We start from the raw sequence: 57,671 nt of genomic DNA on the forward strand, positions 1-57,671 counted from the left end.
GTTGTTCCAAAAAGTAAAGTTTTAAGTGATGTCATGAAAAATCTCCTTTATTCGTTAAAAAGTTTTATTTGTTGTGTTCAACGAGGAATACTTTAACACGTGAAAATATTTCATAGGTAAAAGAAGCATGACAATTTATGACAAATCCACGTTTTTTGTAACAGAATGATGTTCATCTCATGTGAAAAATGATGAGAAATTCCACATAATGCAGAAATGATAGGTTTAGAACAAGTGTTCTGATGAGAACAGAAATGTATAAATAACTTGAAAAAAATTGCTATTAATCATCATTTTATTTACACATTGCGTATATTTTTTGTATTTTTGCTTGAGATGTTACAATAAAAGAAAAAGGAGGCGGTTCCAATGAGTAAGAGATACCAGAACATCATGGTAGCAGTTGACGGATCAAGACAATCGATCAAAGCGTTCGCTGAAGCCCTTGACTTAGCAAAGGACAATGAAGCCCACTTATTTATCGTGTCAATCATCAACAAAGTTGAGCTGACCCATAGTGCCTATGCCTTTTCAAAAATCTATGCAGATGAAAAACAAAGAACAGAAGTAGCCATGCTGAAAAAAATCAATGATGCCAAAGAGTTCGGCATTGCTGAGATCCATGCAATAGTTGAAACTGGAGATCCAAGAAATTTGATTGCCAATGTCATCCCTGGACAAGAAAATATTGATTTGATCGTTATGGGAGCGACAGGAAAAGGAGCGATACAACAAGCACTAGTCGGATCGACCGCTTCTTATGTCGTTTCACATGCCCCTTGCAGTGTATTGGTCGTGAAGTAATTAGATAAGGGAGGAATAGAAAATGGTTCGCCCTCAAGAAGTTCGTGCACCAAAAGAAAAAATAGAAATTTTAGCAATTATTGAAGACGGCACACAAACAAAAAAAGGATACTCGATTGCTTTAATAAAGTGGAAAGGAAAAAAAGGTGTTGCTGTAAGGTGGGATGGAGATAATCAACAAGACAAAGGATTCCCGATCACTGCGAACGGCTACCATCCAGCGTGGTTTGTTCTGCCTGATAAATTTACAGAATTATACAGCTATGATTATGCGAAAACTGTCACATCCATTAAAGCATTAGACAAATTAGCAGAAGAGCAGCATAAAATGGATGAAAAATAAAAAAGATGAACCAATCAGTCTTTAGAAAACTGATTGGTTCGAGGAGTAAAAAATGAAAAAAGGTTATTTGGGATGAATATAGAATAATGCGTATAGCTTAAATCAAACTTAAAGCCATAAAAAAGGCAAGAGGGTGAGGTAAATGGAAGCAGGAAAAGTTTTACAGGAAGTAAAAGTATTATGTGCAGATAAAAAATATGAAGAAGCAAAAAGTCTGATTGAAAAGAACAAAGAAAATTTGGAAGAAAAATATCCGATTGCACAAGAATTTATAGAATTAAAACAAGGAACGCTTCTTCATCGATTCAAACATTTTTTTGGTATCACAGAATAGAAAAAAGCGATTAAAGATACAGCAAATCTCTGCTGATCTTTAATCGTTTTCTTTTGAAACTGCTAGGATTCAATTCTGATTTTTATATAAAAAATAGATCCAAATGATTAGAAAAACTACTGCAAGCGTCAATTCGATGATGTGTATCACTAATACAGATGTTGTTTCCCAATGTCTAAAAGAAAAAATCTGATAAGTAAAATATACGGCAGGTAAAGAGGCCAGTAAAACTGAAAACTTCTTTTTCGTCCATTTTATGTAATAGAAAAGAATGCTTAGCATAATAAAAAAAGGAATATAAAAAACGAACTGACCGATCGCGATCATACTATTGCCTCCAATAAATAAAGTCCAAGATACAAAATAACACTTTGTGCGTGAAGGCGCAAGCAGTTCTATGGATTTATCCAGTAAAATATGTATTGATTTTGAATTTATAGGGGAAAATTGCTATAATCAAAGTGAAAGAAGGAGTGGAATTTTCATGGATCATGTAGTGTTAGAAATCGATTTGCATTTAATCAATAATATTCGGGTGATTTACTATGTTGTAAGCAATAGTGTCGAACAACGTGTACTGACGAATAAAATCAATGGTATTTTAGCAAAGAAAGACGTTCACCGATTCAATAACGGTGAAGGTAGTTATTATAGTATCCCAGTAGAAAAAATTATTTATACGACAGTCAAAGTCAGAGAAGATCTGGATACTAAAAAGGCATATGAACCTATTTTTACAACTTATTGATTCACAGTAAATGGAGGAAAAAAATGAATCCATATGAACAACTTATCCAAGATTTGATTGATGGAAAAATCGAAAAAATCGATGTAAAAAGAGAAGAACTGATGGCTTTTCGAGAAGCATGGCTGAAATTGGAGAATCGTAAATATGTGGTAGGAAAAGCATCGCTGAACGGCAATGTGACTTATCACTATGATCCGACACGCTTATTTTAGTAAGGATGATTCAGAAAAAACAAGGGACTGTGACAAAAGTCGTGTCACAGTCCCTTCTTCTGGACAAACGGTGTTCCAGAAATGAAAATTCCTACTTATTAAATAGATTTTTGAACTTGTCTTTCACACTGTCGATATTTACGTCTTTTAGAAGATTTTGTGCTTTCTCTTTGTAAGGACCTAGTTGTTCTTTATGTTCTTCGATAAATCGTTTTGCGCCGTCGAAGTTGCCGCCTTTTATCATTTCCTTGACTTTTTGAAATAATTCTTCTTGATTCATTTTGAACACATCCTTTGCCATCAACTTGATTTTTTTCCATGGATAAAGCGAGAAAATCTAAATTATCCACATCACCATAATATCAAATAACAATCATTTTTGCTAAAAAAACACTTGTTTCTCGCTTCTAAAGTAGGAGAAAAATCTCCAACTTAGGACGGATGGAATTTCTCTAATTGCCCCATATACTGGATATATAACAAGGAGGTAGAAAGATGAAAGTGATTAAATATTTGATAGGATTGGCGGCGATTAGTGGTATTTTGCTATTTGGACTGAAATACTATACTGAAGGAAGTTACGGGGAAATCCCTGGTATACTTGACCAGCTAAATCCATTAGTTGAAAAAGGTGAGGTCTATGTAAAAACACAAAAACCAGAGGAAGTAAATGAACATGGAACGGCAAGGTATGTTCAAAAAGCTGCTAATGCCGATGGGGAAGAACGAACAATTGAATTTAATGGACTTTCTGTGTTAAAAGAAAATCATTATTTGAAAATCAGCAATAAAGGAGCACACATAGAAACGTATGAAGAAGTTCCTAGAGAAAAAGTTCCGGAAAAAGCATTAGCAATTATTGGCTAAATCTACTGTATGAGTGCTACAGATTTAATTTTTGATTATAATAAAATTATGTAAACTAAATAATAAATAATAAAAATATTCCAAAATCCCCTGAAAAAAGATCATTCTTTTTTCAGGGGTTCATTTCTTATCAACAAGCTCATCAAATTGGGATGGCAGGGTTCGAACCTACAATTGCTTGATTCAGAGTCAAGTGCCTTACCAGTTTGGCTACATCCCATTTATTCAACAAAATAATCATAGCACTTTTCTAAAAAAACGCAAGTTATTTTTCTTGATCAGATAGTTGTTGTTTTACTCGTAAAAGGCGGCGCACCAGTTTCTTTTCCAATCCAGCAGGAAGGGCAATCCGCTCTGCTACGGACAAGACGGAGTCAAGCAACTGATATTCTTTGACAGGTTCATTCAGGATATGGTAAATGTTTGCTAAACGCTCGATATATTCAAAGTGGGTGTACTCTGTTCGAGCGATTAGAAATTTTAATAAATCGATTGCTTTTCCATACTCTTGGTCTCCATAATAGACAAGAGCTTGACGATACAGTTTGATTTCTAGTTCATTGAGGGTAGCAGGTCTGCGCCGTTCGTTCCACTCATTAATAGAAACTTTACCTTGAACATTTCCTTTGCGATCACGGACAAAAATAATCGGAATTTCATTTGGATCCATTTTTTTATGAGTGAATTTTTCCATTATCTGTGCTCCCTTCAAAGGTTCGGTATCTAGAGTATAAGGGATTTTTACTTTAATTACTAGCTTTTCTCCAAAGTTAGCATTTGTCCGCCCATTGCAGTGAAAATGGCCGAAAAATCATTAATCGGTACTGCTCGATTTTTTACGCCATAGGGGTCGTTGACGTAAATATTCTCTTTGTCGTATCCAGTGACTACACAAGCATGAACAAGTGGAGTGACTCTTACTTCTCCATTGTTTGTTGTCCAAGTCATAAAATCAGTTTCATCAGGGACTTCAAAATTGATAGTCACGGAAGTCCATACAGGATTTCCTTTAGATAGAGCTTTTTTGATATCATCTAGTTGAGCATCTGTTTTTGGTAAAGTATGATAATCCGTTTGGACGATCTGTTGAGCAAGAGAGGCAATAGGAGGGACATAGACGCCCATAGCCCAGTCTCCGCCACTGATATCTCCAACAAATCCTTCATTAGGATCGCCATGAGTCCCATCTGCATTGAAAACAGGGACGTAATCCAATTGTTCAGCTAACTGGTTTTTAGTCGTTTCATAACCATAAAAAGATAAAAGCATGGAAAGCGAAGTGACCTCGCAGCCATTTTCTAGAGAAGGAGAGTCAAACTGGCTCTCTAATGGAACATCTAGCAAAACTTCTGCTTTCTCTTTTGTTTTTTTCGTTTTTTGTGTTGAACTTTTTTGTGTAGTATTCATTGTATGTTCTGGAGAATGGATATGTAGGTAATAACTTGTACCGCTTAATAAAAGAGTAGCTGTACCTCCTAGAAACAATAGTTTTTTTAATGTTTTTTTCTTCATTGGAAATCTCCCTTTTCAGCTGTTTATCTTTCCTATTATAAGTGTATTTTTATTGGGAAGGGAAGTATTTTATTTAAATATGTAAGAAATAATCAGTTTTTGAGGAATATTATTTATTATTTTAGAAAAAATTCTTCTAGATACAACAGCTGTTTTAATTGTGAAAACGAAAACAGTACGCTATAATGCCTGTAAGGTTGATTTTTGACTGTAAACAAAAAATCAAATAGTTAAATCTCCAAAAAATAGCAATTGTAATATGGAGAAAAGTTCCAGCAGTTTAGGAGGATTTTGATGACGGAAGAAATGATTAATTTAGGAGAACAATATGCATGCAAACCAATTGGCTTTACAAAAACGGTCGTTGGTGAAGTTGTATCAAAAATGACAAACTGTGCCGTGGTCAAAGTTGCCCAATGTGCTGCAGAGGATCAAGAGTTATTAGATGAAAAAGCAAGCATGGTTGTTGCAAAATATGATACATTTGAATAAAGAAAATAATTGGACGTGCGGCGTGCTGCAAGTCCAATTTCTTTGAGAAGGTAAATCAGTATTCTTTTCCTGTTTTCAGGAGAAGAAAAAGCGAGGCGAGTTGTCATGGTAACATTTTTTACGGTCCTATTGTTTTTATTCGTTGTTGTTATGTTCTTATTTCTTTGGCTGGTGCGAAAAGAAATTATTTATCGGACTGTTCGGAATCGATGGGTCTACTTGGTCATACCATTCTTAGTAGTACTAGTCATTTGGTACACACTCATCAGTCAGCCTACAGCAGATGAATTGGCAAAAGGGATTTTGTCAGCGATGATTTTTATTAGTTTTTTGTTGGACAGTCGAGGAATTACAGAAGAAGGGCTTGTCTTGAATAGCTTTGATAAAAAAGGTGTTCCTTTTTCTGAAATCAATAAAATCGTGTTGTACCAACCAAAAGGTTCCAAAATTGTAAAAATGAATTTTTTCCGAAACGGGTGGCGGGGACCGATGCTGAAATTTTCTGCATCATTAGAAGAATTAGTTCCATTTTTGTCCCAACGCTTGAACGATGAGGCGGAGATCGATATTATGATCGATCCAGAATAAAAAACAGAGGTTGCGACAAGATGTTTGTCACAACCTCTGTTTTTTTCAAGTAAAATTATCCGAATACACGGAAGCGATCTGCATCGTTCATGTATTCTTTTTCCCCAGCTGGTGTTTCTGGTGAACCGAATACTAATTGTGAACGTAGTTTCCAGTTTGAAGGGATATTCCATTCTTTTGCAACTGCTTCGTCAATAACTGGGTTGTAATGTTGCAGGTTTGCGCCCAATCCTTTATCAACTAATGCTACCCAAGTGTTCGCTGTTGCGATTCCGTTTGATTGTTCTGACCAATCTGGGAAGTTGTCTGCATACAATTCAAATTGTTCTTGTAGACCTTTTACCACGTCAGTATCTTTGAAGAATAATACTGTACCATAACCATTTTTGAAACCAGCTAATTTGTTTTGTGTATTTGGAAAAGCTTCTGCTGGAGTCAATGGGCGAAGTGCTTCTTCAGTGATTTCCCAAAGTTTTTCATGTGCGTCTCCGAAAAGAATAACTGCGCGTGTTGATTGAGCATTGAAAGCAGTTGGGCTTTCTTTAATTGCTTCTTTGATCAAAGCTGTCAATTCTTCATTAGAAAGTGAAACGTTACGTCCTAGATGATAGATTGAACGGCGGTTTTTTAAAGTGTCAGTAAAAGTTGTCATAATAAAATTTCTCCTTTGATTTGCGTTTTGCATTTTTTTAATTGATTACGAAATGAAGTATAGCATCTTACAAAAAGTAAGTAAACAGATATGCTCACAAAAAATAAGCGAAGTAAAAAAAACAATTTTAATAAGGGAAATCGTTAGAAAAGGATTTTCTCGGTTATCGCTTTCATTGCTGTGTTTTAGGAATTTTTGCTTATTTGAAAAAAACAGCTGATATATAATTATTAAATCTCTATCTTCTTTTTTTTATGATATTGCCATTAAAAATTACTTGTTTTTATAGAAAATTAGTTTATATTTCTTAAATAAGTTTTTTAGTTAAATTTTTCGGTAAAGATGTATAATATTTTCTGAAAATTTAAAGAATTGGGGTATAGATTATGGAAAAACAGCAAGACAAGGGCTTCTTCGGGCAGCCGAAGGGATTGTCAACTTTGTTCTTCACTGAGATGTGGGAACGATTTAGTTATTATGGTATGCGTGCATTACTTATCTATTATATGTACGATACAGTTGCTAACGGGGGACTTGGATTACCACGAGCAACAGCATTAGCTATCATGTCGATATACGGATCGCTGATCTACATGTCTAGTATCGTCGGCGGTTGGGTATCTGACCGAATGTTAGGAGCAAAACGCACTGTATTCTTTGGTGGAGTCTTCATTATGCTTGGACACATCGTCTTGGCTTTACCATTTGGTGTAAGTACATTGTTTGTTTCAATGGCATTGATTATTATCGGAACCGCCTTTTTGAAACCAAACGTTTCTGGCATGGTCGGACATCTTTATTCAAAGACTGATTTGCGAAGAGATGCAGGATTTTCGATTTTTTACATGGGTGTCAACTTAGGGGCATTATTAGCACCACTAATCGTTGGGACAATCGGTCAAGAATATAACTACCATTTAGGGTTCTCTTTAGCTGCTATTGGGATGTTCTTTGGATTATTACAATACATCATCCAAGGACGCAAGACATTAGACGGAGTGGGTACTACACCGCCGAATCCTTTGACAACTGAAGAACGTAAAGGATTCATCCGTAACTTGATCATCGCACTTGTTGTTATCGCTGCAGTATTCGGTGGGGCACAATTAACTGGTCATCTGACAATCGACTTTTTTGTCAATACAATCAGTGTATTGGGGATTATCTTACCGTTGTATTACTTTATCAAAATGTTGACTTCAAAAGATGTAACTGCTGAAGAAAAACCAAGAGTATGGGCGTATATCCCATTATTCCTTGCAGCAATCATTTTCTGGTCATTACAAGAACAAGGTTCATCTATCTTAGCTTTATTTGCTAGTGAACGTACGCAATCTACACTATTTGGTGTGACGATCCAAGCAAGCTGGTATCAATCATTGAATCCGATTTTCATCTTTATTTTGACGCCGGTATTCGTAACAATGTGGACAAAACTTGGCAAACGCCAACCATCTACAGTAGTGAAATTCTCTCTTGGTCTTTTGTTTGCAGGATTATCATACTTACTATTGATGTTGCCAGGTATGCTTTATGGGACAAGTGGAAAAGTAAGTCCATTGTGGTTGTTAGGAAGTTTCTTCATCGTGGTTATTGCTGAATTGTGTCTTTCACCAGTTGGTTTGTCTGTAACAACGAAATTAGCACCACGAGCATTTGAATCACAAACAATCGCTATTTGGTTCTTAGCTGATGCTTCTTCACAAGCAATCAATGCACAAATTGCACGCTTCTACACACCGGGAACAGAATCTGCCTACTTCGGTATTATCGGTGCAGTAGCAATCGTCGGTGGTATCTTGCTATTTACTGTGAAAGAACCAATCAAAAAACTAATGGGATCTATCCATTAATCAACTCACGAAAAGACAGGAATTGCTTATTTGTAGCGATTCCTGTCTTTTTGCGTATACTCAAAAAAGATAGAAATATCAGAACCATAAAAGTATATAATTTGAAGAATATAGAACAAATGTTCAGTATTTTTTGATATAATAAAGAAGCACCGTATCATGTGTTGAAGGAGGAAAAGCATGTCTTTACAATTTATTCTTGGAAACGGGAAAAAAGATCACCGTCAAGTCTTGATCGACGAAGCGTCAGCTTGGCTCGACCAGGATGCAAGCAACCAAGTATTTTTCCTTGTTCCCAATTACAGCAAATTCGAACAGGAACAAGAAATTTTAGCGGAGATGCGAAGAAGAAGCGGGAAAAAAGCTTTCAGCACAACAAATGTTCAAGTATTCAGTTTTTACCGTCTGGCTTGGTATTTGCTGCAACAGACAACCCTTCTTACAGGAAATGAGTTATCAGAATCCGGATCTGCGATGATCTTGCGACAGATTTTAGAAAAACATGAGGAAGAATTAACGATCTTTCGCGGAGAAATCAATAAAAGAGGATTTATTCGCCAATTGCAAGAACTCTATAGTGAATTGCGCATAGGGAATATTCAACCGGAAGACTTGATGCTTTTATTTGGTGATTCACCGAATGCAGAAGACCAGCAACTTAAAATGAAAGACTTGAAGCTGATTTTTTCAGCTTATGACAGCGAATTGACCGAACGTGCCCTATCAAATGAAGATGCACTGGCTATACTAGCAAATTATATGCAGACACAAGATTTCACCAACGTCAAATTTATCGTCAGCGGTTTTTCCCGAATCAATGGGCAAGAGTATCAATTACTGCAGGCAATGATGGAAAAGGGGCAATTAGTTGTCGATTTATTGTTGGATCGTCCTTATACAGCGGATCTTCCAGAAGTACTTACGCTCTTTCATGAGACTGGAAAGCTTTATTTCCGTCTTTTTCAAAGTGCGAGAGAACGGAAAGTCCCTATATTAGTAGATCGTTTTGCGCCAGAGCAGAATCGTCCGACAGCGTTGCAGTTGCTGCAAACGATGTGGGAAGAGACTTCCAGCCAAAAGAAAGCAACCGTCCACAAATTAGGGGAACAAGAGGCTCTCCATTTGTGGGAAGCTGAAAATCCAACTGAGGAAGTCCGACAGTTAGCCGTTGAAATCAGACGGCTAGTCAGTGAAGAAAACTACCGTTATCGTGATATCCAAGTACTGACAAAAAATATGTCCTTATATGGAAATATTCTTCGACCAATCTTTCAAGAAATGGCGATTCCTTTTTATATCGATGAAGAACAAATGATGGAAAATCATCCGCTGATTGAATGGATCAACAGTCTGTTCGCTCTTGACCGTTATTCTTATCGATTAAGTGATATTATGCGTTTTTTCAAGACGGAATTGTTCCTATCGATGGAAACAGAAACCGAACTGGATGAATGGAAACAAGAACGAGATGAATTCAGGAAAAAATTGGACATCACAGAAAATGTTGCACTTGCTTATAATTATCAAGGCACTTACTGGACGCGTGAAAAAGACTGGCAGTTTGTAGCGTATGATTTTGAAGCAGAACAGATTGAAGACGTACAATATCTGGAAGAACAGTCAAATACGATTAGACGATTATTTCAGAAATCTGTACCTGCATTTTTTAAAAAAATAAAGAAAAGCAAAACAGGACAAGCGGCCGCAAATGTTTTTTATCAATTTTTGATTCAAAGTGGTGTACAGCAACAATTATTGTTTTGGCGTAATCAGGAAGTAGATAGAGGAAACTTAGAAGCGGCAAGAAACCATGAGCAGACATGGGGAGCGCTGATTGATCTGCTGGATGAATATGTAGTCATTTATGGTGAAACAGCTTTTGACTGGTCACTGTTCCAAGAAATCATTACGAGTGGTCTAGAAAATCTAAGTTATGGTAAAATCCCTACCGCAATCGACCAAGTGCGCATCAACCGTTTGGAATTAGTTCGACCGAATCAAGCTGCCGTCACTTTTGCATTAGGTTTGAATGATCAAGTGTTTCCAGACCGTAAAGAAACAAAAGGATTGTTGTCCAGTGAAGAACGAGAAGTATTAAATCAAGCTTTGCCAGATGGACAGTTTTTATTCGATCCATCAAAAGAAAGTATCTCTTTTGAGCCTTTCCAAGCCTACCTTGTTTTTCTTTCCGGAACGGATCGATTATATCTTAGCTATGCACAAAGCTATGACACAGATGGTTCACTGAAGATGTCTCCTTATTTGCGCAGAATCACAGAATATTTATCAGTTCCCGTCGAGAGAAAAGAGCATTTGACGATCGAAAGCGATCCTGATTGTTATGTAGGAACTTACAGAAGCGGAATCAATACAGTCAATAGGATTTATCGATTAGCTTTAGATGAAAAGAAACCTGTACCAAAACACTGGCAAAAGCTCAAAGAATTAGTACTGAATTCCTCATGGCGCAATTTTGCTTTACAAATCTTTGAAAGTCAGGAACATTTGAATGTGCCTGTTTCGATGCCAGAAAAAATGGCGGAAGAACTTTATGGAAAAGAAATTTATACTTCGATTTCACGTATGGAGAATTTTTATAATTGTGAATACAAATACTTCATGCAATTTGGTTTGAAATTGAAAGAACGAACTGTTTATGGTCTGACTCCAGCAGCAACAGGTGATTTTTATCATGAATCATTGGATCGTTTCTTCAAGCTACTGTTTTCAAACCAATTATCCTTAGTGAATATGACCGATGCGCAACGTAAAGACTTCACTGAAAAAGTGCTGCAAGAAGTGTTCGGAGAACTTCGGTTTGAGATATTGGATAGTTCCGCAAGAATGAACTATATCCGCTATCAATTAGGACAGACGATCCAAAAAGTAGCATGGGCTTTGCAAAAACAGAGCAAAAATACGGGCATGCATCCTCTTCAGACGGAGATTTTATTTGGTCAGATTGCTGGAGCAAAAGGTATCACAGGTCTGGAATTACCGTTGAGTAATGGTGGAAAACTCCACGTCCGAGGAAAAATCGATCGGATCGATGTAGCTTCTGAACAAGAAAATACTTGGTTAAGCGTCGTTGATTACAAATCTAGTGGACGTTCATTCGATGTCACAGAAGCTTATTATGGCATGGCTATGCAATTATTGACGTATCTGGACGTAGCATTGATGGATGCGGTACGTTTGACTGGAAAGGCGGCTGTTAAACCAGCAGGCTCTTATTATTTACATGTTCATAATCCTGTATTGACAGAGACAGATGATGTAGAGAAGAATACATTGAAAAAATTTAGTTATGATGGCGTTTTTGTCGATGATCCCGCTCTTTTAGAAGTATTAGACCATTCACTGGAAGCAAAAGAACAATCACTGATCTATCCAGTGAAAAAAAATGCGAAAGATGAATACCAAAAAGGTAGTTTCAGCAAAGATAAATTTTTCACGGAAGAAGAACTGCAACTGTTCATGGCGCATAATCGGGAAAATATGCGGTTAGCTGGAGATGCAATCACTTCCGGAGAAATCAAACTAAACCCAGCTTATAAAGATAAACAGCGAATTGCCTGCGAATTTTGTCCATTCAGAAGCATCTGTACGTTTGATGTGATGCTGAAAGAAAATAATTACCACCGTCTGGAGAAAATAGATAAGGAAGAAGCACTGCGCAGAATATTGAAAAGGAGTGAAGAAGAGTGAATCAAATTCCTTTAAAACCGCAAAATGAACGATTTACAGATGATCAGTGGCAGGCGATTTTCGATCAAGGAGATAATTTGTTAGTCTCTGCGTCTGCCGGATCAGGTAAAACTACAGTGCTTGTTCGAAGAGTGATTGAAAAATTAAAAATGGGTTTTGATATTGATGAATTACTGATTGTGACATTTACTGAAGCAGCTGCAAGAGAAATGAAAGAAAGAATTCAAGAGGCATTACAAGAAGCGGTCAACAGCGAAAGCGACCCTGTACGAAGACAGCATTTTACTAAGCAGTTAGTTTTATTGCCCACAGCGAATATCTCAACCTTACATGCTTTTTGTCTAACAGTTATTCGACGTTATTATTACTTAATTGATATTGATCCGGTCTTTCGCATGTTAACAGATGAAACAGAAACGATCTTGATGAAGGAGGATGTGTGGGACGAGCTGAGAGAAGCACTTTATGCAGAAAATGATGAACGATTTTTTCAATTAACAATGAACTTTTCTAATGATCGTTCAGATGACGGCTTGACGAATCTGGTGTTTTCTCTTTATGAGTTTGCCCGTGCCAACCCTGACCCCCAAAAATGGCTAGAACAGTTAAGCGATAATTATCGTTTGACTGAGGGGCTAGCGAAATCTCGATTATATCAAGAACAAATCCGTCCTTTAGTTTTGGCAGATATATACCAATGTGTACAATTATATGAACAGATGACTCAGTTAGCACAAGGTGAAGGATTAGAAAAAATGCATGAGCAAGTGGCCGGAGAACAACAGCAGATCAAAAATATCTATGAAGCTTTCTCGCAAGATCGGTTAGAAGAAGCTTATGCTAGTTTGGAACAACTGACTTTTTCAACTTTTAAGAGCAGTCGTAAAGCAGAATTGAAAGAAATATCCAATGAAGTCAAGGGCATGAGGGATAAAGCAAAAAAATTGATTCAGCAGATAAGTAAAAGTTACTTTCCTGTTTCACCAAGCCAAATAGAAGAATTAACGGAAAAAGCACTACCGTTAGTCGAAGAAATGACAAAAGTCACGCAAAGCTTTATGGACGGTTTCAGTATGCGTAAACGGGAAAAAGGTGTGTTGGATTTCAATGATCTGGAACATCTAGCGTTGCAGATTCTCACAGAAAAAACGAAAGATGCATGGCTGCCAAGTGAAGCTTCAAAACATTATCGAAAAAAATTCAAAGAAGTAATGGTAGATGAATATCAAGACGTGAACCAATTACAAGAAGCCATTTTATACTGGCTAAGAGAACCTGACGATACAAAAGGAAATATGTTTATGGTTGGGGATGTCAAACAATCCATTTATTCTTTCCGTTTAGCAGATCCTAGTTTATTTATCGGGAAATACGAGAATTTTTCAAAGAAAGAAGGCGGACGTCGGATCGTTTTGGCTGAGAACTTCCGCTCTAGAAAAGAAGTCCTTTCTTTTACGAATCTTATTTTTGAACAACTAATGGATCCAGCAGTGGGTCAAATCAATTATGACGAAGCAGCCAAACTGATACAGGGATTCTCAGACTTTCCGGAGAATGAACAGTTTGAGCCAGAAATCATGATCTATGAAAAAGAACAGGAAGAATCAGAGATCGAGATTCCGACGGACGATATACTGGAAGACAAAACAGAAGGCGAACTTTTTATGACAGGACTAAAAATTCGTCAATTAATTGATTCCTCCTTTATGATTTATGATAAAAAATCAAAGAAAAGTCGTCCGATAGAGTACAAAGACATTGTTCTCTTGACACCTACAAAGAAGAACAACTTAACAATTTTAGAGATTTTCAAAACATTGGATATTCCTTTGGAGATGAATGATGCTCAAAATTATTTTCAAGCGACAGAAATTCGCACGATGATCTCGCTGCTGCAATTAATTGACAATCCCTATCAAGATATTCCGCTTGCGGCTGTATTGCGTTCGCCAGTCGTGGGTTTGATTGAACCAGAATTAGCCAGCATCCGATTAGCCGATCGTGCACATACTTACTATGATGCTGTGCTTGCTTATCAATCATCAAACGAAGATGAATTAGCGGCTAAGTTGGAACATTTTGGCAAACAACTAGATCATTGGCGAGAACTTGCTCGCCGTTCTTCGATCACTGACTTGCTATGGGATATCTATTATGAGACGGGATATCTAGAGTATGTGGTCGGTTTGCCAGCAGGAGCACAGAGACAAGCCAATCTTTATGCATTGGTCGATCGTGCCAAAGCATACGAGCAAAGTTCTTTCAGAGGATTATATCAGTTCGTGCGTTTCATTGAAAAAATGCAAGAAAAAGATAAAGACTTAGCAGAACCAGTCATTTCAATAGAAGATAATGCTGTTCGCGTAATGACAATCCATGCAAGTAAAGGCTTGGAATTTCCAGTTGTATTTTTGTTAGATATGACGAAAGAATTCAACTTACAAGACTTGCGCAATCGGTATGCTTTTGAAGAAAAACTTGGAGCAGGTATTCGCTATATGGATCCTGAAACACGGGTGTTATATGATACGTTACCGTTTCAAGCCATCAAATTGGCAAAGCAAAACAAATTGTTGTCGGAAGAAATGCGTAAATTGTATGTAGGATTGACTCGGGCAGAACAAAAGCTTTTCATTGTCGGTTCCTATAAAAATAAAGAGCAAATGATCCAAACGTGGTCTGAAGCAGCTGATCATGAGGAGTTGGTTTTTGATCCCGCGCTACGTTTGAAGGGCAGAAGCAGCTTGATGAATTGGATTGGTTACGGATTGATCCGTCATCCTGAAATGCAGAAATACTTAGAGGAAGAAGTTTCGACTTCTCTCCTTCAAGATTCAAATGCACAGTTTTCCATTTCATGGATGAATCAGCAATCAATCATTGAACAAAGACAGTTGCTTGCTGAAAAAGAACTGGTTAACTTAGATGAGCAGATGAAAGAAAAGGAAACTGTATTAGCAGATTCGTTACAAAAACGTCTAGCCTATGAATATCCTTATCAGGCTTCTTCGCAAACCACAAGTTATCAATCTGTATCTGAGATCAAACGATTATTCGAAGATCCAGATGATACACAAGAATCACGTTTGACTCTGGAAAGTAGTCAGACAAAGGCAGCATCTCGTCAATTCCGTTATACGCAAGAACAACTAGCAGAACCAAAATTTTTACAAAAAGATCGGCAAGTGTCGGCAGCTGCTGTTGGAACAGCTACCCATGCTTTATTGCAATTGCTGCCATTAGAGATGCCAACTACAGAGAGCATCAATCAAAAGTTGCAGGAATTAGTAAAGAAACGGTTAATAGACGAAAAGGTCGCAAAAAAAGTAGATGTTTCTTCTATTATATGGTTCTTTCAAACAGAACTTGGGCAACAATTGATTGCCAACAAAGAAAACGTAAAACGGGAACAACCTTTTTCCATGCTGCTTTCTGCTGATGAAGTATTTCAAGACTATCCAAATCAGGAAGATGAGCTATTGATCCACGGAATCGTCGATGGATACTTAGAAGAAAAAGATCATCTCCATATCTATGATTTTAAAACAGATTTCATTTTACATCCGGATGATCCAGCAGAAATAGACGCGATCGTCCAAAAATATCAAGGACAGCTAAGACTTTACCAACAAGCAATGACAGAAGCACTGAATAAACCTGTAGAAAATGTTTTCCTAATTTTACTTCGGGTGAAACGAATCATAAACATTAATAAATAATTATAATTGAGCAAACTTGACTTATGTTTTGTAAGGATTATGCTATACTCTGGGAAGAGGTGAGTATGATGGAGCTAACACAGACAGAATTCGTTTTGTGTCCTAAATTTGAAAAAACGTTCTCTATTTTAGGAAAAAAATGGAACGGATTGATTATCGATGTACTACTCGAAAATGGTCCGCAACGCTTTGTCGAGCTTGCGGCAAAAATCCCGATGGTTAGTGATCGGGTATTGGTCGAACGCTTGAAGGAATTAGAAAAAGAAGGAATAGTCACTCGAAACATTGCCTGTAGTGAAAAAAGCCGTTCAGAATATCTCTTGACTGAAAAAGGAGCAGACTTGCAAAAAGCAATGCGTCAAATACAAGTTTGGAGCGAAAAATGGGTCACAGAGGAAGAATGCGGTTGATTTTGTAAAAAAAATCTTGTAAACTATAGTCCATACGAATAAGTAAAAGAACGATGACGAAAAAGAGTAGTTTGGCTAAACCAGTTCAGGGAGATCTGTCACAGACTGAAAACAGGTCCTGTGTTTGAAAAATGAAGTTCACTTTCCGAGTTCGTCTGATCATTATCAGACCGGCAACTGTCGTTAACGAAGTAAGAGTGCGGTGTAAGTTTATTTATCCGCAAATTAGGATGGTAACGCGAAGACCTCGTTCCTTAACAGGAATGAGGTCTTTTTGTTTTGTATTTGGAATTTAAAGGAGGAACAAGCACATGTCTTTACAAGCACAATTAGAGAGCTTGAAAGAAGAAACAATCGTCAAAATCACGGCGGCACAAGATTTAAAAGAATTAAATCAAATACGTGTTGAAACGTTAGGAAAAAAAGGACCGATCACAGAAGTATTGCGTGGGATGAAAGACCTAAGTCCAGAAGAACGTCCAAAAGTCGGAAGTTTCGCAAATGAGATCCGAGACCTTTTGACAGAAGAAATAGAGCGAAAAAAACAAGTATTAGAAGAAGAAGCGTTAAATGCAGCTTTGGCAAAAGAAACAGTAGACGTGACATTGCCTGGTAGAAAAGTAAAGCATGGTACACGTCATATCGTGACGCAAATCATGGAAGAAATTGAAGATATTTTTGTAGGTATGGGGTATCAGATCGTAGAAGGTTACGAAGTAGAGTCTGACCATTACAATTTCGAACGGATGAACCTGCCAAAAGACCATCCGGCAAGGGACATGCAAGATACTTTCTATATTTCAGACGAGATATTGATTCGGACACATACTTCACCAGTCCAAGCACGAACAATGGAAAAGCATGATTTCTCTAAGGGTGCTCTACGAATGATCTCGCCAGGAAAAGTTTTCCGCAGAGATACAGATGATGCGACCCACAGCCATCAGTTCCATCAAATTGAAGGGCTAGTTGTTGATAAAAACATCACGATGGGCGACCTTAAAGGAACATTAGAAGTCGTAATGAAAAAAATGTTTGGGGAAGATCGTGAAATCCGTTTGCGTCCAAGTTATTTCCCATTTACGGAGCCATCAGTAGAAGTAGATGTCAGCTGTTTCAAATGTGGTGGTGCCGGTTGTAACGTATGTAAATACACTGGATGGATCGAGATTTTAGGAGCTGGCATGGTGCACCCGAATGTGTTGAAGATGTCAGGAATCGATCCAGAAGAATATTCAGGCTTTGCTTTCGGCCTTGGACCAGACCGCGTAGCTATGTTGCGGTATGGAGTGAATGATATCCGTAATTTCTATCAAAATGACTTACGTTTCTTAAGTCAGTTCAAGGGGGAGTAAGAAGATGTTAGTTTCATATAAATGGCTTAATCGTTATGTGGATTTATCGAATGTAACACCAAAAGAATTAGCGGATAAAATGTCTGTAACAGGAATCGAAGTCGAGGGAATCACGGTTCCAGAAGAAGGCTTGAAAAAAATCGTTGTCGGTGAAGTCAAGGAATGTGTACCACATCCAGATTCTGATCACCTTTCTATTTGTCAAGTCGATATTGGTGAAGACGAACTGTCTCAAATCGTTTGTGGAGCGCCTAATGTGAAGGTCGGAATCAAAGTAATCGTTGCGCTTCCTAACTCACGGATTGCTGGAAATGTGAAGATCAAAAAAGGGAAAATGCGTGGTCAAGTATCAAATGGTATGATTTGCTCGTTACAAGAAATTGGCTATTCAGATAGTGTTATACCGAAAGAATACGCTGAAGGTATCTATTATATGCCACAAGAAGCTGTAAATGGCGATCCAGTTTTTCCTTATTTAGATATGGATGATTCAATCATTGAATTGTCTATCACACCAAATCGTGCAGATGCATTGTCAATGCGCGGCGTAGCTTATGAAGTTGGGGCAATCTATCGTCAGACGCCTACATTTGATGACGAGAAATTAGTAGAATCATCACAACTTGCTAGCGATAAGATCCAAGTGACAGTTGAAGATAAAGAAGTCGTTCCTGCCTATCAAATCCGCATCATTGAAGGAGTAAACATCCAACCAAGTCCTCAATGGCTGCAAAATCTTTTGATGAATGAAGGCATCCGCCCAATCAACAATGTAGTAGATGTGACGAACTATATTTTGCTTTTATTCGGACAACCACTACATGCATTTGACTACGACAAATTGAAATCAAATGAGATCCTTGTCCGTCATGCAAAAGAAAATGAGACATTAGTCACGTTAGATGGAGAATCTCGGGAATTGACAACTGACAATCTTGTCATCACTAATGGCAAAGAACCAGTTGCTTTGGCTGGTGTCATGGGTGGATTAGATTCAGAGATTACGAATGAAACAACAACAGTGGCACTGGAATCTGCTTTGTTTGATCCAATTTCGATCCGTCGTACAGCAAAACAATTTAATTTGCGTAGCGAATCTTCTGCACGCTTTGAAAAAGGGATCAACCATGCAACTGTTGGAGAAGCCAGTGAGGTTGCTGCAGCAATGATCGTTTCTCTTGCAGGTGGGGAAGTTCTACAAGGTGCGGTCAAAGGTTCAGAGATCAAAGCAGAAGACGTATCAGTGAAGATTTCACTTGAACGCATCAATCAATATTTAGGAACATCTCTTGTCGTTAAAGAAGTAAATGAGATTTTTGAAGCACTTGGATTTAGCTATGAAGAAAAGGATCATGTTTATTCCGTAGTCGTACCACCAAGACGATGGGATATCCAAATCGAAGCAGACATTATCGAAGAAGTTGCTCGTATTTATGGATACGACCAGTTGCCATCTACTCTTCCAAGTGGAGAAACGGTTGCTGGAAGCTTGTCGAAAGAACAAGAAACTACTCGTAAAATTCGTACAATCTTTGAAGGAAGCGGATTGAGCGAAGCCATCAGTTATGCATTGACAACAGAAGAAAAATCAAGACAGTTTGTTATAAAAGAAAGTAATATTACACGTTTGGACTGGCCAATGAGCGAAGAACGTTCTGTATTAAGAATGAATTTGATCAGCGGACTATTAGATGATATCAGTTATAACACTGCTCGAAAAAATACAGAGATTGCTTTATATGAAATCGGTCGAGTATTCTTCCAAGAAAATGATCCGCGCACACATCTGCCGCAAGAAATAAAACATGCAGCAATCGCTATTTCTGGTATTTGGGAAGAAAAAGATTGGCAGACGAAAGCACAAAACGTAGACTTTTTCACCATCAAAGGTCTTTTAGAAAACTTATTTGAACAACTAGGTATCCATGAAGATATCCATTATCAAACGGTGACAGAAATAAAAGAAATGCATCCTGGAAGAACTGCTGCGATTTACCTTGGCGAACAATTCATCGGTTTTGTCGGTCAAGTGCATCCGACAATTGCCAAAAGTTATGATATTCCAGAAACATATGTTGCTGAGTTTGATTTATCTGCTGTAGTGGAAGCTGCCCAAAAAGAAATCGTTTTTGAAGCAGTGACAAAATTCCCAGCAGTCAGCCGAGATATCGCTTTGCTTGTAAAAGAAACTGTGACAAATCAGGAATTAACAGAAGTTATCCATTCTGCTGCCGGAAGATTTTTAACAGATATCCAATTATTTGATGTCTATCAAGGAGAAAACATCGAAAAAGGACATAAATCCATGGCTTATAGCCTGACATTCGTCAATCCTGAAGCAACATTGACAGATGAAGAAATCAATAAAGCAATGGAAAAAGTCGAAAAAGCGTTGATAGAAAACCTAGAGGCAAGTATTCGCTAAGAGGGAAAATATAGTAAGTAACGATCAAGTAGCTTTTGAAGACTATTCATTTGAAAAAGAGATGTGACACAAGTTTGTCACATCTCTTTTTTTGATTTTAAAAAAGGAATAGCACAGAGACGAGATAAAAAAACAGGCCTTTACAGCCTGTTTTTTAGAGTAAATGAATTAATGGAAGTAATTGATTCCCATTGCTGATTTTACTTCAGAAAGTGTTTGTGCAGCTACTTTAGCAGCTTCTTCACTACCTTTACGTAAGATTTCCATAACAGCTGAAGGATCTTTTTCCAATTCTTCTCGGCGTGCGCGGATCGGTGCAAATTCAGCTTCCAATACATCAATGAGGTATCGTTTGATCTTTACATCACCAAGTCCGCCGCGGCGGTAATGAGCTTTCATTTCTTCAATTGCTTCTTTATCTGTTCCGAATACATCCAAGTAGGTGAAGACCATATTCCCTTCTACTTGTCCAGGATCTTGTACATGGATGTGGTTTGGATCAGTATACATACTCATGACTTTTTTCTGTAAGACATCGGCAGGATCGGAGATATAAATACCGTTTCCTAACGATTTACTCATTTTGCCATTTCCATCGATTCCAGGTAATCTACCCATTCCTTTTGGTGGGAATACGCCTTTCGGTTCCACCAAGACTTCACCATATGTATGATTGAAGCTTTGTACGATTTCCTGTGTCTGCTCTAGCATTGGTTTTTGATCCTCGCCAACAGGAACGAGATTCGCTTTGAATGCAGTGATATCAGCTGCTTGAGAAACAGGATAGATAAAGAATCCTGTAGGCACGCTTTCACCGAATTTCTTTTGTTCGATTTCTGTTTTGACAGTCGGATTGCGTCGAACGCGTCCTACGCTGACTAAGTTCAAATAATACATGGTTAATTCAGCTAATTCCGGAATTTGTGATTGGATAAATAAAGTAGATTTTGCAGGATCTAATCCCACGGCTAAATAGTCTAAAGCAACTTGCAAGACATTTGATGAAACCTTCTCAGGATTTTTAGCATTATCAGTCAGTGCTTGCATGTCAGCAATCATGACAAACAGTTGGTTGTCTTCGTCTGCTTGCATAGCCACTCGGGTTTTTAGAGAACCGACGTAATGCCCTAAATGCAGCTTCCCAGTTGGTCGATCTCCCGTTAAAATAATATTTTTCAAAAAAGACACCTCTTTACGATTTGTAAGTCTGAGCACTTAATATCTTACCGTTTTTCCTGACAAGAAACAACAGTTCCTAAGGAAAAAACAAGGAAAGAGGATAAAATAACTAATAGATTAGAAATGAAAGAAATATTTATGGGAGAATAAACGTTCTAAGAAACTTTACAAATTACTAAACTATCAGATATAATGTATTTTATTATACATCTTTAAAAGAAATCTTACTAAATAATAATGGGAGTGTAATTCTATGGCAATGATTAAATTTGATCACGTGGATAAATATTATGGCAAGTTCCACGCATTAAAAAATATCAATCTCGAATTCGAGAAAGGAGAAGTTGTCGTTGTCATTGGTCCTTCTGGTTCAGGAAAGAGCACGATGCTTCGCTGTATCAATGGATTAGAGACGATTTCTTCAGGTAAGCTACTAATTAATGATACTGACTTGCATGATAAAAAGACAAAGTTGACAGAAGTCCGAAAGAATATCGGCATGGTTTTCCAGCATTTCAATTTGTATCCTAATAAAACCGTTCTGGAAAATATTACATTAGCACCAATCAAAGTGTTAAAGCAAGACCAGGCAACTGCAGTCAAAAACGCGGAGAAATTTCTGAAAACTGTCAATATGTTAGATAAGAAAGATTCTTATCCTTCCATGTTATCCGGTGGACAACAGCAACGGGTGGCAATCGCCAGAGGTTTAGCGATGAATCCTGAGATGCTGCTGTTTGATGAACCTACTTCTGCTTTGGATCCGGAAATGATTGGTGATGTATTGGACGTCATGAAAAAATTGGCGCATGACGGCATGTCAATGATTGTCGTGACGCATGAAATGGGCTTTGCCAAAGAAGTTGCGGATCGTGTCATCTTCATGGCTGACGGAGAAGTATTGGAAGATAGCAGAAATGTGAGAGACTTTTTCGAAAATCCAAATGAAGTCCGAGCACAGCAATTTATCAGTAAAGTTATCAATCATTGATAGGAGGAAAAAGATGCGCAGGTTTAAAAAAATACGCCTGATTTTCCTTTTAGGCATTGCTTTTCTTGCACTAGCCGGATGTAAAGGAAATGGGTTGGCAAATGAAGATATTTTAGAGCGAAGCAAATCTACCAATGAAATCATCTGGGGTGTCAAATATGATACTCGATTATTTGGAATGATGGATATTGAGAGCAGAACCGTACAAGGATTTGATGTAGATATTGCAAAAGCAATCACTGAAAAGATCCTTGGTGAGAATGGAAAAGCGGAATTTGTTGAAGTCACTTCTAAAACGCGGATCCCGTTATTGAAAAACGGAAACATCGATGCGATTATTGCGACGATGACGATCACAGATGAACGAAAAAAACAAGTCGATTTTTCAGATGTCTATTTCGATGCTGGCCAAGCTTTGTTGGTAAAGAAGGGAAGCCAAATCAAAAGTGTAGATGATTTGAATGCTTCTACAACAGTTCTAGCAGTCAAAGGTTCTACGTCGGCTGCGAATATCCGACAGCATGCACCAGATGCAAACATTCTGGAATTGGAAAATTATGCAGAAGCATTTACTGCGTTACAATCTGGCCAGGGAGACGCAATGACTACGGATAATGCGATCTTGTTAGGGATTGCAGATGAAAATCCAGAGTACGAGTTAGTCGGCGGAACGTTTACTAATGAGCCTTATGGAATTGCGATCAACAAAGGACAAGAAAACTTCTTGAAAGCTGTTAACCAAGCGCTAGAGGAAATGCATGCAGATGGCACATACGATAAAATCTATCAAAAATGGTTTCCAAACGAAACTGAAGGAAAAGTAGAGTAAGGGGGAGAGGCAATGAGCGAATTGATACAGACTTATGGACCAATCTTTGTCGACGGGTTCAAGATCACATTGTTTTCGAGTGTCTTAGCACTTGTGTTTAGTTTGATTATCGGAACGTTGATGGCAATCTTCCAATTATCAAAGAATAAAGTAGTAAGTGCCTTAGCAAAGGCATATGTAGAATTTTTTAGAAACATTCCATTATTGATCATCGTGATGTTTTTTTATGTTGTCGTACCTATTTATTGGTTTAATCTAGACGGATTCCAAGCAGGGACGATTGGCTTGACTATCTATACATCCGCTTTTATTGCTGAAACAGTACGTTCAGGGATTCAAACTGTACCAAAAGGCCAAACAGAAGCAGGATTGTCTTCTGGATTTACCTATTCAGAAATTATGCGTTATATTGTTTTGCCCCAAGCATTCAAAATCGTTATTCCGCCATTAGGCAACCAATTTATTAATCTTGTGAAAAACTCGTCTATTTTAGCAATCGTAGCTGGTTTGGATTTGATGTATCAAGGAGATTTGATTGCCAGTGAAACATTCAATACCTTCGATACGTATATCATCGTTGGGTTGTTTTACTTAGTTATCACGCTGCCGTTATCTTACTTAATGGTTTATCTTGAGAAAAAATGGGCGGTTCGTTCATAGAAGGAGGGGAAATACATGGATTTTAGCGGCGCTTTTTCATGGATGAATGTCCGTTTTTTATTGGAAGGATTAAAGGTTACTGTTGAAGTTTCATTGTTTTCGATCATTTTCAGTTTCTTGATTGGTGGTCTGACAGGTGTGATTCGTTTTGCGAATATCCCTTTCTTGTCCAAAATCCTTGGTATTGTGATCGATATCATACGAAATCTTCCATTATTATTGATCATTTTCTTCACTTATTTTGCTTTGCCTCAGATTGGCATCCAGATGAACATCTTCTGGTCCGCTGTTGCAGCATTAACGATCTTTGAATCAGCTATGCTGTCGGAGATTTTCCGAGCAGGACTTAATGCTGTTCCGAAAGGGCAGATGGAGGCAGGATTGTCAACAGGACTGACTTATGTAGAAACAATGCGGACGATCGTCTTGCCGCAAGCATTCAAATCAATGATCCCGGCAATTGTGAGCCAATTGATTTCACTGATAAAAGATACTTCATTAGCAGTAATCATTTCTTTACCTGAACTTTCTCATCAGGCACGTATTATTTATGGACAGAATACCAATTATGTGCTTCCGATGTTCATCATCATGACACTTATGTACTTCGTGGTGTGTTACGCGCTTTCTCTGCTTTCCGGTTACTTGGAAAAGAGACGGTACAGTTATTAATAGATGATTCTTTTAGCGGTTGTGGCAAACTAAAGTCACAACCGCTTTTCCTCTTTCCATTCGAAAAAAAGAGATTTTGATTGTTTTAAGCAAGTGAGAGCACTTGAAAATTCACGCTAAAAAGTACACAATAGGGAAGATAGAATTTATTGAAAAAAAGGATGATACGATTGACAGATAATCGCCCTATCGGATTTATTGATTCAGGTGTCGGCGGCTTGACTGTAGTGAAAGAAGCCCTGAAACAATTACCGAATGAAAATATTTTATTTGTAGGAGACACAGCACGCTGCCCGTATGGTCCTAGACCTGCGGAACAGGTAATCCAGTATACTTGGGAAATGACGGATTATCTGGTGGAGCAAGGAATCAAGATGCTAGTGATTGCCTGCAATACCGCAACTGCGGTTGCTTTAGAAGAAATCAAAGCTGCTCTTTCTATTCCAGTCATCGGTGTGATCCTTCCCGGTACAAGAGCGGCAGTAAAAAAAACACAAAATAAACAAGTTGGCATTATCGGTACGATTGGTACGGTAAAAAGTCAAGCTTATGAAAAAGCATTGAAAGAGAAAGTGCCAGAATTGACTGTGACAAGTCTTGCTTGTCCAAAATTTGTTTCAGTTGTCGAAAGTAATGAATACCATTCATCTGTGGCAAAAAAAATCGTGGCAGAAACATTAGCTCCGTTAACGACTAAAAAAATCGATACATTGATTTTGGGATGCACCCATTATCCGTTATTACGCCCCATCATTCAAAATGTAGTGGGGGAAAATGTTCAACTGATCGATTCTGGAGCAGAAACAGTAGGTGAAGTATCTATGCTACTCGATTATTTCAATTTGAGCAATTCACCGCAAAATGGACGGACATTATGTCAGTTTTATACAACAGGATCTGCTAAACTTTTCCAAGAAATAGCTGAAGACTGGCTTGGAATCGGACACCTAAATGTAGATCATATTGAATTGGGAGGAGAATAAGGATGCGTCATGACGGGAGAAAAGCCCAAGAGCTTCGTAAACTGGAGCTTCAAACAAATGTTTTCAAATATCCAGAGGGATCGGTTGTGATCCGTTTTGGTGATACAACAGTTATTTGTTCTGCAACAGTAGAGGATTCTGTACCTCCCTTTTTGAGAGAAACAGGAACAGGGTGGGTAACAGCTGAATACAGTATGCTACCTCGAGCAACGAGTACGAGAAATCGTAGAGAAAGCAGCAAAGGAAAACTTTCTGGTAGAACAATGGAAATCCAGCGTCTTATTGGTCGCTCCTTGCGTGCAGTAATAGACTTGGAAAAGCTGGGAGAGCGTAGTATCATCATAGACTGCGATGTGATCCAAGCGGATGGCGGAACTAGAACAGCTAGCATCACTGGGGCATTCGTCGCGTTGAGACTAGCAATTGAAAAGCTTTTAAGAGAAAAGGAATTGTCAGAAGATCCAATCAAAGAGCATCTTGCTGCAGTTAGCGTAGGGATCTTGCCGGATGGGACTTGCGTGACAGATTTGGACTATCAAGAAGATTCCGCAGCACTTGTAGATATGAATCTCGTGATGACAGAATCAGGAAAATTCGTGGAGATTCAAGGAACTGGAGAAGAAGCAACGTTTGATGGAGAACAGTTGAATGAAATGCTCTTTTTTGGAAAAAACGCGATTGAAGATTTGATCAAAGAGCAAAAACATGCTTTGCTAACAGAATTTGCTCAAGATAATGAGCGGATAGAAGAAACAAAAACAATCATCATTGCGACAAGAAATCCAGGAAAAGCAGAAGAGTTTCGAAATATGTTCAAAGAAGCGGGATATCATGTAAAAACATTACTTGACTATCCTGAATTGCCAGATGTGGAAGAAACTGGCAGCACATTTGAAGAAAATGCCCGATTAAAAGCAGAAACGATTGCACAATTGCTTGATCAACCAGTCTTAGCAGATGATTCAGGTTTGAAAGTGGATGCGTTAGGCGGTATGCCAGGAATCTATTCTGCACGTTTTGCAGGGGAACAAAAAAGTGATGCGGGGAATAACGCCAAATTATTATATGAATTGACAGATGTGCCGGATGAAAAAAGAACAGCACAATTCCATTGTACATTAGTATTCGCGGCACCCAAAAAAGACAGCCTCGTAGTAGAAGCGGAATGGCCCGGTCGAGTAGCCCGTATACCATCTGGCGAAAATGGCTTTGGGTATGATCCTTTATTTATCCCAGAAGGTCAGAAACAAACAGCAGCAGAATTATCGAGCGAAGAAAAAAACAAGATCAGTCATCGGGCTCAAGCAATGAAAAAATTGAGTGCCGAGTGGAAACAATGGCTGGAAGGAGAGAGATAGATGCGGTATTTAGTAGTAAGTGATAATCATGGAGACAGAGATATCCTCGTTGACTTAGTAGATCGTTATCGTTCTGAAGTGGACATCTTTTTCCATTGTGGTGATTCGGAATTAGAAGCTTCTGACCCATTATGGGATACATTCCAAGTGGTTCAAGGTAATTGTGATTATGGACCAGGATTCGAACAGAAAAAAGTGATCCAAACTGGTCAGGATACAGTATTCATGACTCATGGTCATTTATCGAATGTCCGATTTGGTTTGACACAGTTAGCAATCGAAGCTCGAGCTGCAAATGCCGATATGGTTTTTTTTGGTCATACCCATCAAATAGGCTGTGAGATGGATCAGAAAATCCTGTTTTTAAATCCTGGTAGCATTTCTCAGCCTAGAGGCCCGATCCAAATCCCATCATATGCTCTTATTGAAAGTTTAGATGACCAAATTTCTGTTCAATACTATAACCGTGCCCATCAGGCAGTTGAAGAGTTGGCCTTTTCTTTTTCGAGAGAGCGCTGAATAAAAAAACTCTAATTTTTAATAAAAATAAGCTTTATTTTGTGAATTTTGCATCCGATTTCGGTAAAATAGTAGTGTTGAATGAAATAGAAATGGAGGCCATCAGATGATTGGACCTATAGTAAGAGAAATGCTGCTGGAAAATCAGGAAACGTTTTTGATTCCTGCAGAAAATGTGGCAAATGTTATGTATCATCATCCATTATCCCATGGTTTACTTGTCTTATCGAAGGTCGGTTATTCCAAAATTCCTGTATTAGGAAAAGATGATCACTTTGTAGGACTAGTAAGTTTATCAGATGTGGTCAATAAAATGATTGACTTGCAAACAATCAGCATGGATCCGTTAGAAGGACTAACAGTTGCTGATGTAACAGAAACGGATGTTCCGACGATTGATGAAAATTGGGAACTAGAAGAAGTACTCCATTTGTTAGTTGATTCGCCTTTTTTACCGGTTGTCACAGAAGAACGGGTTTTCAAAGGAATCATCACAAGGAAAGAGCTGCTTAAAGCCGTAAACTTCATGGTGCATGAATTAGAACGTCGCAATATATTGTCTCCGAAAATCGAAGAATTAAAAGAACAAATCGATATTGTGAGCTAAAGAACGAGAAACTGAAAGATAATCAAAAAATAAGTAGAAACAAAAGCGTACCAGTTTTGACTTTATCTTGAAAAAGAGGCTGGGACAGAAGCGTTTAACTCCAAGAAATAAGAAGGAATTCACGAAAATTGCTTTTCGAATTTTTGTGAATTTCAGCTTATTTCCGAAGGAGTTGCTTCTGCTTCCGCTGTTTATACGTGTTTAGAGCGTGGGACAAAAGTGTTCTTTACTTTTGTCCCACGCTCTTTTTAGTGAGATCCGTTGCATCGTTTGTCCAAATTATTTTCCGACAGCAATTGGACTGTTCGGAATCGTGAACCCAGAAGCTGTCAATTCTTTGACATAGGAGCTCAAAAACTCTTCTTTTAAGGCATATTGTTTTCCGTTCAATGCGTAGCAGACCGTTCGAATAGCAAAATTACTATTACCAAGATCCACTAAACCAAAGATGGAAGGTTCAGTTTGAAGCTCTTCTTGGTATTTTTCAGCTAATGTATGATTTACTCGATCAATGATCTCATAGATTTTGTCATATCCTTCTTCAGGAACGATCCGGATATCTAAAAGTACTTGCATATTTGCACGAGAGAGATTGCTGATCGTGGTGATGTTTCGATTCGGGATGAAATGGACAGTACCATCCGTTGCTTTCAGCTGAAGGGTACGGATACCAACAGATACGACGGTTCCTTCAATCGTTAAGTTTGCTAACTTGATGTAGTCTCCAACATCCATCTGTTGTTCCATGATAATAAAAAATCCGGTAATAACATCACTCATGAACCCTTGGGCACCAAGGCCGATCGCCACACCTGCAATTCCGGCACCAGCCAAAAGTGAACCGATCGGTACACCGATAGCAGATAAAATTGCGTAGATAAAGAAGAAACCAAGGGTATAATGAAAAATAGTATTTAAAAGACTATGTAAAGTCTTTAAGCGGCTCTCGTTTAGAATGGCTTTTTTAGAATACTGATTAAAAGACTTATCAATCAGATATTTTCCCACACGGTGAAGAATCCAAAAAAGGACGATCAAAAAAATCAGATATAAACTTTTTTGGATAAAGGCAGCCAAAATGGCGTCCCAATCAATCCCGTCCCAAAACCGCTGAAACGCATTTACTTTGCTGACAGCTTGATCTGTCAATGTCTCGCCAGAAGAGTCTGTCGTACCGGCAGTTGCTAATAATGAAAACATAAAATCCTCTTTTCTAAAATTTGATTCTTTCTGTATTGTACCAAGAAGTTTTCAAAAAAGGAAATAGCAAAAATAACTATAATGAAGGAAAAAAGCTGAAAATAAAATGACAAATAATATGGATAATGATAAAATGTGGAGAAAATAACGAAGGTGGTAAGTATATGCAAATCGATTGGAACAATTTAGGATTTTCTTATATCAAAACTCCTTGGCGTTTCATTGCCAAATGGAAAGACGGACAATGGGAAGAAGGGGAATTGACAGAAGATAATTACCTGACGATTCACGAAGGATCTCCAGCGCTTCATTATGGTCAGCAATGTTTTGAAGGTCTAAAAGCTTATCGTCGAAAAGACGGGAAGGTCAATCTCTTTCGACCTGAACAAAATAGTCGGCGGATGAATCAAAGTGCTAGACGCTTGCTGATGCCGATGGTCCCTGAAAAAATGTTCGTTGATGCTGTTAAGCAAGTGGTAAAAGCAAATGAATCTTTCGTGCCTCCGTATGGAACAGGCGCTACATTATACTTGCGTCCTTTACTGATTGGGGTCGGTGAAAACATCGGTGTCCATCCTGCTCCAGAATACTTATTTGTCGTCTTCTGTACGCCAGTAGGAGCGTATTTCAAAGGTGGGCTAAAACCAACGAACTTTATTGTATCTGATTATGATCGTGCTGCTCCTAAGGGAACAGGCGCAGCAAAAGTCGGCGGAAATTACGCAGCAAGTTTACTTCCAGGAACAGAAGCAAAAGAACTGGATTACTCAGATTGTGTTTATCTTGATCCAGCCACACACACGAAAATCGAAGAAGTAGGGGCAGCAAATTTCTTTGGGATTACGAAAGACGGAAAATTCATCACTCCACAATCGCCATCTATCTTACCAAGTATCACGAAATACTCTTTGCTGCAATTAGCCGAAGAGCGACTAGGACTTCAAGCAATAGAAGGAGATATTTTCATTGATGATCTAGATCAATTTGCAGAAGCTGGTGCATGTGGTACAGCGGCTGTTATTTCTCCGATCGGTGGGATCTACCACAATAATAATCTGCATGTATTTTATAGCGAAACGGAAGTAGGACCAGTAACAAAGCGGTTGTATGATGAATTGACAGGTATTCAATTCGGGGACATCGAAGCACCAGAAGGCTGGATTGAAGTCGTGGAGTAATTTCAAAGTAATAAGTTGAAAAAACGTAAAAAAGAAAAAATCAGGAAGAGACTTTAAAAAGTTTTTTCCTGATTTTTATATGTTTTACTTTAAAGAATGTAACAAAAGGATTATGAAAGATGGACACCTTTGTCAACGTAGATAATATCACCGATGATCCCGCTGGAAAGAGGACTGATCAAGAAAGCACAAGCATTACCGACTTCTTCGATCGTTACACCTTGCTGATCAGGCGTACGAGATTCAGATAACTGGATCAGTTTTTGATAGTCCTTAACCCCTGTAACAGCTAATGTTTTGATTGCTCCAGCTGAAATACCATTGACTCGGATGCCTTTAGGTGAAAACTCAGCTGCCAAATAACGGATAGCTGCTTCAAGAGAAGCTTTCGCGATACCCATCATATTATAATTCGGGATTGCGCGCTCTGAACCTAGATAAGTCATGCTAACGATTCCGCTATTTGGTGCAAGAAACGGTTGTGCGTATTTTGATACAGCAATCAAAGAGTAGCTACTGATATCTTGAGCTAATTGATAGCCGTCTCTGGAAATATCAGACACATTTCCGGACAATTCTTCTTTGTTGGCGTAAGCAACTGCATGGACAAGGCCGTGGATCTCTCCAGCATATTCACCGATGGCATTCATTGCTTTTTCGATGCTTTCGTCGCTAGAAACATCACATTCTACCGTGAATGCTTCTTCGCCGACCAATTTGACTAATGATTTTTTCATTCGTTCATTTTGGTAAGTATAGATAATCTCTGCCCCTTGTTTCAACATTGCTTCAGCGCACCCCCAAGCAATGCTTTTTTTGTTAGCGACGCCCATGATGACGATTTTTTTTCCTTCTAGAAATGACATAATGACTCTCCTTTGTTTCTAATAAAAATTTGATAGTCGTAAAAAATAGAAAATAATAGCTAAAATAACTTCTTGATTTCTTAATTATTAGTCAAAATGTTTTGATTGTCAAACTATTTTTTCTTAAATTAAAAAAAGATTGCTAAATATTTAGGAATATGATACTTTGATAGTCAAAGTAATGAAAATGGCAATCGCCTGAAAGAAGGAGTTTAATTATGTCTTATGTATTATCTGCTACTGAAGTAATGGACTTGATCCCTAATCGTTATCCTATTTGTTATATTGATTATGTAGATACATTAGAACCAGGAAAAAAGATCGTTGCGACAAAAAATGTAACGATCAATGAAGATTTTTTCCAAGGTCACTTTCCTGACAATCCAGTGATGCCGGGTGCGTTGATCCTAGAAACACTGGCACAAGCAGGTTCGATCCTTATCCTAAAATCAGAAGAGTTCCTAGGAAAACGAGCTTATATCGGTGGAATCAATAAGGCCAAATTCCGTCAAAAAGTTGTTCCAGGAGATGTACTGAAATGTCATTTTGAAATCACCAAAATGAAGGGGTCAGTCGGTACAGCGTTATCTGCAGCATATGTAGATGATAAAAAAGTCTGTGAGTGTGAGTTCACGTTCATCGTCAACCAAAATGCTTGATCATAAAAAAGTTGTTATAGAAAAATAGAAGGATGCTTACCTGCTTTTTTATGTAAAAAGAAGACGTCTGAATCTAGCACATTTTGTCATATTTGCTAGATTCAGACGTCATTTTTATGTTCTGTTTATTTTGCTTCTTGCAGTATATTGATTTTATCAATTTTTACTTCTTCTTTTGGTTTGTCTGAACTATCTGTTTCGACATTTGCAATAGCATCCACGACATCCATTCCTTCAATCACTTGACCGAAGACAGTGTACTGACCATCCAGGGAAGGATAACCGCCGTTTTTATAAGCATCGATAATCGCTTGAGGGTAATCATCTTTTAAAAGACCATCATGCATATCATCTGAATTTTGAACGATAAAGAACTGGCTGCCGTTACTGTTAGGATCTTGTGAGCGAGCCATAGATAACGCACCTCTTATGTTGTAAAGGTGGTTGTTGATCTCTGTCTCAAATCCTTCTCCCCAAATACTTTCGCCTCCAGTGCCATCGCCTTTAGGATCACCGCCTTGGATCATGAAATCTTTGATGACGCGGTGAAAAGTCAGGCCATTATAGTAACCATCTTTTGCGTGTGTCATAAAGTTTTCAACTGCTTTAGGTGCATATTCAGGGAATAATTTGATTTTGATTGTGCCTTTATTTGTCACCATTTCGACCAAATCCTCATTTTCAGCTACATCTTTCGTCAATTGTGGCAATTCCAATGCATTCAAATCGACACTACTGGCAGTTGTACTTTCCGCAGTGGATGTACTTTTTGAACTTTCAGCCGATGAACTAGGAGAAGTCGTACTGTTTGCGGAACAACCAGCAGCAAACAATAATGCTGCAGCTAAACTAATACTTAAAATAACTTTATTTTTCTTCATAACTATTCCTTTCCAATTTACTGTTTTGTTATCTTTAATGATAACAAAATAGAGGAGAAATACCTACTTAAATTATTGGAATTTATCATTTATTTTAAAAGAAAAAGAAAAGGTGTAGACCATTTATTTTGTCTTTGCTATAATGTAAGTGGATACAAAAACGAAAAGATGCAGGAGGAAATGGTAATATGGGAAAATTAGGAATCTCGATTTATCCAGAACGATCAACATTTGAAAAGGACAAAGCGTACTTGGATTTAGCTCATAAGTATGGGTATAAACGGGTTTTTACCAGTTTACTGCAGATCAACGACGACAAAGAAAAAGTTCTTTCAGAATTTAAAGAAGTAGTTGATTATGCGAATAGCCTAGGCATGGAAGTAATGGTAGATATCAATCCAGCGTTATTTGAACAGTTGGAGATTTCTTACGATGACTTATCCTTTTTCCATAAGATGGGTGCCTATGGAGTTCGCTTGGATATCGGGTTCACCGGAGCAGAAGAAGCAAAAATGACGCGTAATCCTTTCGGTATCAAAATCGAGATCAATATGAGTTCGGGCACGAATTATGTTGACAACATCATGAGTTATTCGCCAAACACGGATAATTTATTAGGTTCTCATAATTTTTATCCTCATCGATATTCTGGTTTAGGCTACGACCATTTTGTTTTTTGTTCAGAAAAATTTAGAAAATATAATTTGAATACGATGGCGTTCGTCAATTCGCAATCCGCTGAGTTTGGCCCTTGGCCTACACAAGATGGCTTGTGCACACTAGAAGACCACCGAGACCTTGAGATTGCTACACAAGTGAAGCATTTGATCCTTACAGGGCTGATTGATGATATTTCTATTGGAAATGCGTATGCAAGCGAAGAAGAATTGAAAGAAATGGCAGCAGCATTTAATGCAGATTATCCAACATTGAAAGTAGATACGGAAGAAGGGATTACAGAAAACGAACGAATCTGCTTGTTTGACAATCTCCACAGTTATCGAGGAGATCGCTCAGAGTATATCCTTCGTTCGACGATGACTCGTGTATATTATAAAGAAAAAGATTTTCCACCTCACAATACGCGAGATATGCATCATGGTGATGTGCTGATTGATAATGAAGGGTATGGTCAATATAAGGGAGAAACACAAATCGCCTTGAAGGACATGAAAAATGACGGACGGGTCAATGTCGTAGGAAGAATTTCTGATGACGAACTGTTCCTCCTTGACTTTTTGAAACCTTGGTCAAGCTTTAAATTAATTGAAAATAAAAAATAGATAATGAGTTGCTGCAGAAATAATCCGCTAGAAATAGCCAGTTATTTCTGCTTTTTTATTTTGCTTTTTTATAGGTTATAAAAATGAACATTGCATAGTAGAGATTCTTTGATTATACTAATTCAAGGTTAGATGAAAAAAGAGAAATGAGATGGATAATTTATGAAACTTTGGATGAAAATCCTTCTAGGTGTTGCCCTAGTTCTAATCGTTGCGCTATTGTTTGCAGGGAATTATTTTTATAATTATGCTGTCGTGCCGTCTGAGAAAGACTTTTTAGATGAAGATACACCAGGTACAACACAGACATCCAAAGAAACGGATGCACATAAGTGGTTTAGTTCAAAAGAGAACCGAAGCAATTGGACAATCACTTCGAAAGACGGTCTGAAATTATCAGCGATTTATCTTCCTGCTGAAACGAAAAGTGAAAAAACAGCTCTAGTTGCTCATGGCTACATGGGAGATGCTGAAACGATGACCAATTATGCAAAGATGTTCCATGATATGGGCTACAATGTCCTTGTTCCAGATGCAAGAGGGCATGGAAAAAGCGAAGGGGATTATATTGGATTTGGATGGCCAGAGCGCAAAGACTATGTGCAGTGGATCAACAAAGTGTTAGAAGAAAATGGAAACTCGCAAGAAATCGTTCTATATGGTGTCAGCATGGGGGCAGCAACTGTCATGATGACTAGCGGAGAAAAATTACCAAATAACGTAAAAGCAATTATTGAAGATTGCGGTTATTCTTCTGTCCATGATGAGCTTGCGTATCAGCTAGACGATATGTTTAGTCTTCCAGCGTTTCCGCTTATGCAAGTAACGAGTCTAGTGACAAAAGTCCGTGCCGGCTACTTTTTCGGTGAGGCAAGTGCAGTGGATCAATTAAAGAAAAACCAGCGTCCGATGCTATTTATACATGGAGACGCAGACACATTTGTACCATTTGAAATGTTGGATAAGGTTTATCGTGCAACGAAGGGGCCAAAAGAAAAGTATGTTGTAAAAGGAGCCGAGCATGCGGAAGCATACAAGACAGATCCTGAAAAGTATCAGCAAGTAGTCCAACAATTTTTAAACCAATATGTTCATTGAACTAGTTTAAATGCAAGAGGATAAAAAGAAACAAGCCTTTGACTGGACCCAGTCAAAGGCTTGTTTTATTGTTTGATTTATTAAATTACAAGTTAGCGAATTTTTCTAGTAAGCGAATCATTTGGCAAGTGAATCCGTACTCATTGTCATACCATGCAACAGTTTTGACAAGTTGGAAATCGCCAGCAGTTGTTACTTCTGTTTGGGTTGGATCAAAGATCGAACCTTGAGTTGTGCCAATGACATCGCTAGAAACGATTTGACGATCATCATACCCAAATGAAGGATTGTCAACTGTGTGTTTTTTGATTGCTTCATTTACTTGATCAGCAGTTACTTTGGTTTTCAATACTGAAACTAATTCAGTTAATGAACCATCAACGACTGGAACACGTTGCGCATGTCCTTGTAATTTTCCTTGTAACTCAGGGATAACTAAGCCGATTGCTTTTGCAGCACCAGTAGAATGTGGAATAGTGTTGTCAGCAGCTGAACGAGCAGCACGTAAATTACCGCCTCTTACTGGTCCATCTAACAGCATTTGGGTTGAAGTGTAGGCATGGACTGTTGTCATTGTACCAACTTCGATCCCAAATTCATTATTCAAGAAATAAGCCATAGGTGCTAAACAGTTTGTTGTACATGAACCTGCTGAGATGATTCGGTCGTTTTCATCTAATGTATCATCATTGACGTTATAGACGATAGTTTTCATTGCACCAGCTGGGGCAGAAATAACTACTCGTTTGACACCAGCATCTAAATGCGCTTTCGCTTTTTCTTCAGATGTATAAAAACCAGTACATTCTAGTACGATATCTACACCGTTTTCTTTTACCCAAGGGATTTTGCTTGCGTCGGGTTCTGCATAAACACGCGTTGCTTCGCCATCCACTACGATTGAGTCTTCTGTTGCAGTAACTGTGCCAGGATAAGTACCATGAGTAGAGTCAAATTGCAATAATTGTGCTAACATAGTTGGACTTGTTAAGTCGTTGATTGCTACTACTTCAATATCATCTGATACTTCTTTGATGCGGCGGAAAGCCAGACGGCCGATACGCCCAAATCCGTTAATACCTACTTTTACTGTCATATCAAAAGTTCCTCCTTTATTAGGGGTGCTATGAAACGGCATCCTCAATTAATACAATTAATACACTGTTATTCTGCTACGCAAAGCATATTTTGTCAAAAAATTATACTCGATAGCAGAAAAATGGTTGGAAACCTTACCAAATAATAAAAAAAGAAGAAGGCAATCAATCTTTTTGCTGAAATGATAGACAAAAACAGATTTCACCGATAAAATAAGGAAGACTTTTGTTTATTGTGGAAATTCAGGCAGTCAAATAAATAAATTGAATAATAGGAGGACTTAATTATGTCCATGTTTTTAGATCAAGTAACGATCGATGTGAAAGCTGGCAAGGGCGGAGACGGAATGGTTGCATTTCGTCGCGAAAAATACGTTCCTGACGGCGGACCGGCTGGTGGAGACGGTGGTCGTGGCGGTGATGTCATCTTGATCGTCGATGAAGGTTTGCGTACATTGATGGACTTTCGTTTTAATCGCCATTTCAAAGCGCAGCCAGGTGAAAATGGAATGAGTAAAGGGATGCACGGCCGTGGTTCAGAAGATACCTATGTGAAAGTACCGCAAGGAACCACTGTCCGAGATGCAGAGACTGGTGCTCTTTTAGGAGATTTGATTGAAAATGGTCAAACACTAGTTGTGGCGAAAGGGGGACGTGGCGGACGAGGAAATATCCGGTTTGCCTCTCCTCGGAACCCTGCACCGGAAATTGCTGAAAACGGGGAACCAGGACAAGAACGAAAAATCGAACTGGAATTGAAAGTATTGGCAGACGTTGGGCTTGTAGGCTTTCCATCTGTTGGAAAATCGACTTTGCTATCTGTGATTTCATCTGCTCGTCCAAAGATCGGCGCTTATCATTTCACGACACTCGTCCCTAACTTGGGAATGGTTACTACAAGTGATGGCAGAAGTTTTGCCGCAGCAGACTTGCCAGGGTTGATTGAAGGAGCTTCGCAAGGTGTTGGACTAGGTACACAATTCCTTCGTCATATCGAAAGAACGCGAGTTATTTTACATGTGATCGATATGAGTGGGATGGAAGGACGAGATCCTTACGAAGACTATCTTGCCATCAACAAAGAATTATCTACTTACAACTTACGCTTGTTAGAGCGTCCGCAAATCATTGTGGCAAACAAAATGGATATGCCGGATGCACAGGAAAACCTAGTGAAATTCAAAGAACAGCTGAACAAGGAAAAAGAAGACGAATTCGCTGATGATATCCCAGTATTTCCAATTTCTGGAGTGACTCGACAAGGATTGGATGCGTTATTGAATGCTACAGCAGACTTGTTAGAAGTAACGCCAGAATTCCCATTGTACGAGGAAGAACTGGAAGAAGAAACTGTACACTATGGATTCAATCCAGAAGGTCCTGAGTTCCAAATCGATCGTGATTCAGATGCAACGTGGATCTTATCCGGTGAGAAGATCGAAAAATTATTCCAAATGACGAATTTCGATCATGATGAAACGGTAATGCGTTTTGCTCGTCAATTACGTGGTATGGGTGTGGATGAGGCACTTCGGGCACGTGGGGCGAAAGATGGCGACCTTGTCCGTATCGGTGAATTTGAATTTGAATTTGTCGAATAGGCAAACAAATAAAAACAAATACCAAAAAATATAGTTTCGAATCTAAGGGGAGTATGGCTGAGGCCATTCTCCTTTTTATTGGGTAGGAAAGAGTGCTTTTCTTTTCTTATTTTACAATTAAAGGTAAAATAAATAACAAGAAGGTATGAAAGGGGCGTTTTCAATGAGCAAGCGAGTAATCATTTTAAATTTTCAAGTAGAAAGCCAAGCGTATCAGGCATTTTCAGAAATCAAAAAACTACATGCTGTTCGTTCGATCAAAGGAGAACAGATGGCCGTTGTCAGCCATGATCCCAATGGAACCCATCAATTCAAAATAGAAGATTTTATCGACTTTACTGGGAATAACAAATCTTCTACTGGTGGGTTGATTGGTATGTTGGTTGGTGTATTAGGTGGGCCGCTAGGGATTTTATTAGGATGGTTTGCTGGAGGGATGATCGGTGCGACACAAGATGCAAAAGAAATAAAAGATGCTCAGACTGTGTTCGACTTTGTAGGAAATAAAATCGGTGAAGGAGCTACAGGACTGATTTTGATTGCGGATGAAGAAGACAATCGTCCATTGAATCAATTAGTGATGATGGAATTAGGCGGAGAAATTACCCGTTTGGATTATGAAGATGTCGAAAAAGATGTGCATGATGCGAAGGAAGCCGAAAAGCAGGCGAAAGAAGCTGCCCAAAAGACTTGGGAGGACAAACATCCGCAATCTTCCGATGACAATGAGAGTTCCGAATCTTCAAATTAATAAAAACAGCAGAGAATCTCAAAAGGGTTCGCTGCTGTTTTTACAATGGAGTTTAAAGAAAACGTTATCACAGAGGAACATCGTTTTTATTTGAAGCCTTTATCGACTTACGGTTGATTATCCTATCTTTTTCCCCTAAAATTAAAGAGGAACTTAAAGAAAGTCAGGTAGATTATGGAATTACAATTTTTAGGAACAGGCGCAGGTGTTCCTGCAAAACATAGAAATGTGACAAGTATAGCATTGAAACTTTTAGACGAACGTAATGAAGTTTGGTTATTCGACTGTGGTGAAGGCACGCAAATGCAGATTTTGCGAACGACTATCCGTCCGAGAAAAATCGGTAAAATTTTCATTACACATTTACACGGCGATCATATTTTTGGGCTTCCCGGACTCATCAGCAGCCGTTCATTTCAAGGTGGGGATACGCCATTAGAGATTTACGGGCCAAAAGGGATAGAGGAATACATAAAAGTCTCTTTAGGCATTTCGCAAACACGGTTAAGTTATCCGCTGAAATTCATCGAGTTAAATGAAACAGACCCGATTTTTACTGATCAGCAATTTTCTGTTTATGCAAAAAAACTAAATCATGGAATCGACAGTTTCGGTTATCGTGTGGTTGAACATGATCATAAAGGAGAATTGCAGGTGGATCGTCTGAAAGAATTAGGCATTCCGGCTGGACCCCTGTACGGCAAGCTGAAGCAAGGGGAAACGATCCAACTAGAAGATGGTCGGACGATCAATGGAAAAGATTTCGTAGGCCCAAATAAAAAAGGGCGGATCGTGACTATTTTAGGCGACACGAGAAAAACACATAATTCTGTTGTGCTTGCGGAAAACAGTGATATTTTGGTACATGAAAGCACATTTAATAAAGATGAAGCAAGAATGGCGCATAACTATTTCCATTCTACGACTCATCAAGCTGCTGAAGTTGCAAAAGAAGCGCAGGCAAAACGGCTGTTGCTTACTCATATCAGTGCAAGATATTTAGGAAAAGCAGCTCTAGAGCTTGAAAAAGAAGCAAAAGAAGTGTTTGAAAACACGACGATCATGAAAGATTTTGATAGCATTGAGATACCATTTCGTGAGGAGGATGAGGCATGAATTTAGAAGATAAAGTTGTTTTAGTAACAGGTAGTTCAGGTGGTCTAGGCGCGCAAATCTGTTATGAAGCAGCAAAGCAAGGAGCAATCGTTATAAGTTGCGCACGAAGAATGGCATTTGTAGAAGGTGTCAGAGACGAGTGCAGACGCTTGAGCGGCAAAGAGGCTTATGCTTTCAAAGTAGATGTCAGCGATCCTTATAGTGTGGATGAACTATATGAAAAAGTAATGGAAGAAGTTGGACGTGTCGATATTCTGGTAAACAATGCTGGTTTTGGTATTTTCGAGGACTTCCTTACATTCGATCTTGGAAAAGCGTACGATATGTTTGAAGTCAATATCTTAGGAATGATGGTTTTGACACAAAAATTTGCGATCGATATGGCAGAAAGAAGACAAGGACATATTATTAATATCGCCTCAATGGCTGGAAAAATGGCAACTGCAAAATCAACGGTTTATTCTGCCACGAAATTTGCAGTCCTTGGTTTTTCCAACGCCTTGCGATTAGAATTGAAACCACTTGGTGTAGCTGTTACGACAGTAAATCCAGGTCCAATCGAGACAGATTTCTTTGACAAGGCTGATCCAAGCGGAAGCTATTTGGAAAAAGTCGGGCAAATCGTTTTAGAACCCACTAAGTTGGCAAAAATGATCGTCCGCAATATGAGACATCCAAAACGGGAAATCAATCAACCGTTTATTTTAGAAGTTGCATCAAAATTTTATACGCTGTTTCCAACGATTGGTGATTATTTAGCCAGCGGAATTTTTAACAAAAAGTAGGTGGAGGAATTGAAAAAGCAAAGCAATGTGATTCTTGGATTTATCTTAGTTTTGATTATTGTTCTTTTTGCTGTATTGAACAATAAAAATGTCCCTGTAAGTTTTGGCTTCACTTCCTTTTCTGCACCGTTGATCTTAGTGATTATCGGTTCTGCGCTGATTGGTGCACTGATTGTATTCTTGACTGCTTCGGCAACACTATGGCAGCAAAAAAAGCAAATCAAGCAGCTGACTCAGGAAATATCAGAATACCAAACAGATCTGCAAAAGAAAATTGAAGAAGCAAAAGAAGAACAGCAACGCGAGTTTAGAAACGAACGCGCGGAGTTAGAAGCTGCTTATCAGGCGGAATTACAAGCGAAAACAGCACAAATCAGTCAATTGAAAGCACCGGAAGAACAAAAAACGCAAGCGCCAAAACAAAGCTTCAATTATTTTGACTAATAGGGATATTTCATAAATGGTCGTATAAAAGATCGGGTCCTGCTGAACATCAGTCTAGCGGATCTGATCTATTTTTATTCTTTCTTTCTGCTTTTTTTTGCTGATTTCCTTTGCTATAATAACTAAGTTAGGAGTGAGAAAGTGAGACAAGCAAATTTTGATTGGAAGTTAAGCGAGACAGAGCCTTCTGAATCCTTTCTCCAAATGATTCGTGAACTGAAATTATCTCCATTTGTCGGTAAGTTACTGTGGCAAAGAGGTTACCATGAGGAAGAGGATATCAACCGATTTTTACATCCAAAAGAACAAGAACTACATGATCCGTATCTGATGCACGATATGGATAGAGCAATCAGTCGAATACAAGAAGCTGTAATCAGTGGAGAAAAAATCCTCGTTTACGGTGATTATGATGCAGACGGAATCACCAGTGCAACGGTAATGAAAGAAACACTGGAATTACTTGGCGCAGAAGTAGAAGTATTTTTGCCAAATCGATTTGAGCATGGGTATGGACCAAACCAATCGGTATACCAAGAAAAGATCCAAGAAGGCATCCAGCTGATCATCACTGTTGATAACGGGGTAGCAGGAAATGATGCGGTAGCATATGCTCAGCAAGCTGGTGTAGACGTGATCATTACAGACCATCACGAGCTACCTGAGAAATTACCAGACGCCTATGCGATTGTTCATCCTCGTCATCCAGCGGGGCAATATCCATTTCCAGATCTGGCAGGAGTCGGAGTAGCATTCAAAGTAGCTTCTGCATTGTTGGAAGAACCACCTGCAGAATTTTTGGATTTAGTAGCGATAGGAACGATCGCCGATTTAGTTTCATTGACTGATGAGAATCGAATCCTTGTTGCATTAGGAATCGATGCCATCCATCATTCAGAACGGATAGGACTTCAGGCGCTGTTTGAAGAAAGTGGCGTAAAAATGAGAGATGCAGACGAAACAACGATCGGCTTTTCGATTGCGCCCAGACTAAATGCTATTGGTCGGATGGGTGACCCGCGACCTGCCGTTTCATTGCTTGCAACGTTTGACGAAGAAGAGGCATCCATTCAAGCAAAAAAATTGAATGAAATCAATGAAGAAAGAAAAGCAATCGTAGAGCAGATAACAGAAGAAGCATTAGCAATGGTCAATAAGGAGAATCATATCCATCTATTGGTAAACCGAGGATGGCATGAAGGTGTTTTAGGTATTGTTGCAGGAAAAATAATGAACGAAACTGGTAAACCAACGCTTGTTCTTACTTTAAAAGAAGACGGATCAGCTAAAGGTTCTGGACGTAGTGTTGAAGCCTTGAACCTTTTTGAAATGCTTGACCAGATGCGGGATTTATTTACTTATTTTGGAGGACATCATGCAGCAGTCGGATTAACGATGCCAAGTGAAAATGTCACAATACTACAGGAGAAGATGAACCAATATATAGTCGATCGTCAAATCGATTTGACAAGAGGTCCTAAATTAAGAATTGATGAAGTGCTACTTCCGAATGAAGTAACAGTAGAGCGTATTGATGAACTAAAATTATTAGCGCCATTTGGTACAGATAATCCTTTACCTCAATTTTTATTTCGGCAAGTCCAAGCAGCGAATGTCAAAAGAATCGGAGCAAACCAACAGCATCTGAAATTTGTCCTTTCCGATGAATCTAGTCAGCTTGATGCGGTCGCTTTTGGTTTTGGAACTCAAGAAGAAGAACTACTGAATAATCTAGTAGATGTAGTAGGAAAGCTTTCGATCAATGAATGGAATGGACGTAAGAAACCGCAACTGATGGTATCTGATTTTGCAGTAGGTGGTCTGCAGGTATTTGATTGGCGGGCAAAACGTTTCCGTGAACAGAGCCGAACATCTGAAGACAGTCTTTATTTAGCTTTTGATTCTTCGACGTTGAAATTCGTGCCGGAGCGCATCCAAGAAACGGCGATTGTTTTCGAAGGAATGGATTCTATACACGCAGTAATTGAAAAAAGAAAACCGAAATCTCTGGTTATTATGGATTGTCCAGATGATTTAGCAAAGCTGAAAGAAGTCTTTGGGTCTTATTCATTCAATCGTGTTTATCTGATGGGGATTTCACCTGATGAGGCTTATTTGAATGGGGTAGGCACAAGAGAACAGTACGCAAAATTGTTTAAATTGATCCATTCTCAAGAACGAATAGATATACGTCATAAAATAAAAGCAGTAGCTCAATATTTGCGTATCCCTGAAAAATTATTAATTTTTATGATACAGGTGTTTTTTGAATTGAAATTTGTTACAATAGAGAACGGTGTTTTACAAAAAGTCGCCAGCCCAGAAAGTCATCCTTTGACTGAGAGCAAATTATACCAGCGGCGGCTAAATAAAATCAAAGTTGAGGAATTTTTGCTTTTGAGCGATATTCCTACCATAAAGAAATGGTTAACAACCTAGGAGGAAACAAAGAGTGGATTTAAAAGATTATATTGCCAGTATTCCCGACTATCCGTCAAAAGGAATTGTGTTCCGAGATATTTCCCCGCTGATGGCAGATGGTGACGCTTATCGGGAAGCTACGAAGCAAATCGTAAATTATGCAAAAGAAAAACGAATTGATATGGTAGTTGGACCAGAAGCACGTGGGTTCATCGTAGGATGTCCTGTTGCTTATGAGTTAGGAGTCGGTTTTGCACCAGTCCGCAAAAAAGGAAAATTACCTCGAGAAACCATCGAAGTGACTTATGGATTAGAATATGGAACAGATACATTGACATTGCATAAGGATGCCATTAAACCAGGTCAACGTGTGCTGATTTGTGACGATTTGCTGGCTACTGGTGGAACGATCAAAGCGACAATCGAACTGATCGAACAATTAGGTGGTGTAGTCGTAGGCTGCGCATTTTTGATCGAATTGATGGATCTCCATGGACGCGACAAAATCAAAGGATACGACATTATTACATTAATGGAATATTAAGTAGAAAAAGCGATTTTAAAGCGACCCTCAAAAGTCAGATAGGCACTCTGACGCTTGAGGGTCGCTATTTTTTTATAAATGGAACCAGTCAAAGTCCAGTAAAGGTTCGAAAAAAAGGATGTGACCGATTTTTGTCACACCCTCGTAAAAGTTTAACTTTTTGTCTTTTGAACAATTAGCAGTCAATCCTCATTATGATTGCCTGGATCTGTAGTAGGGTTCATGATAGAAATGATCTTCATGAATTCTGCGCCGCTCAGATTGACGGTACTTCTTTTCATCCCACAACATGAACCACAAAGTAAATAACGGAACAAACACAAGTAAAGCTGGACGTATGCCGAAATTACCAATAATAATACCTAAAAACAAAACAGTTAATACTAAGCCAAGACGTCTCATTGATTTCATGAATTCTCACCTCGTTAATTTATACGAACAATTGTTCGTGTATTTAGTATACGAATATTTGTTCGGTTTGTAAAGAGGGAAGTGATAAAAATTTGAAAGAAGAAGAACTTGGGCGAAAAAAGAGTTTGAGACAATGGTCTCAAACTCGGTTTTAAACAATTTTCTTTTTTAGTACTAATTAATAGATATGACTACGATAGAGCCCTACTACTCGTCCTAATATAGATACTTGATCTAAAATGATTGGTTCGAGTAAGTCGTTTTCAGGTTGAAGACGGAAGTAGTTTTTTTCTTTATAGAATCGTTTGCAAGTCGCTTCATCCTCTGCAGTCATTGCAATGACGATATCACCGTTTTGTGCAGTTTCCTGCTTCCGAACGATCACGTTATCGCCATCCAAAATTCCAGCATTGATCATACTATCTCCACGAATCGTCAGCATAAAGAGACTGCCTTCTTCAGAAGAAAGATTAGGAGGGATCGGAAAGAAGTCCGAAGCATCCTCTACTGCTAAAATTGGTTCTCCAGCTGTTACTACGCCAAGTACTGGTATAGTTGTTGGACGAATCCCAATCTTTTCTAAACCTTGTTTTGTCAACTCGATTGCACGAGGTTTCGTCGGATCTCTTTGGATAAACCCTTTTTTTTCAAGCCGTGCAAGATGACCGTGAACAGTAGAAGTAGAAGAAAGCTGAACAGCTTCCCCGATTTCACGGACAGTTGGCGGGTATCCTTTTTGGGTTACTTGTTCATGGATATAACGTAAGACTTCAATTTGTCTTGATTCAGTTTGTCGGGCCACAAGGTACACCTTCTTTCACTTGATAAATAAATAGTACCATATAAAAAGCGCTAAATCAAACGAATGTTCGTATTTTATTTAGTTTATCTAGTTGTTTTTTTTTCAGTTTTTATATAATATGAAGGAGAGTAAAAGGAGGGCTGAGCATGCTGTCACCTGAAAAAATAGAGCGGATCAATGAACTCGCACGTAAAAAGAAGGAAAATGGTCTCTCGAAAGCCGAAGAACAAGAACAAATCAACTTGCGCAAAGAGTATTTGGAAGCTTTTCGTTCCGGTATGCGTCATCATATCGAAGGAATGAAAATCGTCGATCCTGAGGGCAATGACGTGACCCCGGAAAAATTAAAAGAAATCCAAAAGAAAAAAGGCTTACACAACCGAAATGACAACTTTTAGTAAAAAATACTGAAAATGATTGCTTTTTCGTGTGACATCTTATAGAATGAGAGTGTAAGAAATAAAGGTAAAAAAAACCTAAATTAATAGGAGGGGTTATTTTGTTTGACAAAATTGACCAACTTGGCGTTAACACAATTCGTACATTAAGTATTGAAGCAGTCCAAAAAGCAAACTCAGGACATCCTGGATTGCCGATGGGCGCAGCACCTATGGCATATGCGTTATGGACAAAACACCTAAAAGTAAATCCAACGACATCCAAAAGTTGGGCTGATCGCGACCGTTTCATTCTTTCAGCAGGACATGGGTCAGCAATGTTATATAGTTTACTTCATTTAGCTGGCTATCAAGTGACAATTGATGATTTGAAACAATTCCGTCAATGGGATTCTAAGACACCAGGACATCCTGAAGTCCATCATACAGATGGTGTAGAAGCTACTACAGGCCCATTAGGCCAAGGGATTGCAATGGCTGTTGGTATGGCGATGGCAGAAGCACACCTTGCAGCAACTTATAACAAAGAAAACTTCAACATAATGGATCATTATACGTATGCAATTTGTGGGGATGGAGACTTGATGGAAGGAGTCTCTCAAGAAGCAAGTTCGATGGCAGGTCATATGAAGTTAGGTAAATTAATCGTTTTATATGATTCAAACGATATTTCATTAGATGGTCCAACTTCAAAAGCGTTCACAGAAAATGTTGGTGCTCGTTATGAAGCATATGGCTGGCAACATATCTTAGTAAAAGACGGAAATGACTTAGAAGCAATCTCTAAAGCGATTGAACAAGCAAAAGCTGAAACAGATAAACCAACGTTGATCGAAGTAAAAACAGTCATCGGCTACGGTGCTCCTAAAGAAGGAACATCTGCTGTTCATGGTGCTCCTCTTGGCGAAGAGGGTATCAAGATGGCTAAAGAAGTTTACGGATGGGATTATCCAGACTTCACTGTTCCCGAAGAAGTAGCTGCCCGCTTCCATCAAACAATGATAGAAGAAGGACAAAAAGCTGAAGATGCATGGAATGAAATGTTTGCCAATTATAAAAAAGCTTATCCTGAATTGGCACAACAATTTGAAGATGCCTTTGATGGCAAACTGCCAGAAAACTGGGATGCAGAATTGCCAACTTATGAAGTAGGAAGCAGTCAAGCAAGCCGTGTTTCAAGTAAAGAAGTCATCCAAGAATTATCGAAAGCTATACCAAGTTTCTGGGGCGGTTCAGCAGATTTATCAGGTTCCAATAATACAATGGTAGCTGCTGATAAAGATTTTACTCCTGAACATTATGAAGGACGTAACATCTGGTTTGGCGTTCGCGAATTTGCGATGGCTTCGGCTATGAATGGTATCCAACTTCATGGCGGAACTCGTATCTATGGCGGAACATTCTTTGTCTTTGTCGATTACCTAAGACCAGCTGTTCGTTTAGCAGCGATTCAACATACGCCTGTTGTTTACGTTTTGACACATGACTCCGTTGCTGTCGGAGAAGACGGACCAACACACGAACCGATTGAACAATTAGCTTCTGTTCGTTGCATGCCTGGTGTCCAAGTGATTCGTCCAGCAGACGGAAATGAAACGCGTGCTGCTTGGAAAGTGGCGATGGAGACTACTGATGCGCCTACTATCCTTGTATTGAGCCGCCAAAACCTTCCTGTATTGCCTTCTACAAAAGAAGTAGCAGATGAAATGGTCAAAAAAGGCGCGTACGTTCTTTCTCCAGCTAAAGGAGAAACACCAGAAGGTATTTTGATTGCAACTGGTTCTGAAGTTGATTTAGCTGTGAAAGCTCAAAAAGAATTGGCAGAAAACGGGAAAGATGTTTCTGTTGTCTCTATGCCAAGCTTCGACCTGTTTGAAAAACAATCTTCTGAATACAAAGAAAGCGTACTTCCTAAAGCAGTGAAGAAACGCGTGGCGATCGAAGCTGCTGCATCATTCGGATGGGAACGCTATGTGGGCACAGAAGGAACAACGATTACCATCGATCATTTCGGTGCATCTGCTCCTGGCGCTAAAATTTTAGAAGAGTTTGGATTTACAGTAGAAAATGTTGTGAATACGTACAATCAATTATCATAGACACCAATCATTGTTTGAATGATAAAGACAGCTGTCTGCAGGTTGGAGGCAGCTGTTTTTTATGTGGTGGTAAGAATAAATCAATGTTACTTTTCGTTTTCTGTTATATTACATTTGAATGACAAAACAAAGAATTCTTCGGATTAGTTTGTGTTTCTTGAAAATTAAAAGTATAATTTAATTAATTAAGTTTGTTTTAAGAAGAGAACTTTTTATTAAGTTTTTTTATTTTGAGGAGGAATTTGAATGCAAGAGCTGAAGACCCGCAGTGCCCGACACCATAGACCTAAAAGAAACATGGTGATCAATAAAAAAGCGATTGCTCCTTTAATTGGAACGAGTCTTTTAGTTGGGCCGATGATGGTTACAGCGGTACCGCAAAGTGTTCATGCAGATGAACAAGGATCTCAAACAGTCGCTGATCCTCAAGCGTTTATCGATCAAATCGGCTGGTCTGCATCAGAAGTTGCTGCAAGTAATGACTTGTATGCTTCAGTCATGATCGCTCAAGCGTTGTTGGAAAGTGCATATGGTACTTCCGGATTAGCTAGTGCGCCCAATTATAATTTGTTCGGTGTAAAAGGAAGCTATAACGGACAGGTCGTTTATATGGCAACCAAAGAATATGTAAACGGGCAATGGGTAACGATGAATGAACCATTCCGAAAATATTCTTCTTATTGGGAATCCTTCCAAGACCATGCAAATGTTCTTCGTTCAACCAGTTTTTCAACAGGCGATTATCATTATGCTGGTGTATGGAAAAGCAATACAACAAGTTTTTATGATGCAACAGCGTACTTGACAGGTCGTTACGCTACCGATCCAGATTATGGAACCAAATTGAACTCATTGATTAATACTTATAATTTAACCCGTTTTGATACACCATCAACTGGTTCGGCGACCACAACAAGTACAACAACAACTACTACTACGACGACTTCAACGTCATCATCATCTTCGACAACAGGTGCGGATACAAATAGTAGTCAAACATATACAGTTGTATCAGGAGATACGCTATGGGATATTGCACAAAAATTTGGCATGTCTGTTGATGATCTAATGGCGAAAAACGGCATGTCCATGTCCAGTTATTCTTTATTAGTCGGACAAGAACTAAACGTGTGATTTAGATAAAAAGGCAAAGAAACTACCATATCTGGTATATCTTTGTCTTTTTTTTGCTAGTCAAAGACGAATCACTCGCCAGAAATGAACAGATTGTATTATGATAAGTAGGGAAGAGCAAAGACAAGGAGGAATTGAAGATGACAGCTATCTATAACTCAGTCACCGAATTGATTGGTAAAACGCCAATCGTCAAATTAAATAAAATCGTACCAGAAGATTCAGCAGATGTATTTGTGAAACTTGAGTTTTTTAATCCAGGAGGAAGTGTAAAGGACCGGATTGCTCTAAGTATGATAGAAAAAGCGGAACATGATGGATTACTGAAACCAGGAGATACCATCATTGAACCTACCTCCGGAAATACAGGAATCGGATTGTCGATGGTAGGAGTCGCGAAAGGATATAAAGTCATTATCGTGATGCCTGAGACGATGAGTATCGAAAGACGTTTATTGATGAAAGGATACGGCGCAGAGTTGATTCTGACGCCTGGTGTGGATGGTATTTCTGGATCCATTAGAGAAGCAGAACGTTTGGCAAAAGAAAATGGCTACTTTTTACCATTACAATTTGAAAATGAAGCAAATCCTCTTGTACATGAAAAAACGACTGGTCCAGAGATTCATCAAGCCTTTGGAGTAAATGGATTGGACGCTTTTGTCGCAGGTATCGGGACAGGCGGGACAATCACTGGCGCTGGCCGAGAATTAAAACGTGTGTATCCAAAGATCGAATTAGTAGGGGTAGAACCGGCAGAATCTGCCATTTTAGAAGGAAAAGAAGCAGGTCCTCACAAAATCCAAGGGATCGGTACAGGCTTTGTTCCTAAAACACTGGATACCTCTGTATATGATAAAGTCCTTTCCGTGACTGGAGACGAAGCGATGGAAACAGCTAGAGAAGTCGGACGAAAAGAAGGAATTTTAGTAGGTATCTCATCTGGCGCTGCAATTGCTGCCGCATTAAAAGTCGCAAAAGAACTAGGAAAAGGCAAAAAGGTATTAGCAGTCGTTCCCGACAATGGTGAACGTTATTTATCTACAGCCCTTTACCAAGAAATGTAAATAAACTAGTTTCTCTATAAATAGGTTTATGTGGAAGGCTTTTACAGATGAAAAGAAAACACAAAAATCTATGATAAGAAAAGAGTTAGTTGAATAGAGACGTAGAATGGTGAACATGACTGTTTTACGTCTTTTTTTCATTAAAATACAATAAAATTGAATTTTCTTTTCATGTTAAGTGGATTTTAAAATGTAAAAATAGTATGATAAGACGAGAATAACAACGTGGGGTGTTTACATGGAAAATAAGTTAGTCGAAGAGGTTATCGAAAAGTTAAAAAAAGAGAACATTCGAATCACACCTCAACGGTACGCGGTTTTAGAATATTTGATTGAACATCATTCCCATCCAACAGCTGATGAGATTTATAAAGCACTTGAACATCGTTTCCCAAACATGAGTGTTGCGACCGTTTACAACAATCTTCGTCTGTTTACTTCGATTGGATTTGTTCAAGAAATGAAGTACGGCGATGCTTCTAGCCGTTTTGATTTCAGCTCAAAGCGTCACTATCATGTGATTTGCGAAAACTGTGGTAAGATCGTTGATTTTCATTACCCAGGGTTAGAAGATATAGAAATGGCTGCGAGTAGGCTGACTGATTTTGAGATTAACGAACATCGGCTGGAATTGTATGGACTTTGTCCAGACTGTAAAGAATCAGAAAAAAAGGCACAAATGTAAAAACAGTTTCTACAAGTGTTACACCTAAAAAAGCTGGCTGCGTAAAAAAACGCTAGCTTTTTTTATTTTTTTGTCTTTTATTCACAAGGACAAATGTTAAAGTGAATATTATCACAATGAGAATCTTGCTAACAATGGATTTCTATGATTGTAAATGAGTAAAACTACAAATAAACCTTTGTGAATTCACAAGCATTAAACTGTTGTATCCGTTTTATTTCTGTTATAGTAATTTTGTCGAAGGACAAAATGTTAATCGGAGGGACCATAAATGAAAGTAGTAGTAATTGGCTGTACTCATGCAGGTACTGCAGCTGTAAAAAGTATTTTAAAAAATCATCCAGAAGCAGAAGTGACAGTATATGAAAGAAATGACAATATTTCTTTCTTATCTTGCGGTATCGCACTTTATGTCGGCGGAGTAGTAAAAGACCCAGCAGGCTTGTTCTACTCAAACCCTGAAGAATTATCTTCATTAGGAGCAACAGTTAAAATGGAACACGATGTAACAGACGTCGATACAGAAAACAAAACAGTGACGGCAAAAGATCTGAAAACAGGAGAAACAGAAACAGTTTCTTATGATAAATTAGTAATGACAACTGGTTCATGGCCTATCATCCCACCGATTAGTGGAATTGATGCAAAAAATGTACTCCTATGCAAAAACTACAACCAAGCAAATGAAATCATTGCACAAGCGAAAGAAGCGAAACGTGTAGTAATCGTTGGTGGTGGGTATATCGGTATTGAATTAGTCGAAGCTTTTGTCGAATCTGGAAAACAAGTAACATTGATTGATGGGTTAGACCGCATCTTGAATAAATATCTAGATAAACCATTCACAGATATCCTAGAAAAAGAATTGACAGACCGCGGTGTCACTCTTGCACTAGGTGAAAATGTCACTGAATTCATCACAGATGAAGAAGGAAAAGTGAAACAAGTAGCTACACCAACAGATACATTTGACACAGATATGGTCATTTTATGTGTGGGCTTCCGTCCAAATACAAAACTGATCGAAGGAAAAGTAGAGACACTGCCGAACGGGGCAATCAAAGTAAATGAATACATGCAAACAAGTGATCCAGACATTTTTGCCGCTGGAGATTCAGCAGTAGTCAACTACAATCCAAGTGGTACACAAAACTATATTCCTCTGGCAACAAATGCCGTGCGCCAAGGATTGCTTGTAGGAAATAACTTGACAGAGCATAAAATGGCGTATCGTGGGACTCAAGGAACTTCAGGACTTTATCTATTTGGCTGGACGATTGGCTCGACAGGAGTAACTAAAGAAAGCGCAACATTGAACGATTTAGAAGTCCAAGCAACGGTATTTGAAGATAATTATCGTCCAGAGTTCATGCCGACTACCGAAAAAGTAATGATGGAGTTAGTTTATGAAAAAGGCACAAATCGTATCGTTGGTGCTCAGTTCATGTCTAAATACGACATTACGCAATCAGCAAATACTATGTCTTTAGCTGTTCAAAATAAAATGACTGTAGAAGATCTTGCTCTTTCAGACTTCTTCTTCCAACCACATTTTGACCGTCCTTGGAATTACTTGAACCTACTTGCACAAGCAGCGCTAGGCGAAATCGAAACAGCACAATAAAGAAAGACAGACGGGAGCGGTTATGAAAGAGCTGTTTAGTTTTGACTGATTACCGTTTATTTTGGAAAAAGGGTTGTGACGCATTTTTTGTCACGACCCTCTGTCTTTTTGTGAAAAGTACAATTAGTTGTCTTTCTTCGCATTTTTTGTCACAATAAGCAACAAAGATAAAGCTGTTACATAAAAGAACAAGCAGTTTTACTTGAACTTGAAAAGAAAGGTGAGAAAGAAGATGAATAAAGAATATTTTGTCCAACAAGATGCATTTTTAGAAGATTATAAAAATGTTGCGAAAGAGTCGACGATCAATATAGATAAGTTGGCGGAGCAAGTGCTCTCTCAATTGAATGAAACACAAGAGGAATATTATACGATGCCAGCAGAAGATGCGAAAGATAATGCTTCTCATCGTTTTCCTTTCAGTCGGCGCATCTACTCAGATGAAAATGACGGCACATTGAATACGGAGTACACATATGAAGGACAGCCGTATGAACTAGAAACAGAAGATGATGTTTAAACACCGTTTATTCGGAAAAAAGGGTTATGACATTTTTGTCAAACCCCTTTTTTCTTGATTTCATTCTCTTTTTTACTACAAAATCCTTTTAACTTTGTTGTTTAGGAAACAAAAAAATAATATAATGAAAGAAAAAGAAGGTGTAGAAATGGATAAAAGACAGCTGCTAATAGAAGAATATCTGGATTTAGCTAATGAGATTATTCATCGTAATAAACCAGAAATGGAAAAAGAATTTGCAGGATTTACGCTAAATGAACTAGAAGTGATTGAACATATCGGGAAAATCCCTGATCCTAACGTGACAAAATTAGCGAATGCTAGTTATATGACTAGAGGAGCCATCAGTAAGTTAACAAAAAAGCTGATAGCCAGAGGGATCATAAAAACTTATCAAAGCGAAGAGAATAAAAAAGAAATCTATTTTCAATTGACGCCAATCGGACAAAAAATAAAGAATAGACACGAGCAGCTCCATCAAAAATGGGTACAGCGAGATGCTGCTGTATTTGAAAATATGTCAAAAGAAGAATTTGACACAGTATTTCGTTTTATCGGTCGATACAGAGAATTTATACGAAGTAGCAAATGAAACTAATGTTTTATATTGTAATAATAATAGGCAAAAATCATAAGCAAAAACCCGAATATCGTCGGAAGAAATGGTGCTACGGGATAAAGCTGTCCTGCGATTAGCGGGCCGATGACGCGCGATAGAGATTGTATGCTTTGGGTACCGCCCATTACAAGACCTTGCTGGTTTTCTGAGACAGAATTGGATAGTTGGCCATTGAATACAGGAGTAAAAATAGAATCGCCAAAACCATAACAGATAATCCCAAATAAAAACAAAATCGGCAGTAGAAGAATTCCAGATAATGTGATGAATAAATAGGCGAGGATTTCACTGTACATTCCTATTCTTGTGATCTGCTGTTCTGAAATTTTTTTGAGCAATCGAGGCATAATGAACAATTGCGAGACAATATCCAAGATTCCAATCAAAGAGAAGCTTAAACCAACCAACCCCGCTTTCCACTGAAAGGTGTCAATCGAAAATTGAGAAAAGATAGATTGAAGAGAGCCAGCCGCTAACCAAACAGCAAAACCGGCTGTCAATAAAGGAATAACGGATGAAATCTTGAATAATTGTTTTAATTGGTGAAAAGGTCTTACATGGGAAAAACTTAAATCTACTGAACGTTTTTTCATTGGAAGGCTTTCTTGCATAAATGTGTAGCCATAAACGGCATTTAAGAAAGTAAAGAGTGCTCCAATAAATATAGGAACAGAATTCCCCAACTCAGCTAATAGACCACCTATAATAGGACCAAGCGTTGTTCCTATACCGACTAAAGCACCCATCCATCCAAAAACTTTGGTTCTTTCATTAGGTTCCGTGATGTCGGCAAAGTAAGCGTATAAGGTGGAGATTTCTCCTGCTGTCAATCCTTCAATGATACGACCAAGGAACAACATCCATATCGAATTTCCTAAACCAAAAATCAAATATCCAATACTTGATCCTAATAAACTGATAATAAGGATCGGACGACGCCCAAAATGATCACTTAAGCTACCGAGAATGGGGGCAGATAAGAAGGCAGCTAGAGCATAAACAGACATGAGCAAAGTGATATAGAAAGCTTGCTGATGTGCGGAGTGGGAATAAGGCAGCGCTAAAAAAGGAAGTACAGGACTGACGATAGTAAATCCTAATCCAGTGAATAAGACAGAAATATATCCAAAAACTTTAGAATGTTTATTTGTGAAACTGAACATTTAAAAAACTCCTTTATGAAATAATGTTAACTTGGAAACAAAAATAGTGTATAGCAATTTTGTTTCCTTGTCAACATTATAAGAAATAGCAAAATCTACTTAATTTATTTATTCCGAAAAGTGAAGATGCGCATCAAAAACATAAACAAACAAAAATCAAGTAGACGACACTATAAATCTGACCGATCAGTGAAGCAATAGAAAAGAAACCTGTTCTTGCTTCCCATGTTTTTTTTACGTATACTGTGATTGAGCGGAGGAGAAATCATGTTGAATTTAGAAAATTACTTAAGCGCTGGACAAACAGTCATATCTAATCTTTTACTTAAAAATTATCATAGGATCGGTCTGCAATCTGAAGAATTTTTATTTGTTCTACAGTTGCACATGGCACAGCTTGAAGGAGATACTTTCCCTGATTTGCAGATGATTGCTATGGATATGGGAATCAAACAAGATCAGATTTTTCAAATACTGGATCGTCTCGTAACAAATGGATTTATCAAGATAGAAACGACGATTGTCAACGGTAAAAAAGCAGATCGATATAATCTTTACCCTATTTATGATCAATTAGGTGAGTATTTAAAAACACAAGAAAAAAAATACGAAGAAAAAACACAAGAAAAAGAAATCCAGTCAGTGTATCAATTATTTGAACAAGAATTTGGACGCCCGCTTTCTTCGATCGAGTTCCAGCGGATCGGACAATGGCTAGAAGAAGACCATTATCAGCCGGAAATTTTGAAGCTAGCACTGCGGGAAGCCGTATTGAATCAGGCTTATAGTTTTAATTACGTTGACCGCATTTTGCTATCGTGGGAAAGAAAAAATCTACGTACAAAACAGCAAGTAGAAGAAGACCAAAAACGAAGGAAACAGCAACTTCTTCAAAGAGAAGTAGAGCAGCCGACTCAACAAGAAGAATTGCCAAAAGTTTCGCTGAAAAATTGGTTGGAGGAGTAGCAGGATATGTTAAGCAAACAAAAGACAATGGAAGCTCTAGAAACGATGTATGAAATGTTCCCAGAAGCACACGGAGAACTGAAACACAATAATCCATTTGAGTTATTGATTGCAGTGATCTTAAGTGCCCAAGCGACAGATGTATCAGTAAATAAAGCAACGCCAGATTTGTTTGCCTCCTTCCCAACACCTGATGCATTAGCAGATGCTTCAATCGATGAAATCATCCTCAAAATAAAAACGATTGGTTTGTATCGTAACAAAGCAAAAAATATCAAAGCGTGTGCACAGCAGCTGATTGAACGTTTCGACGGACAAGTACCAACGACAAGAGAAGAATTGATGTCTCTTCCTGGCGTGGGCAGAAAAACGGCAAATGTCGTATTAGGAGATGCATTCGGGATACCAGCAATCGCAGTAGATACCCATGTTGAGCGTGTTTCAAAACGACTGAGGATCTGCAAACTAGATGCCTCGGTCATGGAAGTAGAAGAAACACTGATGCGGAAAGTGCCACAAGAATTATGGGTAAAGACACATCATACACTGATTTTTTTCGGTAGATATCATTGTACAGCAAGAAATCCTAAGTGTGAGGTGTGTCCTTTGCTATCAATATGTCAAGATGGGAAAAATCGGATGCGCCTAAAAGAAAAGACGCTAAAAAAGAAACCACGCCTGTAGACGTGGTTTCTTTTTTCTATCTGTTTCCAGAAGCTGAGGTGCTACTGGATGGTGTATGGTCATTTGCAGCATCCGCTTCGCTAGTTGCTGGTTCACTGGAAGAAGCAGGAGGAGCAGATGAAGACGGCGTCGAGCTTTCTTCAGATGAAGAAGTAGGAACCGTCGTTGATGACGCTGGCTCACTTGTCTCTGCTGTCGTGCTTTCTGTTGAGGACTCAGCGGTTGATTCGCTTTGACTAGTAGAGCTAGTTTGAGTCGTCGTCTCTGTTGTTGAACTTCCAGGAGTCTGGACATAGCTGGAAGAAGGAATAGTTGTTGATGGCGCAACTGTATTTGATCTCACTGTATATTGATCCTTATAGTACAGTTCACCGCCCACACGAATCAAGCCACTTGGCATCTCCCAGTCTGTATTTGTCACGTTAGCTGAAACATACTGCATAAGCTCGCGATAAACATCAGAGGCCACGTGTGACGATTCTGAAGTGACAGGTGTCATTTTATTGTTGTAACCTGTCCACACGGAAATCGAATAATTTGGTGTATAGCCCGCAAATAGGATATCTGGATATACACCAGAAGAAATACCAAGTTTCGCATACTCGTCATCTGTATAATTTGATGTTCCGGTCTTACCGGCTTGATATAACCCAGCGATTTGCGCATTCGTACCAGTACCTTCAGTGATTGTATCTTTTAAAATGTCTGTGATCATATAAGCTGTTTCTGGAGACATGGCTGTTTTTCCATCAGGTTCATAAGTTTCTTCTGTACCGTCTTGGAAGACGATTTTATTAACATATTGAGGTTTGTAATAGGTTCCTCCATTGGCGAAAGCCGCATAGGCTGCTGCCATTTTTAAGGAAGAAGCTCCGTATTTTGTCCCATCTTGTTCTTCCGTATTACTAGAGATCGCATTCGATTGATGGATCGTACTGTATTCGATCCCAAGATTTTTTAAGAAAGAAGCCACTTTATCTGAACCGACTTCATTGAATAATTTGACTGCTGGAACATTACGGGATAAGTAAAGTGCTTGGCGTAAAGTAATGGTGCCCATATATTGATTATCCCAGTTTCCTACAGGAGTAGAAGTGCCTTCATAGTTATACGGTGCGTCAGTGATAGTTTTTCCAGTAGAATATTTCAAATATTCAAAAGCTGGTCCGTAATCTGTGACAGGTTTCATCGTAGAACCAAAATCACGGGAAGTATTCACTGCTAAGTTGTTGCCTAAAGTCACGTCTTCTGCGATGTGACGCCCGCCAATCTGGGCTTTGACTTTCCCGGTATTTGTGTCGATAAGCGTGGAGGCAACTTGCATCTCGTCGTCTGGATAAGAGACATACTGATCCGTATTGACGATATCATATAGTTTCTTTTGAGCATCCAGATCCAAATTCGTATAGATCTCTAAACCGTCTGTGTAGACATTCTTATCTGTTTTTTCTTGTACTTCATTGATGACTTCTTTGACATAATTATCGACGATCTTAGTGTTGTCATCAGATTGAGTCAGCTCTTGCAAACCATCCGTTACCGGTACATTGACAGCTTGATCATATTCTGTTTGAGAGATTTTTTCGTTTTGAAGCATCGTATACAAAACAGTATCTCGCCTTTTTTTCGCCTGATCGGGATAAACATAAGGATCATAGGCAGAAGGGGCTTGAGGCATTCCAGCAAGCAATGCTGTTTGTGGTAAAGAAAGTTCTGATAGTTTCTTACCAAAGTACATCTCAGAAGCTGTCTCCA

At 38.6% G+C, this 57,671-nt stretch carries 57 protein-coding genes and 1 tRNA gene (1 of these 58 running past the window's edge); 43 read left to right on the top strand and 15 right to left on the bottom strand.

From position 1 onward, the window contains the following. The first annotated feature begins 369 nt into the window (after positions 1–369). The 3 genes from RWU19_RS10945 (at position 370) to RWU19_RS10955 (ending at position 1,481) form a co-directional block, all read left to right on the top strand. Positions 370–804 carry a universal stress protein gene (locus tag RWU19_RS10945; protein WP_002292929.1) on the top strand — a complete coding sequence of 145 codons (435 nt, stop codon included), beginning with the start codon at positions 370–372 and terminating at the stop codon, positions 802–804. 22 nt (positions 805–826) lie between these two features. Next, the gene (locus RWU19_RS10950; protein ID WP_002315116.1) at positions 827–1,147 is read left to right on the top strand and encodes a hypothetical protein; all 321 of its coding nucleotides are present in this window, start codon (positions 827–829) and stop codon (positions 1,145–1,147) included. Positions 1,148–1,289: 142 nt separating this feature from the next. After that, positions 1,290–1,481, top strand: coding sequence for a hypothetical protein (locus RWU19_RS10955; protein WP_002315115.1), 192 nt, complete (start codon positions 1,290–1,292; stop codon positions 1,479–1,481). A 69-nt stretch (positions 1,482–1,550) separates the two neighbouring features. Here RWU19_RS10955 and RWU19_RS10960 read toward each other — a convergent pair whose 3' ends face one another. Then, positions 1,551–1,808 (bottom strand): hypothetical protein, encoded by a 258-nt coding sequence (locus RWU19_RS10960; protein ID WP_002292934.1) that lies wholly within the window; start codon positions 1,806–1,808, stop codon positions 1,551–1,553. 157 nt (positions 1,809–1,965) lie between these two features. Between RWU19_RS10960 and RWU19_RS10965 the strand changes: the two genes are divergently transcribed. Next, complete coding sequence (locus RWU19_RS10965) at positions 1,966–2,229, top strand: hypothetical protein (RefSeq protein ID WP_002292935.1); 264 nt, start codon at positions 1,966–1,968, stop codon at positions 2,227–2,229. Between the two features lie 23 nt (positions 2,230–2,252). Further along, positions 2,253–2,441, top strand: a complete 189-nt coding sequence (locus tag RWU19_RS10970; RefSeq protein WP_002288067.1) for a hypothetical protein — start codon at positions 2,253–2,255, stop codon at positions 2,439–2,441. 91 nt (positions 2,442–2,532) lie between these two features. Here RWU19_RS10970 and RWU19_RS10975 read toward each other — a convergent pair whose 3' ends face one another. After that, positions 2,533–2,721, bottom strand: coding sequence for a hypothetical protein (locus tag RWU19_RS10975; protein WP_002292937.1), 189 nt, complete (start codon positions 2,719–2,721; stop codon positions 2,533–2,535). A gap of 215 nt (positions 2,722–2,936) precedes the next feature. Between RWU19_RS10975 and RWU19_RS10980 the strand changes: the two genes are divergently transcribed. Continuing rightward, on the top strand, positions 2,937–3,308 hold the full coding sequence (locus tag RWU19_RS10980) for a YxeA family protein (protein ID WP_002315113.1): 372 nt from the start codon (positions 2,937–2,939) through the stop codon (positions 3,306–3,308). 147 nt (positions 3,309–3,455) lie between these two features. Here RWU19_RS10980 and RWU19_RS10985 read toward each other — a convergent pair. The 3 genes from RWU19_RS10985 to RWU19_RS10995 all read right to left on the bottom strand — a co-directional run bounded on the left by RWU19_RS10985 (position 3,456) and on the right by RWU19_RS10995 (position 4,820). Then, a tRNA-Gln gene (locus RWU19_RS10985) sits at positions 3,456–3,528 on the bottom strand. Between the two features lie 45 nt (positions 3,529–3,573). After that, complete coding sequence (locus RWU19_RS10990) at positions 3,574–4,002, bottom strand: hypothetical protein (protein ID WP_038398872.1); 429 nt, start codon at positions 4,000–4,002, stop codon at positions 3,574–3,576. Positions 4,003–4,061: 59 nt separating this feature from the next. Then, positions 4,062–4,820: a C39 family peptidase gene (locus RWU19_RS10995; RefSeq protein WP_123838187.1), complete on the bottom strand. Its 759-nt coding sequence runs from the start codon at positions 4,818–4,820 to the stop codon at positions 4,062–4,064. Between the two features lie 294 nt (positions 4,821–5,114). Here RWU19_RS10995 and RWU19_RS11000 point away from each other — a divergent pair, with 294 nt between their 5' ends. Both RWU19_RS11000 and RWU19_RS11005 read left to right on the top strand, forming a co-directional pair. Further along, complete coding sequence (locus RWU19_RS11000) at positions 5,115–5,312, top strand: hypothetical protein (protein WP_002315110.1); 198 nt, start codon at positions 5,115–5,117, stop codon at positions 5,310–5,312. Between the two features lie 105 nt (positions 5,313–5,417). Continuing rightward, the gene (locus RWU19_RS11005; protein ID WP_002315109.1) at positions 5,418–5,900 is read left to right on the top strand and encodes a hypothetical protein; all 483 of its coding nucleotides are present in this window, start codon (positions 5,418–5,420) and stop codon (positions 5,898–5,900) included. 55 nt (positions 5,901–5,955) lie between these two features. Here the strand turns inward: RWU19_RS11005 and RWU19_RS11010 are convergent, their stop codons facing one another. Further along, the gene (locus RWU19_RS11010) at positions 5,956–6,552 is read right to left on the bottom strand and encodes a nitroreductase family protein (protein WP_002309425.1); all 597 of its coding nucleotides are present in this window, start codon (positions 6,550–6,552) and stop codon (positions 5,956–5,958) included. 386 nt (positions 6,553–6,938) lie between these two features. Here RWU19_RS11010 and RWU19_RS11015 point away from each other — a divergent pair, with 386 nt between their 5' ends. From RWU19_RS11015 to pheT, 6 genes are all read left to right on the top strand, one after another. After that, on the top strand, positions 6,939–8,405 hold the full coding sequence (locus RWU19_RS11015; protein ID WP_010732688.1) for a peptide MFS transporter: 1,467 nt from the start codon (positions 6,939–6,941) through the stop codon (positions 8,403–8,405). Between the two features lie 180 nt (positions 8,406–8,585). Continuing rightward, positions 8,586–12,113 carry a PD-(D/E)XK nuclease family protein gene (locus RWU19_RS11020; RefSeq protein WP_123838188.1) on the top strand — a complete coding sequence of 1,176 codons (3,528 nt, stop codon included), beginning with the start codon at positions 8,586–8,588 and terminating at the stop codon, positions 12,111–12,113. After that, on the top strand, positions 12,110–15,832 hold the full coding sequence (addA, locus tag RWU19_RS11025) for a helicase-exonuclease AddAB subunit AddA (protein ID WP_123838189.1): 3,723 nt from the start codon (positions 12,110–12,112) through the stop codon (positions 15,830–15,832). The genes RWU19_RS11020 and addA overlap by 4 nt, the downstream gene beginning before the upstream one ends. A gap of 68 nt (positions 15,833–15,900) precedes the next feature. Next, on the top strand, positions 15,901–16,242 hold the full coding sequence (locus RWU19_RS11030) for a winged helix-turn-helix transcriptional regulator (RefSeq protein ID WP_002292948.1): 342 nt from the start codon (positions 15,901–15,903) through the stop codon (positions 16,240–16,242). Between the two features lie 311 nt (positions 16,243–16,553). Beyond that, the gene (pheS, locus tag RWU19_RS11035) at positions 16,554–17,597 is read left to right on the top strand and encodes a phenylalanine--tRNA ligase subunit alpha (protein ID WP_002292949.1); all 1,044 of its coding nucleotides are present in this window, start codon (positions 16,554–16,556) and stop codon (positions 17,595–17,597) included. 4 nt (positions 17,598–17,601) lie between these two features. Continuing rightward, a complete protein-coding gene (gene pheT / locus RWU19_RS11040) occupies positions 17,602–20,022 on the top strand; it encodes a phenylalanine--tRNA ligase subunit beta (RefSeq protein ID WP_123838190.1) in 2,421 nt (806 codons plus the stop codon). Positions 20,023–20,190: 168 nt separating this feature from the next. Here the strand turns inward: pheT and trpS are convergent, their stop codons facing one another. Further along, complete coding sequence (gene trpS / locus RWU19_RS11045; RefSeq protein ID WP_002288045.1) at positions 20,191–21,201, bottom strand: tryptophan--tRNA ligase; 1,011 nt, start codon at positions 21,199–21,201, stop codon at positions 20,191–20,193. Positions 21,202–21,454: 253 nt separating this feature from the next. Between trpS and RWU19_RS11050 the strand changes: the two genes are divergently transcribed. From RWU19_RS11050 to cbpB, 8 genes are all read left to right on the top strand, one after another. After that, positions 21,455–22,192: an amino acid ABC transporter ATP-binding protein gene (locus RWU19_RS11050; RefSeq protein ID WP_002288042.1), complete on the top strand. Its 738-nt coding sequence runs from the start codon at positions 21,455–21,457 to the stop codon at positions 22,190–22,192. Positions 22,193–22,205: 13 nt separating this feature from the next. Then, a complete protein-coding gene (locus RWU19_RS11055) occupies positions 22,206–23,021 on the top strand; it encodes a transporter substrate-binding domain-containing protein (protein ID WP_002309411.1) in 816 nt (271 codons plus the stop codon). A 12-nt stretch (positions 23,022–23,033) separates the two neighbouring features. Further along, a complete protein-coding gene (locus RWU19_RS11060) occupies positions 23,034–23,681 on the top strand; it encodes an amino acid ABC transporter permease (protein ID WP_002288038.1) in 648 nt (215 codons plus the stop codon). 15 nt (positions 23,682–23,696) lie between these two features. After that, positions 23,697–24,353: an amino acid ABC transporter permease gene (locus tag RWU19_RS11065; RefSeq protein WP_002292958.1), complete on the top strand. Its 657-nt coding sequence runs from the start codon at positions 23,697–23,699 to the stop codon at positions 24,351–24,353. Positions 24,354–24,514: 161 nt separating this feature from the next. Further along, positions 24,515–25,336, top strand: coding sequence for a glutamate racemase (gene racE, locus RWU19_RS11070; RefSeq protein WP_123838196.1), 822 nt, complete (start codon positions 24,515–24,517; stop codon positions 25,334–25,336). 2 nt (positions 25,337–25,338) lie between these two features. Continuing rightward, the gene (gene rph / locus RWU19_RS11075) at positions 25,339–26,694 is read left to right on the top strand and encodes a ribonuclease PH (RefSeq protein ID WP_123838191.1); all 1,356 of its coding nucleotides are present in this window, start codon (positions 25,339–25,341) and stop codon (positions 26,692–26,694) included. Further along, positions 26,695–27,213, top strand: coding sequence for a metallophosphoesterase (locus RWU19_RS11080; RefSeq protein WP_002309405.1), 519 nt, complete (start codon positions 26,695–26,697; stop codon positions 27,211–27,213). 106 nt (positions 27,214–27,319) lie between these two features. Further along, positions 27,320–27,820, top strand: coding sequence for a cyclic-di-AMP-binding protein CbpB (gene cbpB, locus RWU19_RS11085; RefSeq protein WP_002309404.1), 501 nt, complete (start codon positions 27,320–27,322; stop codon positions 27,818–27,820). A gap of 279 nt (positions 27,821–28,099) precedes the next feature. Here the strand turns inward: cbpB and RWU19_RS11090 are convergent, their stop codons facing one another. Further along, the gene (locus RWU19_RS11090; protein WP_002315101.1) at positions 28,100–29,020 is read right to left on the bottom strand and encodes a mechanosensitive ion channel family protein; all 921 of its coding nucleotides are present in this window, start codon (positions 29,018–29,020) and stop codon (positions 28,100–28,102) included. Positions 29,021–29,145: 125 nt separating this feature from the next. On the opposite strand from RWU19_RS11090, the gene RWU19_RS11095 reads away from it, so the two are divergent. Beyond that, positions 29,146–30,198, top strand: a complete 1,053-nt coding sequence (locus tag RWU19_RS11095; protein WP_258080464.1) for a branched-chain amino acid aminotransferase — start codon at positions 29,146–29,148, stop codon at positions 30,196–30,198. Between the two features lie 110 nt (positions 30,199–30,308). On the opposite strand, the gene fabI is transcribed toward RWU19_RS11095, so the two are convergent. Beyond that, the gene (fabI, locus tag RWU19_RS11100) at positions 30,309–31,064 is read right to left on the bottom strand and encodes an enoyl-ACP reductase FabI (RefSeq protein WP_002295795.1); all 756 of its coding nucleotides are present in this window, start codon (positions 31,062–31,064) and stop codon (positions 30,309–30,311) included. 218 nt (positions 31,065–31,282) lie between these two features. On the opposite strand from fabI, the gene fabZ reads away from it, so the two are divergent. Beyond that, on the top strand, positions 31,283–31,723 hold the full coding sequence (gene fabZ, locus RWU19_RS11105) for a 3-hydroxyacyl-ACP dehydratase FabZ (protein WP_002309395.1): 441 nt from the start codon (positions 31,283–31,285) through the stop codon (positions 31,721–31,723). Positions 31,724–31,848: 125 nt separating this feature from the next. Here the strand turns inward: fabZ and RWU19_RS11110 are convergent, their stop codons facing one another. Beyond that, entirely contained in the window at positions 31,849–32,604 is a 756-nt protein-coding gene (locus RWU19_RS11110) for a peptidylprolyl isomerase (protein ID WP_070769876.1), read from the bottom strand. Between the two features lie 188 nt (positions 32,605–32,792). Between RWU19_RS11110 and RWU19_RS11115 the strand changes: the two genes are divergently transcribed. Next, positions 32,793–33,887 carry a DUF871 domain-containing protein gene (locus RWU19_RS11115; protein ID WP_002315099.1) on the top strand — a complete coding sequence of 365 codons (1,095 nt, stop codon included), beginning with the start codon at positions 32,793–32,795 and terminating at the stop codon, positions 33,885–33,887. A 162-nt stretch (positions 33,888–34,049) separates the two neighbouring features. After that, positions 34,050–34,985: an alpha/beta hydrolase gene (locus RWU19_RS11120; RefSeq protein WP_024635159.1), complete on the top strand. Its 936-nt coding sequence runs from the start codon at positions 34,050–34,052 to the stop codon at positions 34,983–34,985. Positions 34,986–35,070: 85 nt separating this feature from the next. Here the strand turns inward: RWU19_RS11120 and gap are convergent, their stop codons facing one another. Beyond that, positions 35,071–36,081 carry a type I glyceraldehyde-3-phosphate dehydrogenase gene (gene gap, locus RWU19_RS11125; protein WP_002309387.1) on the bottom strand — a complete coding sequence of 337 codons (1,011 nt, stop codon included), beginning with the start codon at positions 36,079–36,081 and terminating at the stop codon, positions 35,071–35,073. A gap of 288 nt (positions 36,082–36,369) precedes the next feature. On the opposite strand from gap, the gene obgE reads away from it, so the two are divergent. From obgE to RWU19_RS11160, 7 genes are all read left to right on the top strand, one after another. Continuing rightward, complete coding sequence (gene obgE / locus RWU19_RS11130; RefSeq protein WP_002295805.1) at positions 36,370–37,683, top strand: GTPase ObgE; 1,314 nt, start codon at positions 36,370–36,372, stop codon at positions 37,681–37,683. 163 nt (positions 37,684–37,846) lie between these two features. Next, positions 37,847–38,434, top strand: a complete 588-nt coding sequence (locus RWU19_RS11135) for a hypothetical protein (RefSeq protein ID WP_002309384.1) — start codon at positions 37,847–37,849, stop codon at positions 38,432–38,434. A 174-nt stretch (positions 38,435–38,608) separates the two neighbouring features. Continuing rightward, positions 38,609–39,550: a ribonuclease Z gene (gene rnz, locus RWU19_RS11140; RefSeq protein ID WP_002313806.1), complete on the top strand. Its 942-nt coding sequence runs from the start codon at positions 38,609–38,611 to the stop codon at positions 39,548–39,550. Next, the gene (locus RWU19_RS11145; protein WP_002329154.1) at positions 39,547–40,335 is read left to right on the top strand and encodes an SDR family NAD(P)-dependent oxidoreductase; all 789 of its coding nucleotides are present in this window, start codon (positions 39,547–39,549) and stop codon (positions 40,333–40,335) included. The genes rnz and RWU19_RS11145 overlap by 4 nt, the downstream gene beginning before the upstream one ends. Beyond that, a complete protein-coding gene (locus tag RWU19_RS11150; RefSeq protein ID WP_002390566.1) occupies positions 40,336–40,779 on the top strand; it encodes a lipopolysaccharide assembly LapA domain-containing protein in 444 nt (147 codons plus the stop codon). It begins immediately after the preceding gene. A 141-nt stretch (positions 40,780–40,920) separates the two neighbouring features. After that, positions 40,921–43,218, top strand: a complete 2,298-nt coding sequence (gene recJ / locus RWU19_RS11155; protein WP_123838192.1) for a single-stranded-DNA-specific exonuclease RecJ — start codon at positions 40,921–40,923, stop codon at positions 43,216–43,218. A gap of 13 nt (positions 43,219–43,231) precedes the next feature. Continuing rightward, positions 43,232–43,744: an adenine phosphoribosyltransferase gene (locus RWU19_RS11160; RefSeq protein WP_002295813.1), complete on the top strand. Its 513-nt coding sequence runs from the start codon at positions 43,232–43,234 to the stop codon at positions 43,742–43,744. Positions 43,745–43,936: 192 nt separating this feature from the next. Here the strand turns inward: RWU19_RS11160 and RWU19_RS11165 are convergent, their stop codons facing one another. Both RWU19_RS11165 and lexA read right to left on the bottom strand, forming a co-directional pair. Further along, positions 43,937–44,155: a hypothetical protein gene (locus RWU19_RS11165; RefSeq protein WP_002297436.1), complete on the bottom strand. Its 219-nt coding sequence runs from the start codon at positions 44,153–44,155 to the stop codon at positions 43,937–43,939. 178 nt (positions 44,156–44,333) lie between these two features. Further along, on the bottom strand, positions 44,334–44,957 hold the full coding sequence (gene lexA / locus RWU19_RS11170) for a transcriptional repressor LexA (protein WP_002309378.1): 624 nt from the start codon (positions 44,955–44,957) through the stop codon (positions 44,334–44,336). Between the two features lie 146 nt (positions 44,958–45,103). Here lexA and RWU19_RS11175 point away from each other — a divergent pair, with 146 nt between their 5' ends. From RWU19_RS11175 to RWU19_RS11210, 8 genes are all read left to right on the top strand, one after another. Continuing rightward, the gene (locus tag RWU19_RS11175; RefSeq protein ID WP_002309377.1) at positions 45,104–45,355 is read left to right on the top strand and encodes a DUF896 family protein; all 252 of its coding nucleotides are present in this window, start codon (positions 45,104–45,106) and stop codon (positions 45,353–45,355) included. Between the two features lie 101 nt (positions 45,356–45,456). Further along, the gene (tkt, locus tag RWU19_RS11180; RefSeq protein ID WP_123838193.1) at positions 45,457–47,454 is read left to right on the top strand and encodes a transketolase; all 1,998 of its coding nucleotides are present in this window, start codon (positions 45,457–45,459) and stop codon (positions 47,452–47,454) included. Positions 47,455–47,700: 246 nt separating this feature from the next. Beyond that, positions 47,701–48,588 carry a glucosaminidase domain-containing protein gene (locus RWU19_RS11185; protein ID WP_123838194.1) on the top strand — a complete coding sequence of 296 codons (888 nt, stop codon included), beginning with the start codon at positions 47,701–47,703 and terminating at the stop codon, positions 48,586–48,588. 140 nt (positions 48,589–48,728) lie between these two features. Next, positions 48,729–49,655 carry a cysteine synthase A gene (cysK, locus tag RWU19_RS11190; RefSeq protein WP_002315091.1) on the top strand — a complete coding sequence of 309 codons (927 nt, stop codon included), beginning with the start codon at positions 48,729–48,731 and terminating at the stop codon, positions 49,653–49,655. A gap of 238 nt (positions 49,656–49,893) precedes the next feature. Further along, positions 49,894–50,340, top strand: a complete 447-nt coding sequence (locus RWU19_RS11195) for a Fur family transcriptional regulator (protein ID WP_123838195.1) — start codon at positions 49,894–49,896, stop codon at positions 50,338–50,340. Between the two features lie 271 nt (positions 50,341–50,611). Continuing rightward, positions 50,612–51,964 carry an NADH oxidase gene (locus RWU19_RS11200; RefSeq protein ID WP_002309372.1) on the top strand — a complete coding sequence of 451 codons (1,353 nt, stop codon included), beginning with the start codon at positions 50,612–50,614 and terminating at the stop codon, positions 51,962–51,964. 232 nt (positions 51,965–52,196) lie between these two features. Then, positions 52,197–52,484 carry a DUF5960 family protein gene (locus RWU19_RS11205; RefSeq protein WP_002372384.1) on the top strand — a complete coding sequence of 96 codons (288 nt, stop codon included), beginning with the start codon at positions 52,197–52,199 and terminating at the stop codon, positions 52,482–52,484. Positions 52,485–52,632: 148 nt separating this feature from the next. Beyond that, positions 52,633–53,076: a MarR family winged helix-turn-helix transcriptional regulator gene (locus tag RWU19_RS11210; RefSeq protein ID WP_123838197.1), complete on the top strand. Its 444-nt coding sequence runs from the start codon at positions 52,633–52,635 to the stop codon at positions 53,074–53,076. 2 nt (positions 53,077–53,078) lie between these two features. Here RWU19_RS11210 and RWU19_RS11215 read toward each other — a convergent pair whose 3' ends face one another. Continuing rightward, positions 53,079–54,266 (bottom strand): MFS transporter, encoded by a 1,188-nt coding sequence (locus RWU19_RS11215; RefSeq protein ID WP_070769879.1) that lies wholly within the window; start codon positions 54,264–54,266, stop codon positions 53,079–53,081. A gap of 267 nt (positions 54,267–54,533) precedes the next feature. On the opposite strand from RWU19_RS11215, the gene RWU19_RS11220 reads away from it, so the two are divergent. Next, a complete protein-coding gene (locus RWU19_RS11220; RefSeq protein WP_002339331.1) occupies positions 54,534–55,232 on the top strand; it encodes a DnaD domain-containing protein in 699 nt (232 codons plus the stop codon). A 6-nt stretch (positions 55,233–55,238) separates the two neighbouring features. Beyond that, positions 55,239–55,916: an endonuclease III gene (nth, locus tag RWU19_RS11225; RefSeq protein WP_002309365.1), complete on the top strand. Its 678-nt coding sequence runs from the start codon at positions 55,239–55,241 to the stop codon at positions 55,914–55,916. A gap of 16 nt (positions 55,917–55,932) precedes the next feature. On the opposite strand, the gene RWU19_RS11230 is transcribed toward nth, so the two are convergent. Next, positions 55,933–57,671 carry the 3' portion of a PBP1A family penicillin-binding protein gene (locus tag RWU19_RS11230; protein ID WP_002329166.1) on the bottom strand. 640 nt of this gene lie beyond the right edge of the window, so only the last 1,739 of its 2,379 coding nucleotides appear in the window; its start codon lies off the right edge, out of view; it ends in the stop codon at positions 55,933–55,935.

This window comes from Enterococcus sp. 2STP, from assembly GCF_032465635.1.
Classification (GTDB): Bacteria; Bacillota; Bacilli; order Lactobacillales; family Enterococcaceae; genus Enterococcus_B; species Enterococcus_B lactis.

Bases quoted from the DNA above. Each gene is read 5' to 3' on its own strand.
- RWU19_RS10945 (WP_002292929.1), top strand. From the start codon at position 370: ATGAGTAAGAGATACCAGAACATCATGGTAGCAGTTGACGGATCAAGA.
- RWU19_RS10950 (WP_002315116.1), top strand. From the start codon at position 827: ATGGTTCGCCCTCAAGAAGTTCGTGCACCAAAAGAAAAAATAGAAATT.
- RWU19_RS10955 (WP_002315115.1), top strand. From the start codon at position 1,290: ATGGAAGCAGGAAAAGTTTTACAGGAAGTAAAAGTATTATGTGCAGAT.
- RWU19_RS10960 (WP_002292934.1), bottom strand. From the start codon at position 1,808: ATGATCGCGATCGGTCAGTTCGTTTTTTATATTCCTTTTTTTATTATG.
- RWU19_RS10965 (WP_002292935.1), top strand. From the start codon at position 1,966: ATGGATCATGTAGTGTTAGAAATCGATTTGCATTTAATCAATAATATT.
- RWU19_RS10970 (WP_002288067.1), top strand. From the start codon at position 2,253: ATGAATCCATATGAACAACTTATCCAAGATTTGATTGATGGAAAAATC.
- RWU19_RS10975 (WP_002292937.1), bottom strand. From the start codon at position 2,721: ATGAATCAAGAAGAATTATTTCAAAAAGTCAAGGAAATGATAAAAGGC.
- RWU19_RS10980 (WP_002315113.1), top strand. From the start codon at position 2,937: ATGAAAGTGATTAAATATTTGATAGGATTGGCGGCGATTAGTGGTATT.
- RWU19_RS10990 (WP_038398872.1), bottom strand. From the start codon at position 4,002: ATGGAAAAATTCACTCATAAAAAAATGGATCCAAATGAAATTCCGATT.
- RWU19_RS10995 (WP_123838187.1), bottom strand. From the start codon at position 4,820: ATGAAGAAAAAAACATTAAAAAAACTATTGTTTCTAGGAGGTACAGCT.
- RWU19_RS11000 (WP_002315110.1), top strand. From the start codon at position 5,115: ATGACGGAAGAAATGATTAATTTAGGAGAACAATATGCATGCAAACCA.
- RWU19_RS11005 (WP_002315109.1), top strand. From the start codon at position 5,418: ATGGTAACATTTTTTACGGTCCTATTGTTTTTATTCGTTGTTGTTATG.
- RWU19_RS11010 (WP_002309425.1), bottom strand. From the start codon at position 6,552: ATGACAACTTTTACTGACACTTTAAAAAACCGCCGTTCAATCTATCAT.
- RWU19_RS11015 (WP_010732688.1), top strand. From the start codon at position 6,939: ATGGAAAAACAGCAAGACAAGGGCTTCTTCGGGCAGCCGAAGGGATTG.
- RWU19_RS11020 (WP_123838188.1), top strand. From the start codon at position 8,586: ATGTCTTTACAATTTATTCTTGGAAACGGGAAAAAAGATCACCGTCAA.
- RWU19_RS11030 (WP_002292948.1), top strand. From the start codon at position 15,901: ATGGAGCTAACACAGACAGAATTCGTTTTGTGTCCTAAATTTGAAAAA.
- pheS (WP_002292949.1), top strand. From the start codon at position 16,554: ATGTCTTTACAAGCACAATTAGAGAGCTTGAAAGAAGAAACAATCGTC.
- pheT (WP_123838190.1), top strand. From the start codon at position 17,602: ATGTTAGTTTCATATAAATGGCTTAATCGTTATGTGGATTTATCGAAT.
- RWU19_RS11050 (WP_002288042.1), top strand. From the start codon at position 21,455: ATGGCAATGATTAAATTTGATCACGTGGATAAATATTATGGCAAGTTC.
- RWU19_RS11055 (WP_002309411.1), top strand. From the start codon at position 22,206: ATGCGCAGGTTTAAAAAAATACGCCTGATTTTCCTTTTAGGCATTGCT.
- RWU19_RS11060 (WP_002288038.1), top strand. From the start codon at position 23,034: ATGAGCGAATTGATACAGACTTATGGACCAATCTTTGTCGACGGGTTC.
- RWU19_RS11065 (WP_002292958.1), top strand. From the start codon at position 23,697: ATGGATTTTAGCGGCGCTTTTTCATGGATGAATGTCCGTTTTTTATTG.
- racE (WP_123838196.1), top strand. From the start codon at position 24,515: ATGATACGATTGACAGATAATCGCCCTATCGGATTTATTGATTCAGGT.
- rph (WP_123838191.1), top strand. From the start codon at position 25,339: ATGCGTCATGACGGGAGAAAAGCCCAAGAGCTTCGTAAACTGGAGCTT.
- RWU19_RS11080 (WP_002309405.1), top strand. From the start codon at position 26,695: ATGCGGTATTTAGTAGTAAGTGATAATCATGGAGACAGAGATATCCTC.
- cbpB (WP_002309404.1), top strand. From the start codon at position 27,320: ATGATTGGACCTATAGTAAGAGAAATGCTGCTGGAAAATCAGGAAACG.
- RWU19_RS11090 (WP_002315101.1), bottom strand. From the start codon at position 29,020: ATGTTTTCATTATTAGCAACTGCCGGTACGACAGACTCTTCTGGCGAG.
- RWU19_RS11095 (WP_258080464.1), top strand. From the start codon at position 29,146: ATGATAAAATGTGGAGAAAATAACGAAGGTGGTAAGTATATGCAAATC.
- fabI (WP_002295795.1), bottom strand. From the start codon at position 31,064: ATGTCATTTCTAGAAGGAAAAAAAATCGTCATCATGGGCGTCGCTAAC.
- fabZ (WP_002309395.1), top strand. From the start codon at position 31,283: ATGTCTTATGTATTATCTGCTACTGAAGTAATGGACTTGATCCCTAAT.
- RWU19_RS11110 (WP_070769876.1), bottom strand. From the start codon at position 32,604: ATGAAGAAAAATAAAGTTATTTTAAGTATTAGTTTAGCTGCAGCATTA.
- RWU19_RS11115 (WP_002315099.1), top strand. From the start codon at position 32,793: ATGGGAAAATTAGGAATCTCGATTTATCCAGAACGATCAACATTTGAA.
- RWU19_RS11120 (WP_024635159.1), top strand. From the start codon at position 34,050: ATGAAACTTTGGATGAAAATCCTTCTAGGTGTTGCCCTAGTTCTAATC.
- gap (WP_002309387.1), bottom strand. From the start codon at position 36,081: ATGACAGTAAAAGTAGGTATTAACGGATTTGGGCGTATCGGCCGTCTG.
- obgE (WP_002295805.1), top strand. From the start codon at position 36,370: ATGTCCATGTTTTTAGATCAAGTAACGATCGATGTGAAAGCTGGCAAG.
- RWU19_RS11135 (WP_002309384.1), top strand. From the start codon at position 37,847: ATGAGCAAGCGAGTAATCATTTTAAATTTTCAAGTAGAAAGCCAAGCG.
- rnz (WP_002313806.1), top strand. From the start codon at position 38,609: ATGGAATTACAATTTTTAGGAACAGGCGCAGGTGTTCCTGCAAAACAT.
- RWU19_RS11145 (WP_002329154.1), top strand. From the start codon at position 39,547: ATGAATTTAGAAGATAAAGTTGTTTTAGTAACAGGTAGTTCAGGTGGT.
- RWU19_RS11165 (WP_002297436.1), bottom strand. From the start codon at position 44,155: ATGAAATCAATGAGACGTCTTGGCTTAGTATTAACTGTTTTGTTTTTA.
- RWU19_RS11175 (WP_002309377.1), top strand. From the start codon at position 45,104: ATGCTGTCACCTGAAAAAATAGAGCGGATCAATGAACTCGCACGTAAA.
- RWU19_RS11185 (WP_123838194.1), top strand. From the start codon at position 47,701: ATGCAAGAGCTGAAGACCCGCAGTGCCCGACACCATAGACCTAAAAGA.
- cysK (WP_002315091.1), top strand. From the start codon at position 48,729: ATGACAGCTATCTATAACTCAGTCACCGAATTGATTGGTAAAACGCCA.
- RWU19_RS11195 (WP_123838195.1), top strand. From the start codon at position 49,894: ATGGAAAATAAGTTAGTCGAAGAGGTTATCGAAAAGTTAAAAAAAGAG.
- RWU19_RS11200 (WP_002309372.1), top strand. From the start codon at position 50,612: ATGAAAGTAGTAGTAATTGGCTGTACTCATGCAGGTACTGCAGCTGTA.
- RWU19_RS11205 (WP_002372384.1), top strand. From the start codon at position 52,197: ATGAATAAAGAATATTTTGTCCAACAAGATGCATTTTTAGAAGATTAT.
- RWU19_RS11210 (WP_123838197.1), top strand. From the start codon at position 52,633: ATGGATAAAAGACAGCTGCTAATAGAAGAATATCTGGATTTAGCTAAT.
- RWU19_RS11215 (WP_070769879.1), bottom strand. From the start codon at position 54,266: ATGTTCAGTTTCACAAATAAACATTCTAAAGTTTTTGGATATATTTCT.
- RWU19_RS11220 (WP_002339331.1), top strand. From the start codon at position 54,534: ATGTTGAATTTAGAAAATTACTTAAGCGCTGGACAAACAGTCATATCT.
- nth (WP_002309365.1), top strand. From the start codon at position 55,239: ATGTTAAGCAAACAAAAGACAATGGAAGCTCTAGAAACGATGTATGAA.